Origin of the sequence: Rhizobium sp. BT04 (genome assembly GCF_030053135.1) — a bacterium.
GTDB lineage: Bacteria > Pseudomonadota > Alphaproteobacteria > Rhizobiales > Rhizobiaceae > Rhizobium > Rhizobium binxianense.
The window spans coordinates 57,194-111,003 of sequence record NZ_CP125652.1 but is presented as its reverse complement, the minus strand read 5'-3'; the positions used below and the strand labels follow the sequence as shown (position 1 = coordinate 111,003).

The 53,810-nt window shown below is 62.3% G+C and carries 66 protein-coding genes and 4 tRNA genes (2 of these 70 running past the window's edge); 33 read left to right on the top strand and 37 right to left on the bottom strand.

The window, feature by feature from the left end; all coding sequences use genetic code 11:
- The 27 genes from QMO82_RS08915 to QMO82_RS08785 all read right to left on the bottom strand — a co-directional run.
- On the bottom strand, window positions 1-686 hold the 5' portion of the coding sequence (locus QMO82_RS08915; RefSeq protein WP_283196602.1) for a hypothetical protein. Its footprint begins 1 nt before the window's first position; the window shows 686 of its 687 coding nt (coding positions 1-686); it begins with the start codon at window positions 684-686; the stop codon is cut by the window's left edge — 2 of its three bases fall inside, at window positions 1-2.
- Entirely contained in the window at window positions 673-1,074 is a 402-nt protein-coding gene (locus tag QMO82_RS08910) for a hypothetical protein (protein WP_283196601.1), read from the bottom strand. The genes QMO82_RS08915 and QMO82_RS08910 overlap by 14 nt, the downstream gene beginning before the upstream one ends.
- A 24-nt stretch (window positions 1,075-1,098) precedes the next feature.
- Window positions 1,099-2,118, bottom strand: coding sequence for a major capsid protein (locus tag QMO82_RS08905; RefSeq protein ID WP_283196600.1), 1,020 nt, complete (start codon window positions 2,116-2,118; stop codon window positions 1,099-1,101).
- 96 nt (window positions 2,119-2,214) lie between these two features.
- On the bottom strand, window positions 2,215-2,883 hold the full coding sequence (locus QMO82_RS08900; protein WP_283196599.1) for a head decoration protein: 669 nt from the start codon (window positions 2,881-2,883) through the stop codon (window positions 2,215-2,217).
- A gap of 35 nt (window positions 2,884-2,918) precedes the next feature.
- A complete protein-coding gene (locus QMO82_RS08895) occupies window positions 2,919-3,470 on the bottom strand; it encodes a hypothetical protein (RefSeq protein WP_283196598.1) in 552 nt (183 codons plus the stop codon).
- A gap of 18 nt (window positions 3,471-3,488) precedes the next feature.
- Window positions 3,489-4,409: a S49 family peptidase gene (locus tag QMO82_RS08890; RefSeq protein WP_283196597.1), complete on the bottom strand. Its 921-nt coding sequence runs from the start codon at window positions 4,407-4,409 to the stop codon at window positions 3,489-3,491.
- A gap of 10 nt (window positions 4,410-4,419) precedes the next feature.
- Window positions 4,420-4,689: a hypothetical protein gene (locus QMO82_RS08885; RefSeq protein WP_145964862.1), complete on the bottom strand. Its 270-nt coding sequence runs from the start codon at window positions 4,687-4,689 to the stop codon at window positions 4,420-4,422.
- Window positions 4,689-6,275 (bottom strand): phage portal protein, encoded by a 1,587-nt coding sequence (locus QMO82_RS08880; RefSeq protein WP_283196596.1) that lies wholly within the window; start codon window positions 6,273-6,275, stop codon window positions 4,689-4,691. The genes QMO82_RS08885 and QMO82_RS08880 overlap by 1 nt, the downstream gene beginning before the upstream one ends.
- Window positions 6,257-8,227, bottom strand: a complete 1,971-nt coding sequence (locus QMO82_RS08875; protein ID WP_283196595.1) for a terminase gpA endonuclease subunit — start codon at window positions 8,225-8,227, stop codon at window positions 6,257-6,259. The genes QMO82_RS08880 and QMO82_RS08875 overlap by 19 nt, the downstream gene beginning before the upstream one ends.
- Entirely contained in the window at window positions 8,224-8,820 is a 597-nt protein-coding gene (locus QMO82_RS08870) for a hypothetical protein (protein ID WP_283196594.1), read from the bottom strand. The genes QMO82_RS08875 and QMO82_RS08870 overlap by 4 nt, the downstream gene beginning before the upstream one ends.
- 190 nt (window positions 8,821-9,010) lie before the next feature.
- Window positions 9,011-9,547 (bottom strand): hypothetical protein, encoded by a 537-nt coding sequence (locus QMO82_RS08865; RefSeq protein WP_283196593.1) that lies wholly within the window; start codon window positions 9,545-9,547, stop codon window positions 9,011-9,013.
- Window positions 9,548-9,670: 123 nt separating this feature from the next.
- Window positions 9,671-10,477, bottom strand: a complete 807-nt coding sequence (locus tag QMO82_RS08860; RefSeq protein WP_283196656.1) for a hypothetical protein — start codon at window positions 10,475-10,477, stop codon at window positions 9,671-9,673.
- A 298-nt stretch (window positions 10,478-10,775) separates the two neighbouring features.
- On the bottom strand, window positions 10,776-12,605 hold the full coding sequence (locus QMO82_RS08855) for a phage/plasmid primase, P4 family (RefSeq protein ID WP_283196592.1): 1,830 nt from the start codon (window positions 12,603-12,605) through the stop codon (window positions 10,776-10,778).
- Between the two features lie 4 nt (window positions 12,606-12,609).
- Window positions 12,610-13,830 carry a primase-helicase zinc-binding domain-containing protein gene (locus tag QMO82_RS08850; protein WP_283196591.1) on the bottom strand — a complete coding sequence of 407 codons (1,221 nt, stop codon included), beginning with the start codon at window positions 13,828-13,830 and terminating at the stop codon, window positions 12,610-12,612.
- A 27-nt stretch (window positions 13,831-13,857) separates the two neighbouring features.
- Complete coding sequence (locus QMO82_RS08845) at window positions 13,858-15,714, bottom strand: DNA cytosine methyltransferase (RefSeq protein WP_283196655.1); 1,857 nt, start codon at window positions 15,712-15,714, stop codon at window positions 13,858-13,860.
- Between the two features lie 48 nt (window positions 15,715-15,762).
- Complete coding sequence (locus tag QMO82_RS08840) at window positions 15,763-15,975, bottom strand: hypothetical protein (protein ID WP_283196590.1); 213 nt, start codon at window positions 15,973-15,975, stop codon at window positions 15,763-15,765.
- Entirely contained in the window at window positions 15,965-16,261 is a 297-nt protein-coding gene (locus tag QMO82_RS08835) for a hypothetical protein (RefSeq protein ID WP_283196589.1), read from the bottom strand. Before QMO82_RS08835 ends, QMO82_RS08840 begins: the two co-directional genes overlap by 11 nt.
- A complete protein-coding gene (locus tag QMO82_RS08830; RefSeq protein ID WP_283196588.1) occupies window positions 16,258-16,458 on the bottom strand; it encodes a hypothetical protein in 201 nt (66 codons plus the stop codon). The genes QMO82_RS08835 and QMO82_RS08830 overlap by 4 nt, the downstream gene beginning before the upstream one ends.
- Before the next feature lie 3 nt (window positions 16,459-16,461).
- Window positions 16,462-16,992: a hypothetical protein gene (locus QMO82_RS08825; RefSeq protein WP_283196587.1), complete on the bottom strand. Its 531-nt coding sequence runs from the start codon at window positions 16,990-16,992 to the stop codon at window positions 16,462-16,464.
- A complete protein-coding gene (locus QMO82_RS08820) occupies window positions 16,992-17,435 on the bottom strand; it encodes a hypothetical protein (RefSeq protein ID WP_283196586.1) in 444 nt (147 codons plus the stop codon). Before QMO82_RS08820 ends, QMO82_RS08825 begins: the two co-directional genes overlap by 1 nt.
- Window positions 17,435-20,044: a DNA methyltransferase gene (locus QMO82_RS08815; protein WP_283196585.1), complete on the bottom strand. Its 2,610-nt coding sequence runs from the start codon at window positions 20,042-20,044 to the stop codon at window positions 17,435-17,437. The genes QMO82_RS08820 and QMO82_RS08815 overlap by 1 nt, the downstream gene beginning before the upstream one ends.
- Complete coding sequence (locus QMO82_RS08810) at window positions 20,044-20,571, bottom strand: GcrA family cell cycle regulator (protein ID WP_283196654.1); 528 nt, start codon at window positions 20,569-20,571, stop codon at window positions 20,044-20,046. Before QMO82_RS08810 ends, QMO82_RS08815 begins: the two co-directional genes overlap by 1 nt.
- On the bottom strand, window positions 20,571-20,753 hold the full coding sequence (locus tag QMO82_RS08805; RefSeq protein WP_283196584.1) for a hypothetical protein: 183 nt from the start codon (window positions 20,751-20,753) through the stop codon (window positions 20,571-20,573). The genes QMO82_RS08810 and QMO82_RS08805 overlap by 1 nt, the downstream gene beginning before the upstream one ends.
- Window positions 20,753-20,959, bottom strand: a complete 207-nt coding sequence (locus tag QMO82_RS08800; protein WP_283196583.1) for a hypothetical protein — start codon at window positions 20,957-20,959, stop codon at window positions 20,753-20,755. Before QMO82_RS08800 ends, QMO82_RS08805 begins: the two co-directional genes overlap by 1 nt.
- A gap of 3 nt (window positions 20,960-20,962) precedes the next feature.
- A complete protein-coding gene (locus tag QMO82_RS08795) occupies window positions 20,963-21,418 on the bottom strand; it encodes a hypothetical protein (protein WP_283196582.1) in 456 nt (151 codons plus the stop codon).
- 144 nt (window positions 21,419-21,562) lie between these two features.
- Window positions 21,563-21,638, bottom strand: a tRNA-Met gene (locus tag QMO82_RS08790).
- A gap of 98 nt (window positions 21,639-21,736) precedes the next feature.
- Window positions 21,737-21,916, bottom strand: a complete 180-nt coding sequence (locus tag QMO82_RS08785; protein WP_283196581.1) for a DNA-binding transcriptional regulator — start codon at window positions 21,914-21,916, stop codon at window positions 21,737-21,739.
- Between QMO82_RS08785 and QMO82_RS08780 the strand changes: the two genes are divergently transcribed.
- The 19 genes from QMO82_RS08780 to QMO82_RS08690 all read left to right on the top strand — a co-directional run bounded on the left by QMO82_RS08780 (window position 21,897) and on the right by QMO82_RS08690 (window position 31,374).
- Window positions 21,897-22,679, top strand: a complete 783-nt coding sequence (locus tag QMO82_RS08780; protein ID WP_283196580.1) for a S24 family peptidase — start codon at window positions 21,897-21,899, stop codon at window positions 22,677-22,679. The two genes, QMO82_RS08785 and QMO82_RS08780, sit on opposite strands and share 20 nt — an antisense overlap.
- 124 nt (window positions 22,680-22,803) lie before the next feature.
- Window positions 22,804-23,010: a hypothetical protein gene (locus QMO82_RS08775; RefSeq protein WP_283196579.1), complete on the top strand. Its 207-nt coding sequence runs from the start codon at window positions 22,804-22,806 to the stop codon at window positions 23,008-23,010.
- 79 nt (window positions 23,011-23,089) lie between these two features.
- Window positions 23,090-23,299, top strand: coding sequence for a hypothetical protein (locus QMO82_RS08770; RefSeq protein ID WP_283196578.1), 210 nt, complete (start codon window positions 23,090-23,092; stop codon window positions 23,297-23,299).
- Window positions 23,299-23,607: a hypothetical protein gene (locus QMO82_RS08765; protein ID WP_283196577.1), complete on the top strand. Its 309-nt coding sequence runs from the start codon at window positions 23,299-23,301 to the stop codon at window positions 23,605-23,607. Before QMO82_RS08770 ends, QMO82_RS08765 begins: the two co-directional genes overlap by 1 nt.
- On the top strand, window positions 23,604-24,236 hold the full coding sequence (locus QMO82_RS08760) for a hypothetical protein (RefSeq protein WP_283196576.1): 633 nt from the start codon (window positions 23,604-23,606) through the stop codon (window positions 24,234-24,236). The genes QMO82_RS08765 and QMO82_RS08760 overlap by 4 nt, the downstream gene beginning before the upstream one ends.
- Window positions 24,236-24,736 (top strand): single-stranded DNA-binding protein, encoded by a 501-nt coding sequence (gene ssb / locus QMO82_RS08755; protein WP_283196575.1) that lies wholly within the window; start codon window positions 24,236-24,238, stop codon window positions 24,734-24,736. Before QMO82_RS08760 ends, ssb begins: the two co-directional genes overlap by 1 nt.
- 6 nt (window positions 24,737-24,742) lie before the next feature.
- On the top strand, window positions 24,743-25,060 hold the full coding sequence (locus QMO82_RS08750) for a hypothetical protein (RefSeq protein WP_283196574.1): 318 nt from the start codon (window positions 24,743-24,745) through the stop codon (window positions 25,058-25,060).
- A gap of 14 nt (window positions 25,061-25,074) precedes the next feature.
- Window positions 25,075-25,419, top strand: coding sequence for a hypothetical protein (locus QMO82_RS08745; protein WP_283196573.1), 345 nt, complete (start codon window positions 25,075-25,077; stop codon window positions 25,417-25,419).
- A 30-nt stretch (window positions 25,420-25,449) separates the two neighbouring features.
- Window positions 25,450-26,367, top strand: a complete 918-nt coding sequence (locus QMO82_RS08740; RefSeq protein ID WP_283196572.1) for a DUF2303 family protein — start codon at window positions 25,450-25,452, stop codon at window positions 26,365-26,367.
- A gap of 16 nt (window positions 26,368-26,383) precedes the next feature.
- Entirely contained in the window at window positions 26,384-26,890 is a 507-nt protein-coding gene (locus QMO82_RS08735; RefSeq protein ID WP_283196571.1) for a hypothetical protein, read from the top strand.
- Window positions 26,877-27,992, top strand: coding sequence for a DNA polymerase III subunit beta (dnaN, locus tag QMO82_RS08730; RefSeq protein WP_283196570.1), 1,116 nt, complete (start codon window positions 26,877-26,879; stop codon window positions 27,990-27,992). The genes QMO82_RS08735 and dnaN overlap by 14 nt, the downstream gene beginning before the upstream one ends.
- A gap of 10 nt (window positions 27,993-28,002) precedes the next feature.
- Window positions 28,003-28,236, top strand: a complete 234-nt coding sequence (locus tag QMO82_RS08725; protein WP_283196569.1) for a DUF3310 domain-containing protein — start codon at window positions 28,003-28,005, stop codon at window positions 28,234-28,236.
- Window positions 28,233-28,919 (top strand): FAD-dependent thymidylate synthase, encoded by a 687-nt coding sequence (gene thyX / locus QMO82_RS08720; protein ID WP_283196568.1) that lies wholly within the window; start codon window positions 28,233-28,235, stop codon window positions 28,917-28,919. Before QMO82_RS08725 ends, thyX begins: the two co-directional genes overlap by 4 nt.
- Window positions 28,916-29,347 carry a hypothetical protein gene (locus tag QMO82_RS08715; protein ID WP_283196567.1) on the top strand — a complete coding sequence of 144 codons (432 nt, stop codon included), beginning with the start codon at window positions 28,916-28,918 and terminating at the stop codon, window positions 29,345-29,347. Before thyX ends, QMO82_RS08715 begins: the two co-directional genes overlap by 4 nt.
- Window positions 29,340-29,888: a hypothetical protein gene (locus QMO82_RS08710; protein ID WP_283196566.1), complete on the top strand. Its 549-nt coding sequence runs from the start codon at window positions 29,340-29,342 to the stop codon at window positions 29,886-29,888. Before QMO82_RS08715 ends, QMO82_RS08710 begins: the two co-directional genes overlap by 8 nt.
- Window positions 29,885-30,382, top strand: coding sequence for an ASCH domain-containing protein (locus tag QMO82_RS08705; protein WP_283196565.1), 498 nt, complete (start codon window positions 29,885-29,887; stop codon window positions 30,380-30,382). The genes QMO82_RS08710 and QMO82_RS08705 overlap by 4 nt, the downstream gene beginning before the upstream one ends.
- Window positions 30,382-30,951 carry a DUF1643 domain-containing protein gene (locus QMO82_RS08700; protein ID WP_283196564.1) on the top strand — a complete coding sequence of 190 codons (570 nt, stop codon included), beginning with the start codon at window positions 30,382-30,384 and terminating at the stop codon, window positions 30,949-30,951. The genes QMO82_RS08705 and QMO82_RS08700 overlap by 1 nt, the downstream gene beginning before the upstream one ends.
- A 2-nt stretch (window positions 30,952-30,953) precedes the next feature.
- Complete coding sequence (locus QMO82_RS08695; protein ID WP_283196563.1) at window positions 30,954-31,136, top strand: hypothetical protein; 183 nt, start codon at window positions 30,954-30,956, stop codon at window positions 31,134-31,136.
- On the top strand, window positions 31,129-31,374 hold the full coding sequence (locus tag QMO82_RS08690; RefSeq protein WP_283196562.1) for a hypothetical protein: 246 nt from the start codon (window positions 31,129-31,131) through the stop codon (window positions 31,372-31,374). The genes QMO82_RS08695 and QMO82_RS08690 overlap by 8 nt, the downstream gene beginning before the upstream one ends.
- Window positions 31,375-31,545: 171 nt before the next feature.
- Here QMO82_RS08690 and QMO82_RS08685 read toward each other — a convergent pair whose 3' ends face one another.
- From QMO82_RS08685 to QMO82_RS08675, 3 genes are all read right to left on the bottom strand, one after another.
- Window positions 31,546-32,913 (bottom strand): DUF6538 domain-containing protein, encoded by a 1,368-nt coding sequence (locus tag QMO82_RS08685; protein ID WP_283196561.1) that lies wholly within the window; start codon window positions 32,911-32,913, stop codon window positions 31,546-31,548.
- 135 nt (window positions 32,914-33,048) lie between these two features.
- Window positions 33,049-33,122: transfer RNA gene (locus QMO82_RS08680), tRNA-Gly, on the bottom strand.
- A gap of 24 nt (window positions 33,123-33,146) precedes the next feature.
- Window positions 33,147-33,231: transfer RNA gene (locus QMO82_RS08675), tRNA-Tyr, on the bottom strand.
- 30 nt (window positions 33,232-33,261) lie between these two features.
- Between QMO82_RS08675 and QMO82_RS08670 the strand changes: the two genes are divergently transcribed.
- From QMO82_RS08670 to QMO82_RS08660, 3 genes are read left to right on the top strand one after another with little or no spacing between them, the layout of a single operon-like run.
- Entirely contained in the window at window positions 33,262-33,438 is a 177-nt protein-coding gene (locus QMO82_RS08670) for a hypothetical protein (RefSeq protein WP_183606569.1), read from the top strand.
- Window positions 33,435-34,325 carry a 23S rRNA (guanosine(2251)-2'-O)-methyltransferase RlmB gene (gene rlmB / locus QMO82_RS08665; protein ID WP_183606568.1) on the top strand — a complete coding sequence of 297 codons (891 nt, stop codon included), beginning with the start codon at window positions 33,435-33,437 and terminating at the stop codon, window positions 34,323-34,325. Before QMO82_RS08670 ends, rlmB begins: the two co-directional genes overlap by 4 nt.
- A 24-nt stretch (window positions 34,326-34,349) precedes the next feature.
- Complete coding sequence (locus tag QMO82_RS08660; protein WP_183606567.1) at window positions 34,350-35,042, top strand: AprI/Inh family metalloprotease inhibitor; 693 nt, start codon at window positions 34,350-34,352, stop codon at window positions 35,040-35,042.
- 18 nt (window positions 35,043-35,060) lie between these two features.
- Here QMO82_RS08660 and QMO82_RS08655 read toward each other — a convergent pair whose 3' ends face one another.
- Window positions 35,061-35,837 carry a hypothetical protein gene (locus QMO82_RS08655; protein ID WP_246718228.1) on the bottom strand — a complete coding sequence of 259 codons (777 nt, stop codon included), beginning with the start codon at window positions 35,835-35,837 and terminating at the stop codon, window positions 35,061-35,063.
- A 169-nt stretch (window positions 35,838-36,006) separates the two neighbouring features.
- Here QMO82_RS08655 and QMO82_RS08650 point away from each other — a divergent pair, with 169 nt between their 5' ends.
- On the top strand, window positions 36,007-36,165 hold the full coding sequence (locus QMO82_RS08650) for a hypothetical protein (protein ID WP_179874082.1): 159 nt from the start codon (window positions 36,007-36,009) through the stop codon (window positions 36,163-36,165).
- A 64-nt stretch (window positions 36,166-36,229) separates the two neighbouring features.
- Window positions 36,230-36,367, top strand: a complete 138-nt coding sequence (locus QMO82_RS08645) for a hypothetical protein (protein WP_183606566.1) — start codon at window positions 36,230-36,232, stop codon at window positions 36,365-36,367.
- A gap of 31 nt (window positions 36,368-36,398) precedes the next feature.
- On the opposite strand, the gene QMO82_RS08640 is transcribed toward QMO82_RS08645, so the two are convergent.
- Together QMO82_RS08640 and QMO82_RS08635 are read right to left on the bottom strand one after the other, a co-directional pair.
- Window positions 36,399-36,794, bottom strand: coding sequence for a hypothetical protein (locus QMO82_RS08640; protein WP_183606565.1), 396 nt, complete (start codon window positions 36,792-36,794; stop codon window positions 36,399-36,401).
- A 142-nt stretch (window positions 36,795-36,936) separates the two neighbouring features.
- Window positions 36,937-37,012: transfer RNA gene (locus tag QMO82_RS08635), tRNA-Thr, on the bottom strand.
- Between the two features lie 155 nt (window positions 37,013-37,167).
- On the opposite strand from QMO82_RS08635, the gene QMO82_RS08630 reads away from it, so the two are divergent.
- Genes QMO82_RS08630 through QMO82_RS08620 form a run of 3 tightly spaced genes read left to right on the top strand, consistent with a single transcriptional unit; the run spans window position 37,168 to window position 39,509 of the window.
- Window positions 37,168-37,941, top strand: a complete 774-nt coding sequence (locus tag QMO82_RS08630) for an NAD kinase (protein ID WP_183606564.1) — start codon at window positions 37,168-37,170, stop codon at window positions 37,939-37,941.
- 4 nt (window positions 37,942-37,945) lie between these two features.
- Complete coding sequence (locus tag QMO82_RS08625) at window positions 37,946-38,455, top strand: hypothetical protein (protein ID WP_183606563.1); 510 nt, start codon at window positions 37,946-37,948, stop codon at window positions 38,453-38,455.
- 34 nt (window positions 38,456-38,489) lie between these two features.
- A complete protein-coding gene (locus QMO82_RS08620) occupies window positions 38,490-39,509 on the top strand; it encodes a dienelactone hydrolase (protein WP_183606562.1) in 1,020 nt (339 codons plus the stop codon).
- A gap of 55 nt (window positions 39,510-39,564) precedes the next feature.
- On the opposite strand, the gene prfB is transcribed toward QMO82_RS08620, so the two are convergent.
- The 3 genes from prfB to QMO82_RS08605 all read right to left on the bottom strand — a co-directional run bounded on the left by prfB (window position 39,565) and on the right by QMO82_RS08605 (window position 44,878).
- A protein-coding gene (gene prfB, locus QMO82_RS08615) for a peptide chain release factor 2 (protein WP_183606561.1) occupies window positions 39,565-40,696 on the bottom strand; the annotation gives its coding sequence in 2 pieces (ribosomal slippage) (window positions 39,565-40,626 and window positions 40,628-40,696; 1,131 coding nt in all).
- 103 nt (window positions 40,697-40,799) lie between these two features.
- Window positions 40,800-43,259: a penicillin-binding protein 1A gene (locus QMO82_RS08610; RefSeq protein ID WP_183606560.1), complete on the bottom strand. Its 2,460-nt coding sequence runs from the start codon at window positions 43,257-43,259 to the stop codon at window positions 40,800-40,802.
- Between the two features lie 362 nt (window positions 43,260-43,621).
- A complete protein-coding gene (locus QMO82_RS08605) occupies window positions 43,622-44,878 on the bottom strand; it encodes an N-acetylmuramoyl-L-alanine amidase (protein WP_183606559.1) in 1,257 nt (418 codons plus the stop codon).
- Between the two features lie 624 nt (window positions 44,879-45,502).
- Between QMO82_RS08605 and QMO82_RS08600 the strand changes: the two genes are divergently transcribed.
- Both QMO82_RS08600 and QMO82_RS08595 read left to right on the top strand, forming a co-directional pair.
- A complete protein-coding gene (locus tag QMO82_RS08600; protein ID WP_183606558.1) occupies window positions 45,503-48,391 on the top strand; it encodes a ribonuclease E/G in 2,889 nt (962 codons plus the stop codon).
- Window positions 48,392-48,595: 204 nt separating this feature from the next.
- Window positions 48,596-48,688, top strand: a complete 93-nt coding sequence (locus QMO82_RS08595) for a hypothetical protein (protein WP_246718227.1) — start codon at window positions 48,596-48,598, stop codon at window positions 48,686-48,688.
- A 124-nt stretch (window positions 48,689-48,812) separates the two neighbouring features.
- Here QMO82_RS08595 and QMO82_RS08590 read toward each other — a convergent pair whose 3' ends face one another.
- Window positions 48,813-50,471, bottom strand: a complete 1,659-nt coding sequence (locus QMO82_RS08590) for an acyl-CoA dehydrogenase family protein (RefSeq protein WP_183606557.1) — start codon at window positions 50,469-50,471, stop codon at window positions 48,813-48,815.
- Window positions 50,472-50,649: 178 nt separating this feature from the next.
- Here QMO82_RS08590 and QMO82_RS08585 point away from each other — a divergent pair, with 178 nt between their 5' ends.
- The 4 genes in view from QMO82_RS08585 to dprA are tightly spaced (at most 39 nt apart) and all read left to right on the top strand, a layout consistent with a single transcriptional unit that may run on beyond the window.
- A complete protein-coding gene (locus tag QMO82_RS08585; RefSeq protein WP_183606556.1) occupies window positions 50,650-51,606 on the top strand; it encodes an aspartate carbamoyltransferase catalytic subunit in 957 nt (318 codons plus the stop codon).
- Window positions 51,603-52,892 carry a dihydroorotase gene (locus QMO82_RS08580; protein WP_183606555.1) on the top strand — a complete coding sequence of 430 codons (1,290 nt, stop codon included), beginning with the start codon at window positions 51,603-51,605 and terminating at the stop codon, window positions 52,890-52,892. Before QMO82_RS08585 ends, QMO82_RS08580 begins: the two co-directional genes overlap by 4 nt.
- A gap of 39 nt (window positions 52,893-52,931) precedes the next feature.
- Window positions 52,932-53,552 carry a glycerol-3-phosphate 1-O-acyltransferase PlsY gene (plsY, locus tag QMO82_RS08575; protein WP_183606554.1) on the top strand — a complete coding sequence of 207 codons (621 nt, stop codon included), beginning with the start codon at window positions 52,932-52,934 and terminating at the stop codon, window positions 53,550-53,552.
- Window positions 53,552-53,810, top strand: the start of a protein-coding gene (gene dprA, locus QMO82_RS08570) for a DNA-processing protein DprA (RefSeq protein WP_183606553.1). Its footprint extends 884 nt past the window's final position; the window shows 259 of its 1,143 coding nt (coding positions 1-259); the start codon lies at window positions 53,552-53,554; its stop codon lies beyond the right edge, outside the window. The genes plsY and dprA overlap by 1 nt, the downstream gene beginning before the upstream one ends.

The window sequence follows — 53,810 nt, the reverse complement described above, 5'->3', positions numbered from 1 at the left end:
TACGTTTCTGGCCCGTAGGCCGATCCACCCTCGAAGGGCGGCAATTCTTCGGCGACGAAATAGGCCGCCAACGCGCCAAGTTTTTCCTTGGCATAAGACTGCGCCGGCAAGGCCTCATAGAGCCGCCGAATAGGTTGCGGCAGCCCGCCGTCCTCCATGTCGAAATCGTCGTCGCGGATCCCGCAATGAAACCGCATCGTCACCCGCTGCCACCGCAGCCCAAGATGCGGCACGGCAAAGGTCTGCAATTCGACCTTAATGATATGCGAGACCAGCCCGCGCCAGAGGCCGCCGGACTGGCTCCTGTCCAGCAGGTACCGGACTTGAGCGCACAGCGCCGCAAGAACCAGCCTCGCTTCGGGATCGGTCGCAGCCATCGCATCGGCAAACTCGCCATCATCGTCCTGGTTGACGACCGCGAGTTCGGCGACCACGTCGAGCACAGCATCCGCAACGGTGTCGTCGGCGCTTGCCGCCTCCGCCCGCAGCGCAAACCCGCTTTCAGGCGTGTAGAGCGAAAGCACCGGCGTATAAGGCGCCTTCCGATCCAGATCCTCGAGCGGCGCAGCGCGGCTATCAAACACCGCCCTGCCCGCCAGCGTCGGAAACCCCTCACCCGCGATCGCCGCCGCCGTCGGACACAAAATCTCGATCGCCGCCAGGCGCAGCGCTTCAGCCGACAACATCACGCGCCCTCGTCAGGTACCAGGCCGGACGGGATGAACCGTCCTCTTCATTGGCCGCGATCTTCCAGGTGTCGACCGCGGTGACAACAAGATCGCCCCTCTTCGGCCGGTAAGGCCACGCTCCCACGTGCGCCGTCAGAACGGCATCATAGGAGACGGTTCCATTGCGGATCCCGGGGTCCGAAGATTGGTGCCGCGGCATGCGATCGCTCGGCGGCTCCAGGTCGATCGTGCCGAGGAAATCGAAGGCTGCACGGTCGGTATCGTCGATGGCTGCGTGATTGGCAGTCAGCCCCGCCTTCCGCGGCTGCAGACGGCAGGGCGTATAATCGAAGATCTCGGCGCAAGCCTCTTCTGTAAACGCCCGTGCCGTCTGCCAGTCGATCATGACGATACCCTCAATGGAGCCGGGTCAGGTGTTCCGGCCGCCCATCAGTGCGCCGGGACGGGTGCAGATGTTGAGTTCGTTCATCTGCAACTCGCCATTGATGCCCTTGTCGTTCGGCATCGGCCACTGTTTGGCATAGAGGCGCTCGCCGAGCGTGTTGACCGTCTCGATGTAGTCGGCAGGCGCGGTATAGCTCTTGAAGAGGTTGGCAACGCCAACGGGGAAGAACCGCGCCTTGGTGGTGGCGATGCCAACCCCTTCGCCATCGATCTCCCCGTAGTTTTCCCAGACGATCCCGCCGAATTCGAATATCGGGTTCGAAGAGCGGTTGGCGCCGACGTAGGAATCCCGGAGGATCTGCGCCTCGTTCCAGCCTTTGTAGGTGTCGCGAACTTCCTTGTGCTGCAGCAGCTGATCGAAGAACGTGTCGCCGACGAAGGCGTGTACCGACGCGAAGCGAACGGCGCCCAGGCGTTTCTTCATGGCGCGAATGATTTTTGTGGCTGCCAGGCGGAGAGCACCGTCAGCAGGCGTTGCTGCATCGAGATCGAAATCAACCTCCGTTTCCTCGGTCACGCCGAACTCGGTGAAAAGATTGAGGGTCGAACCGTCGGCATAGGTGATGATACCGGACACGGCGCCCAGGCGCGCATGTTCTTCCGTCAAGTCCATGTCGCTGGTCTGCGCATTGATCTTCTCGCCGACGATGCTCTGCACCGTTTCGAGCTCGGTTTCCGAGCCCTTGGCGCGAACGCCCTGGACTTCGTCGGCCATCACAGACCAGTCGCGCTGGAAGTGAGGCACCGTGAGATTGCTCATCTTGCGCTTCGGCATGTCGCGGGTTTCACCGGGGCCGCCGCGCGGCGTCGGCTTCACGAGCTGCAGGATGTCACCGACGCGCTCGATCGCGATCGACGTGGTTGCGACCGGAGTGCTCGAAAACAGACCCATCTCGCCGATACGGCCAGGACGGTATTTCAGATCATTGACGAAGTCGGTCAGAGACGTGACGCTGAAGGCGTCATTCTTGAAGATATCAAGCATGGATTAAATCCTTTGAGGCCTGCGTCACGCAGGATGTTGAGACGTGCGGCGCGGCCGCTGCTATCCGGCCGGCCGAGAAGCCGACCGGGCGGAATGTTAGTTGCGAACGATGATGCCCTGCGAGGCGAGATCGGCGTAAGCCTTGGCGGTCTGGGCGGCCGTGATCCCGACCGGGAGGGTCAGGCAATGACCATTCACTTCAGCATCGCGGGTGATCGCCGCGATCTTGGTGGTGACCCCGGCACCCGTCACAGCGTCGTAAAGAGCAATCGCCGAAACCGTCTCGGAACCGTCGGTCCCCGCCGGGTTGAAAGCGACATACTCCCTGTCGACAGGCTCTACGCCGAGGCGGACGACAATGCTGTCACCGACGACGAAATCCGCAGATCCGTCAGCGATGGTGAACTTAATTTCCTTGTTGAAGGCCACCGCGACGGTCGCGGGACCGATCTCGCGGCCATCTGGCGTCTGCACCGAGAAGGTGCCGGCGTTTGCTGCCGCCGCGGTGCAGGTCAGCAAGTAGTCGCCGTTCCGCACCTTCGATGTGACGGCCGGGTTCGCCATGGTGAGCACGCCGTTCCCGGTATTGCCGGACGTCGGCACAACCGCAGCGGTGATATCTCCAGGCACTACTTTCGAGCCGAGCAGTTGCCCGGGCGTGATCGTCTGGGATTCCGCGATCTCGATATTGTCACGCGAGCGATGGAAGTTCGCCTCGGACAGGAGAAACTCGCCAGGATGGCGGCCTTCGGTCAGTGTCGTCATGATCTTGGTTCCTTGTGAGGTTTCGCCGACACCAGTCAGGCGGTCCGGGAGTTGATCTTGTTGCTGACCTTGCCCCAGCCAGCCTTCGCGTCGGCGGCAGGCGTCGACACGGTGGCTGACGGCTGCGCAAGGCCGGCGGCGGCCAGGCGGCGCTTTTCATACTCGGCCGCGTCCGCGCCTACCGATGCGGCAGTGCCGGCAGCAACGTTGGTTGTGACGAAGCTGACCACGGCTTCAGCCGCCATATCCGGAGATTGCTTGGCGAGGTCGAGGGCGGCCGCCATGCGCTTGCCGTCGCCCTTGATGCCGTCGGCGCCGAGGATCGTCGTCATGCGGTCCATGGCGGTCGAGAAGCCGTCGGTGCCACCGGCAGACGCGGCGGCGGCGGCAATGGCTGCGGTCGCAGCGGATGCCGCGCCGGCCACATTCTGGTTATCAGGCATAGTAGCTCCTGTGGTGGTTGCCTCAGTGAGAGGCGGCTGGGAATTGGACGCCGAAGCATCCGCGTCGGCCTCGATATCATCGAGGTCAGAGGGAAGCGCTCCGGTGCGGATCGCCGCCCGGATGGTCGAGATAAGGCTGGTCATGGGTTTCTCCTGCGGGGATCAGCCCCGGTTCACTTCCTTGACGAAAGCGTCGAACGCCTCGAGCGGGTCGCCGATCGCGTCGACAAGACCTCGCGCCAAAGCTTCCTTGGCGTCGAAGGCTTCGGCCTCCGTCGCCAGCGCCTTCGCTTTGGTGATACGCCCGCGGCGGCCTTTTGCGACGGTTTCGGCAAATGCTTCGCGCATGATCTCGGCTTGCCCCTGCCAGCGAGCTGCCAAGTCCGGGCTTAGTTGCTCGTAGGGATTGCCGTCTGCCTTCTTTTTGCCGGCACGGATGATGGTGAGCGCGACCCCCTGTTTTTCCAGCATGCCGGAATAGTCGGCATGGATCATGATGACCCCGATAGATCCCGCCCCGCCAAATTCAGGCATGACGATGCCTCGCGTCTGCGATGGCAGCAGGTATCCTGCCGAGTAGCCAAAGTCCGTCAGGATCGACAAGGTTGGCTTCTCCTTCGAGAGCTGCGCGATCGCCGCCGCCGTCTCAAATCCGCCATTCACCTCACCGCCATAGCTGTCGACCTCGAAGACGACACCGCGAACCGACGATGCGCGTCTGGCCATGGCGATCTGCGCCTGCAGGCCCTGATAGGATGTCTCTCCCGAATTCGAGCCGAGCCAGCCGCCCTTGTGGACCAACGATCCCTCGATCGGGATGATGGCGACATTGTCGACCACATCGAACGGCAGACGGTTGACCTGTGTGAAGGCCCGCTCGATTCGGTTGCCGATCTTACCCGCCAGCGGCCGACCATTGGCGCCGGCGACATGATCGACAGCGCCGACCGGGTTAGTGATAACGACTGTGTCGCCTGCCACTCGCGAGCCGAGCCCGTAAAGGAATGCTTCGGCTTTGCGCTCGTCATACATCAGCGGTGTGCCGAAGAGCCGCTGCGCGATCTGACCATAGGCAAAGCTCATCATCGGTTCCTTAGTATCGCAACGACCAGCGACGCGAGACGCGGCACTGGCCATTCTTCTGGCGGCATAGATCGTCAAGCCGATTGATCTCTGCATCGAGGTCACCAAGCGATGACGACGCTACTTTGATCCGCTGGTGCATCACCGGCGAACGGATCTCGCTTTCTTCGACCTGCCCGCCCGAAATACGCTTGTACTTCACGCCGCGTAGGGCCGTCGCCAACGCGCAAGGGTCGTCGATATCGACCAGCACACCGTCGATTTTGACCATGTTCGGCATCAGGCTTTTTCCTTGGCGGACTGGCTGTCCTTATTGGCCGGTTCGCTTCCGGTTTTCCGGGCGAAGGGCGATGGCATGCCCTCATCTGTATAACGCTTGTGCCAGCGGAGATTGCTCTCGAAGATCTCTTCGGCATCCTGTCCATTAGCCGATGCCTCGACGTCGATCGAGCTTGTGCCGTTCTGGATCCGCTCGCTTGCCGCCTTGGCGGCCTTTTCGTCATCGGCCGTCGGCTTTGACGGCCCAAGGCAAAGCGCGTAAAGGATGGCATCCCTGTTGGCGCGATAAACCTCGATCCCGCCTTTGAAAGGTATTTCCCCCTCTTCGACCATCTCATCGAGCCAGCTCGCGTAAGGCACGAGAACATGCGGGGCGGCGATACGATCCGTGCGCCGGGTGGCGACCGGCCAGATGGATGCATTTTCCATCATCGTCGATGCGTAGGTCGCATTCGTGTAGTCCAGCGTATAACCGCCGAACGTCACGCCGAGAGCGCGGGCCGTCTCACGGTGAAGCGACGCCGAAAACGGCAGGTAGTCGCGACCAGGAACCTTGGCGGTCTCGATCCCGAGTTTTTCGCCTGGCGCCAAGTGAGACACCCCCGCGCCGGCGCCAATCTTGATTTCAGATTCCGCTGCGCGGTCAAGCTGCGCCTTGAAGTAATTGGTGAAGTCGGTCGCGATGTCGGCAGCACCGGAACCGCCCGCGTCCTTCAATGCTTCCAAAGCCTCAAACGCGTCTGAACTTGGCCGATCACTGGTCAGCACGATCGTATAGATCGTCTGAAGAAACGCCATCTGCGCCGTGGCGTCGTCAAGATTTTCGGCCATCAGATACTTGCGGAACGTCGACGCAAGCGGCGTGACACCGCGCACGTCTTCGGCCGAGAACGGGTCGAAGGCATGCATGACGAGCTGGCGACCGTCGGCGTCACGAGCAGCATGGTCTCGCTTCACATTGATCCCGGCTTCCCGCTCCATGAAACGATAGTGCGTCGGCCGACCGTTCGGATCATGGATGATCCCCTGAAACAGCCCCTCGAACTCATTGGTGTCCTGCACCAGCTTCGACGGCGACACCATCAGGAACTTTGTGCCTGACTTGATGCCGTAGCGGCGACGCTGCGCCCTCGTCATGAAACTGACGATGCCCGTGCTCTCTCCGAAGCCAAGCCAGTTGCGAACCCCGATATCGGTCATCTGCGGCAGCGTGAACTTGCCGCGAAAGTCGCACTCCGCGGCATTCCAGGCCCATGGCTTAAAGCGTGACTTCGTCAGCTTTACCCATTCCGTAGTCTCGACCTGGTCGTAACCGAAGCGCGATAGGTCCGGCTGCGGATTGAGGGTCAGTTCGACGCCGATGGTGTCGGCGATAATCTGATCGGCTACCCCGCGAAGGCGCCCGCTGTTGTACAGCATATCCATCGCGAGCCCGGAGGCGCGCCACCAAATCCGCCGGACCTCGTCACGATGCTCGCGAAGCGATGCCGGTCGCGACGCAATCACGCCCGATGGCGTATCGCGCATGTAGCCAGCGCTGGTGCCCGCCTTGACGCGAACACGAGGCTTTACCGTCGCTTCTTCCATCGGTTCTCAGTTTCCGTTTTCTTTTCCGGTGGCGTCGCCGTCTCCGCTGCAGCCGATGTGGAAGCCGCCATGATCTTCACAGGTGCCGGTGACAGCAGGTCGGGCGCGATATCCGGCTCTCGCTCGGCTCGCAACGCCGCCCATTCCGCCGGCGACATCCGAGACAATCCGAGATGTTCGGCGATCGCCATCGCGTAGATTCGACAATCAAGCCAGTGGTTATCGACGCGGAGAGGCATCCACTCTTCGTAGAGTTTTCCGCGCTGTATCTTCTGCACAAAGGCTTCTGCCGTGATCTGCTTGAAATACTCTTCCCCAAGTTCCTTGTGGAAGTGGCAGTAGCCCGGCGGGTCAGTCGGTTCGCCGGCCGCCAGACCAGACTTGTGCAGGTTGCCGTAAAACTCCGCTTTCAACGCCCAGGTACCGACCGGCCACGACATGGTCGATCCGAACCTTTTCCGCTTACCCTTCTTGGTAACCGACTTCCTCTGCGGCTGGCTGATCGCCGGCCGGCCTCGCCCGGGCTCACCCTTGACGGCATACGTACCAGGTCGACGGCGGCACCACTCCAGCACCTGATTGGTGCGATAGCCGGCGTCTACTGCAAGAGCGTCGAGACGTCGCAACACGCCGTGGGCGTCGGGGAACTCCCGCTTGTGAAGCTCATCAAGAAGCTGCCATGCACCTTCCTGCGGGTTATCGGTCGCACCTGGAAGGTAGATCGCTATCACCGACCAGGTCTGGCGATCCTCAGCGAAGGCGACGGCCTCGAAGTAAATGCCATGCGACTGAATGTCGGCGCCGGCAGTGAACAGCAGGCCGCCAGGCGGAATAACCTCAGGCTCGTAGTCTTCGCGGCGCTCCATGAGCCGGACGTGGTCAGGGGCATTGCCTCGCATTTGGTATGGCAGGGCCAGCACCAGATTGTGATAGTCCTTTGCGCCGCTCTCGCCCTTGCCTTCGGAGGCAATCTTGTCTTCCGCGATCGCCTCATAGGACATCATGAGCGACATGAAAGCGTCGACGTGAAAGCCCGGATGACGATCTGGCCCGGTCAAGGTCGGAATATATCGCCCCTCGCGTACCGCATGGACCCTTTCCGATTCCGAAATCTGATGGGAGCAATGCTCACATTGCATCACCGTACGGTGCGGATGCGCCCTGTCGATGACGAGATATTGGTCTCGCTGCACCATTTCGCGGCCGCATTCGGCGCATTTGATGAACCAGAAGCGCTGGTCCGACAGGCGAAACGAGCGATCGATGCGGCAATGGCCGGGACCCTCGCCCATCGCATCGCCGCTATCCAGCTCCGGCGTCGACAGCTCGAGGATCTTGTAGGTCTTCTGCCGGCGGAATGCCGTGAAGCGTCCGAAGAACAGCGTCTCAGGATCTGAGCCGTCGGGGAAAAGCTCCCACTTGGAAACTTCGTCCTTCACACCGTAGCGGACGGTCTTGCCGGAAAGGTCCTTCTTCGTGTTGGCGTTGCCAAGATAGATGAACGTATCCTGGCCGATTTTCTTGGTGTACGTCGTCGAGCCGGAGGCATCGACGATGCGCTTGCCCGTCTCCTCCTGCCATTTGTCGATCAGCGGCTGGAATTTGCCGCTGTTCAGATCCTGCAGAAGGTCGATACCCGGCGCACCGTAGAGCGCATTGTCAGGGCACATCTCGGCGATATAGAGCATCCAGGCTAATGCCAGGATGGAGACGCCGGTCTGCTGGGCCTTGCGAACCGAAACTCGATTGCACGGGTGCTCCTGGCTGAGACATTCCGCGATCTCAAGCAGGTATGGCGCGTCCTCGCCCGACCAGAATTCCCCTTTCCGCGAGCCGTCGACCAGCACGATGTTCTGAGGCAGCCAAAGCTGGAACGGCATCGGCGGCGTCGGCCTGATACCGTCCGCGAAGCTCCTCGCCTGGATGCGCAGCGCACCTGGATGGGCGTTCACGCTTCTTCGTCCTCGATCAGCTCGTCTGTCTCGGGCGCTTCGTTGGCGAGGCCGACCAGCCGATCGGCGATCGCGTTCCCGAGATCGAAAGCAATCGTGCGCAGCAAGACACGCACCCCGTGAACGCCTTCCTTTGACACCGCCAGAGCCAGCTGATCCGCGTTGTTCGGAAGGCGCTTAACGATGTTCTGGATCTCGCGAGCGATGATCCGGTTCGCCTCCTCGACCTTGTCCTTGCGCACCAGTTGCTTCAGGTCCTCCTGATGCTTGATGCGCTCTCGCCCGAGCTTCAGCCATTCGTTCTGACGACGGGCTTCGTCAAAGCTGTCGCTCGGGTCCAAAGGGCCGCTGGCGCCGGTCGAGATCGAGCGGATCGGAGCGGTTGCCTTCGCCGGGTTCACAAAACGCTGGCGATACTCGTCATAGTGCGCCAGCGAAACCTGCAGAACCTGGCCCTGGTTGCCACGCACAACTGGCGTGTCGGGTCGCTCGTCAAGCAGCTTCTTGACAGCCTTCGAAACGGCCTGCTTCGAAACCTTGTCACGATCAGCAATCTGCGCGACCGAAGACATGACCAGCTTTTCTTCAGTCATGGCCGTCTGCGCCTCACGTCAACCGTCAACTTCGGGGCGTCAACCTCGTCAACCCCGTCAACCCAATGTTTTTCCAAAAAAAACGGACAGATTTCCGGGGTCGCCCCGGCCCGCAGGCGGTCGGATCGTTCATACGGTCCCTTGACCCGGGGGGGGGTGCCCCCGGTCGAGGCGGCGGCCGACCCCTCGCCTACCGAGGCAGGAGGCGGTCGATCTCGTGAAGGACGCGCGGCGCGAGGTTCTGCTCGATCAGTTCAGCCAACACCTTCAGGAACTCTTCCGGGTTGTTGGTCACATCGTGCGCGGGGTTCGGACCGAACAGTTCCCGGATGGGCAACCGCTTCTTGCCGACGCGCTTCATCACGCCGCGATGACCGCTTTCCATCTCGGCAATGAAGGCCGATCGATACGAGCCGCGAGCCCTGACGCGAACGCCACTGGCATTCTGCGTCGCACCGAGATCGTATAAGGAAATCCATCCGGACTTCTCGATGACGTCGATCGTGTTGCCGCCGGCATTGAAGAATGCCTTTGTCAGCACTGCGACCTTCCGAACAGGAAGGTCAGTTCGTTCTGCGCTGCGCTTGACGATCCGTGTCCGCGCCATGTCGCGCATGCGCCGCATGGCGCTCGCCATCGCCTTCGCTTTGATCTGGCCCGGCAGATTGCCGATCGCTCGTGAAAGCTGCTCTATCTCGCTGGCATCGAAACGAAGCTCGGCGGTCACATTGCTGCCCCACAAATGCGAAACCCGCCGGGCGTTCGCCGAGCGGGTTTTCTAACCTAATTCCACGCTTTCAATGTATGTCAACCGTCTGCCGCGCCGCAAGGGCGGTTTCAGAATTTATTCTCAGGCGTTTTCAATGTCTTGCGAAGCTTTGAGGTGATATGCGACACGCGCCCATGGCTGACGATCTGGAATGAAGGGAAGCAAATCACCACCGCTCAAGCGGCCGGAAAGGTCGGAATGCAGGTGATGGAGCGCATCCTGCCAGAGCTGCCAGTCCAGACGGGACAGGATGGCGCCGCGAATTGAGGTGGAAAGCTCATGTTTGCGATAGGCGCCCTTCATCGGCCGCTGCTTCTTCTTGTCGAAACCGTCCGCCTCATAGCGATAGACCCGCTGCAGCGCGTCCCGCCCCTTCTTTGTGACGAACCATGCCGGCTTTCCGGACTTCATCACCATCCTGACCTTCGGCTCTTCGGCCGTCCAATCCGGCCCGCGGCCGAGGATGGCGTGTCTCACGACCAGGTTGACCACGTGTCGGCCATTCAGCCGCTGGCCTTTCAACCGCAAAGCCTCGTCGACGCTGGCGACTTCTGCGGCGATCAGGCCGAGACTGTCCTCCCACTCAGGAAAGGGGTTCCAGACGCCGTCGCCGCTGTAATCGAAGTTGCCGAATGCATCCATGGCCCGCACCGCGTCGCCAACCTTGACCGCGTCCGGGTGCGGATCTGATGAGGCCGACACGAAATCAGGGATGACGCCGTATACATTTGGATTGCGGTCGATCAGCGTTCCCAGCGCCGCAACCTCGCTCACCATGTTCCAGGCGACGCTGAAGCCCCGCCCGGTATCAGCCATTGGCGCACCAACCTTGCACAGCTCTTGCGTGAAAGCCCAGTTCAACAGCTGTTCAATGGTTACCTTTTTCATCACTTTCAAACCCTTGGATAGTTTGGATAGTTTTGGATAGTTGATTGGATAGTTTTATTGTTTGTATTCAGATGGTTAGATAGTTCGGACAGTTATCTCGCATTAAAGAGGCATTTTTTTCATCCCCCTTCCCCCGCTTTTTTCACGCGTATAGGCGCACAAAAACTATCCGGACTATCCAAGCCATTGATTTTACTCCCCACACCCCTCCGGGAACTCTCCAGAAACCTCCGAGAAACTATCCGAACTATCCGGTTTTGGAGGGTCAGCGATGGCACGGGTGGGGTTGCGGGGATCATCAAAAGACCTCTGGCAAGGGTGCATCGTCGTCGAACCGGCCTGGCGGCGGCTGAGGCATAGGATCGTCATGGCGAGGCTGCGGCACATCTCGCAGGCGGATGCCGAGATAGAAGACGTTGCCCGACGTCTCCTTCTTGAATTTCTTCGACATGGCTCTCCCGAAGGCCGTGACGTTCATCGGCTTGCCGCCCTCGTCCTCGGTAAATCGGCAATAGGCGGCGTAGAGGAACTTCGACTGCAGCGGCGGCGCATCCTCGTCCTTGACCACACAGCGGGCCACAAAGGCAGACGTGCGATCCATGTCGTCGCGATAATCCTGCGTGGCAGCCTTGACCGCCTCAGGGATCACAAGGCCCTCACGCAGATAGATGCGCACGCCGTCAATCAACCAGTTGAGGATGCCGGAATATTCCGGCCTGAAATACGCGATCATCTCATCGAATGGCCGCCGCTCGGCTTCCGGCACCTTCACTGGCCAATGCACGACGGCCATGCGTCGCCAGATGCCGTCGTCATTGCCGGTGATGCGGGGATAGCCGTTCCCGCTCATCTGGACGACGAAGATCGGGTCGAAATCCATATATCCCTGGAAGAGATCGCGCGCCGTGATCGTTTCGCCGCCCGTCAGTTCCTTTACCAGGTTCTCCTTCAAGTCCTCGCCTTCAGGCAGCTCCTTGACGCGCAGCAGGCGGCGGCCGAGCAATCGGGCAAGGTCGGGAGAGGCGCCGCCGGAGGATCCGCTCTCGCCGATCAAGCTGGTCGCCGGCAGCGTGACCGCCACTTCGCCTAGCAGCCTGCAGAGCGTCTCCATGTAGACCGATTTGCCGTTCGCGCCATCGCCATAGTGAAAGAACAGCTTCTGCACGGTCAGTCCGACCAGGCCGAGACCTGACGACACCTGCACCAGCCGGCGCACATCAGCATCGGGCAGCATCGTCTCGAGGAATCTCATCCAGCGCGGGCACTTTGCCTTCGGCTGATAATCGACCGGAACGACATGCGTGATCAGATCCTCGCGCCGATGGCCGCGATGAACCTTCACATCGGCCTCGATGCAGACGTCTACCGTCTCAGGCACGTTCGGCGTCTCGGCCGTGCTGATGAATTTCGGGTTCTTCTGCCGTTCCATGCGGGATTGGAAGCTGATCGTCGCATTATGCACGGCAAAGCGCATGCGATCGGCGTTGAGATCATCGGGCGATCGGATGATATGCGGCGCGGCGCAGGCGAGCGCAGCATTCATGCGCGCGACGTTCTTCGACGACACCGCATGGTCGAGCCGTCGCTTCACGCGTTTGGAAAACGCATCGAGAGCCTTTTCGCGATTGGCGATCAGCCGCCGCTTGGTGACGTCGAGGTCCTCGCCCGCCTCTTCAGCTTCGGCTGCCGCCTTGCCTGCATCGATCTGCTCCTGCTCCTTCTGCGTCGGCTTGATGTAATGCCGCTCAAGCATGATGCGGTCGCCGAGTTGCTGGACGATCGCCAGCGATTTCGGCCCACCATTGGCGATATCCCAATGAGTGCCTGTCCAGACGGCATAAAGCGCCGCCTTCGCCTTTTCCTGGGACACAACGAGCAGATCATCGCCGAAATGCTTCAGCAGCCGCTTGCCGTTATCCGTGTCGGAATGGTCGAGACCGGCGCAGTATTCGAGCGTCTGCTTCAGCTTGTCAGCGTCATCAGGCGGCGGCGACCCATGGTCGAGAGTTTCGGCATGATCATCTGCGACGGGTGGGGTTTCGGGGTCGATTTCGCCACGCTGCACCATGGCAGCCTGAATGATCTCCTTGAGACCATCCGGCATTTCAGTCGATACGATGTCGAGCACGCCCTTAGACCCTCTTGCATAGCAGGCTGGCGAAATCCGCCCCTTCGGGCGGCCACCAGATATTGACCGACCGGCCGGGAGCAGCGAGACGGGCTTTCGCCCGCGCCATCGCGGCCGCGGTGAAATAGAATTCGCTGTCGCCGTCGGCGAGCAGCACGATGCCCTTCACATGAGCGGGCACCTGGATTGCATCCATCGGCTCCTGGTCAGGCTTCGGATGAGGATAGACGCGCACCTTCTGGCCGCCCCGCGTCACATGGCTTTCGCTCTTGCCGGCGCCGCGATCGGCGGGACCTGCCAGATTGCCGAGATCGCCGGCCGCGAAATAGAATGTGCCCGGATCGAAGCCTTCGTAACCGGCGACTGCGAGCACCGTCTCGATGCCTTCGCCGCCGACCCAACGCGAGGCTTCCATGTCGCCGCAGAGCGGTATCAGGCCGCCGCTCTTTGCGCCGCGCATCTTCTTCGTCGGCAATGGCTCGCCCTTCTCGTCCTTGCCGAGATCAGGCCTGAACTTCGGCCCACGCTCCATGTCGATCCATGTCAGATGACTGCCGATGATCTTTCCCTCGAGGTCGACGAAGGGCGCTATTTGCGCGTAGCCGGAATAGATCGACACCGGCCGGCCCATCTCATCGAGGCCGTGCCAATAGCTGAGGCGCGGGTTGAAGCGCAGGCATTCGAACACGCGGTCGACCATGGCGAAGCCGGTGCGGGCGCTCAGATATGCCCGCAGACGCCCGTCTTCCGGATCTGGCGCGACGGTCGCATTGAGATAGATGCCTCGCGCCTTATCGATTTCCTTTTGCCTGTACCGATCCTGCTCGCGCTGACGGTCCGCCTCATTTGCTTCACGCTCGGCCCTCGCCTTCGCCATGCGCTCCTGACGGGCGGCGCGCTGCGCATCGGTCTCGCGCTCGGCCTCGTCGGGCAGCGTTTCGCCAAGCGCCGTCGCGCAGGCCTCCAGCAGCTCGGCGCGCGTATGCAGGTCGAGACCGAGCACGAAACCGACCAGGCCGACACCGGTGCGCCCGCCGATGCTGCAGCCACGGCAGTTCCAAGCCCCCTTGACCAGGTTCACCGAAAACCGATCCTTGCCGCCGCAATGCGGGCAAGGCTGGCCCTTGTCGCCGCGCTTGATCTGCAGGCCCAGCCGCTCGACCGCTTCGGCCACGGTGACGCTCTGAGCGCGCTCAATGAACTCTGAAATTGCCGGATTGCTCATGACGCGCTCAGCGGCCCGAAACGGTCATCATGCCGCCGCCCTCCGTTCGACCACCGCGAGATGATTGCAGTTGGCCGCGACCAGCGCCCTTGCCACCGGCGGACAAACACTGTTGCCGACACAGCTGACCTGCACTGATTTGGAGAACGGCACCCACTTGCCGGCGGCATCGTGATAGCCGTCGATCTTGTAGTCGGCCGGGAAACCCTGCGCGTTGAACAGCTCGCGAGGCACGAGCATGCGCATGCCGATATCGACGATGACGAAGGTGTGGCCATCAACCTCGATGGTGACGAACTCTCGTTCGTCCCAGAAACCATGCGCCCGCATGAAATCTGCCACCTGCCGGGCCCGGGCCGCCTGCGCTTCCGTGAAGGGCGGCACATCGAGGACAGCCTCGACATGCCCGTGCCGTGGCTTGACGGTCGCCGTACGCATCGGCTCGTCCTCGCGCGAGCCCTCTCCGGTCGCGTAGTAGGATTGCAGGTAAGGCATCACCAGCTGGCTTTTGCCCTGCCCTTCAGTGGTGATCGTGCCGGCGGCCCGCTCCATGCTGTGGCACGCACCGGTACCGAACTGCCGCGCGATGAAGGCGGCGACCGGGCTTTGCGTCGACCCCTTCGCCACGATGGTGGAGCACGCCTCCCTGACGTCGTGTCCCGGCTCCAGATAATTATTCTGGGCCATGAAGGCGCAAAAGACCGAGTTCTGGTCCTTGTCGCTCGCTGTGATCGTATGAGCCTGCCCATTGATCGACCGATTCGCGCCGCCTTGCTGGGCATAGGTCAAAACCGGCGCCAGCAGGCCCAGCGGCGCAGCGCCACCTGGTCTCTTGACGTAGCCGTTCGCCGTGATCGTCGGCATTTGGTCGCGCATATCGCTGCCGGTGGCGCCGGAATTGAAACGCTGGATGGAGGGCGCAATGAGCGCCTTTTCGCCGCGATGCGCCGCCGTGATCGCCCTGGCAGGCTCGGCAAGATCCTCGATGCGGCCGCCATGTGTCAGGTTCACCAGGAACGGTCTCTTGGCACGGATCACGAATCGATCCATCCCGCGTGCGATCCGCGCATGCGAATTGTCCGCTAGCGGACGCTGCGCCCGCACTCCGAACTTCTCCCAGATCTCTTCCGCCGTATCGAAGATCGACGGGCACGGAATGCTCCAGTCGATGCAGCCGGCGACGATCGGCCAAGGCTGCTTGCGGCCCGCGATCACATCGCGATCATCCGGCGCCCCATGCGTCGGCTCAGGCCAGACGATCTTCCCGCCATCGAAACGCATGATGATGAACAGCCGCTTGCGGATCGTCGGCGCACCATAGTCGCGGCCGCGCAGCTCCCGCATCTCGATCCTGGCGCCCAGGCCGCGCAGCTTCCGGCACCATTTCTGGAACGTCTCGCCCTTGCGATCCGGATCGGGCATCTCGCCCTTTGCCGTCGTGATCAGCGGGCCGTAATCCTTGAATTCCTCGACGTTCTCCATGATGACGACATCGATCTTGCCGCCGCTGTTCTGGATACGCTCGATCCATCCCGGGATGATCCAGCAAAGATCGCGGATGTTGCGCGCAACCGGCTTGCCGCCCTTGGCCTTGCTGAAGTGCTTGCAGTCGGGCGAAAACCAGGCGAGCCCGATATGCTTGCCTCTGAGATGGTCGAGCGGGTCGATCTTGTAGACGTTTTCTGAGAGATGAATCGTCTCGGGATGGTTCGCGGCATGCAGCGCCAGCGCGTCGGCGTCGTGATTGATCGCGTAATCGGGCGAGCGGCCGAGCGCCTGCTCGATTCCGGTCGACGCTCCGCCGCCGCCGGCAAAGCTGTCGATGATGATCGGCTCGCCCCAGCCCTTCCTTGCGGCAAAGTCATGGATGTCGTCGACCGACATCCCCTCGAATAGTGTCGGCATGACCGTCATGCTGCCCTCACGTGATTTTCAGCGGCCATCAGCCGCCCCCGCGACGATCGTGCGCGCCGCATGCAGCGTCCGGCAGACCGCGTCTTCGCCAACCTTCAGCAGCTCGCCGATGTCGGCCGTGTCGAAATGTCCGGAATTCCAGAGCACGATCGCCGCCAAGGCTTGGCGATCGTCCATCCTGCCGCTCATAGCGGAGGAGGTTGCCCGTCTCGGATCAGCCCTATCCAGCATGGGCGATCCTCCCCATGAACGGCTGCAGGTCCTCGTCATTGGCGATGCGCAGCTGGCCCATCCGGGTCAGCGCGTCGAGTGCGAGATCGAGCGCTTCCGGCCACCGCTCACGATGCAACGCGATGAACGGCGTTCCACGCGTCCAGCCGCGCAGCAGGTGCGGCTTCGTCACACAGCGCATGTCGCCGACCTGCAGCAGGTCGAGCCCGAATTCGCGGGCGGTGCGGTAGCACTGGACGATGTCGGGGGCGACGATCAGCAGGATGCGTTTGCGTTCCGGTCTCATGGCTGCACCGCCTCGCAGTCCGGCTGGCTGACGAGGTTCCCGTCGAGCGGCACATGCGGACGGCCGGTGATCCGCTGCAGCCGCTCTTCCATGTTGCGCGCCTCGATCTCGAAGCCGCGCAGGATCAGCGCTTCCCCGACCTTGCCTGGCTCTTGTTCCTTGCTCTGCCGCAGCACGCGGATCGAATCGGAAAGCATCCGTCATGCCTCCGCCTTCACGGCGGCTGAAGCCTTCGCGGCTGCGATCAGCGTCTCGCGTCCCATCGGCGTCACGCAGTAGCAGGGCGCCTGCCCGCGGCCGAGCTGCCCGAGCTTGACGGCAAAGCCGCGGTCGAGAACCTCGTTCATCGCCCGCTCGAGCGCCGTGTCGTAAAGCCCGGTCTCGCTCGACACGGTGGCCTTGCCGGCGGTCCATCCTTGCCGATCTCGGCCGATGCGGCGAAGCAGGCGAAGGCCGTTGCGGCTGATGTCGATCTTCTCCAGCACCGCGGCCGGGATCTCTTCCGGCTGAACGCGTTCTTCGGCAGCCTTCGGCACACTGTAGAGATGCTTCGCCTCGATCAGCCTGGTGACGACCCCTGTCCCGATCCCGAGCATCGTGCCGATGGCGAGCTCGCTCTTGCCGCTCTCGCGCATCAGCGCCACGCATTCGCTGCGCTGATGCGGCGGCATGGCCATCAGGCTTTCGCGCGTCACGGTCACCGGCTTTGAGCCGAACAGGATCATTTCCATCAACGCCACCTCGATTGTTTGGAGAAGACTGCAACCTTGTCGCTCTCGGTCGCCCTGGCCGCAGCCTGCGCGTTGGCGAGATCGGAAAACGGGATCAGCGGAGCATCAGAAAGATCGGCGACCGCCTCGGCGAGGATCCTCGCCTCCGCCTCGCGCCGCTTGGCGTTCCATTCGTCGATGCGCTGGAAGAAAGCCTCGCTGACGCCCTCGATGCCGCCGCGCGCCTTCCGGTCCTCCCACGCCATCTGCGCTTCGTCAGGCCGCCGGTCCGACCACGCGAACCATTGCCCGATGCAGCGCGCCCCTTCCGGGATTGCAGCGATCGCCGCAGCCTCGGTCAGGATGCGGGCGAAGGGCGGGCAATCGGCAAGCATGCAGCCGAGCACCGAAAGGCAGGCGCGCTCAGGATGGTCGGTGACAATGAAGAGGCGGACAGGTTCCATTACTCGGCCGCCTCCATCAGGTCGAAGAGGCTCGGCATTGCCCTGTCGCGGGCTTCCGCCTCGACATATTTGCAGCCGTCGAGGAAATAGGCCGGGTTCAGTTCCACCGCCTCGCCGCGGCGCCCGAGCTTCAGCGCCCGGTAAGGCACGGTCATCAGCCCGCCGAAAGGATCGAAGACGGTCTCGCCAGGCTCGGAATATTGCGCGATCGCCCGGTCGACGATGTCGAACTGAAGCGGGCAGAGGTGAAGCTCGCGGCCGGCGCCAGCCTGCAGCGTATTCATCGAAAGCATACGGGTGACATCGGTCCAGACGTCGTCATGCTTGGAGTGCGGCGGCAACAGCATGAAGGTCGAAGGGAGCATGCCCCGCTCTTCCAGCGCCTCGGCAATCGTCACGTGATGCTCGAAGTCATAGACCGCATCCAGCTGATATTTCTTCCAGAGCCTGAAGATCTGGCTGGCTTCGAGGCCGAACAGCTCCTCGGGCTTCAGGCTGCGGTTGCCGGATGACGGCATGAAGCCGTGCGCATCCAGTTGCCAGCGGGCGCGCGAATAACCTTCCGGGTTTTCCCATTCGCCGGTCTCGCTGACATGCTTGCGCTTCAGCTTCTTCACCGGCCGATCGGCATAGCCATTCGAGGCGTCCGACGGCGGCTTGCGGAAGATCAGCAGATATTCCGGCATGCCGTTGCCCATGCGGGAACCGTCCTTGCACTGCTCGGACCAGCCGAGCCGATAGGTCTGGTTGTTCTCGCGAACGACATCGGTGGTCACAGTCTTGCGCGACAGGAAGGCGAAGCCGTGCTTCTTGAAACGGGCGACGCAATCGTCGGAAAAGGGATAGACGGTCTGAAAGCCGAGGCCGGTCATGCCGCCGGGGATGATCCGGTCCTTGACGTGGATGGCGGCGATACGCCCGGGCGAGAGCACGCGCAGCAGCTCGGGGATCAGGAAATCCATCTGCTGCCAGAAATGGTCGTTGTCGTCGGTATGCCCGAAATCGGCATAGTTCGGCGAATATTCGTACTGCGTCGAGAACGGGATAGAGGTGACGATCAGGTCGACGCTGTCGGCTGCCATCCGCTGGCATTCGAGCACGCAGTCGCTATTGACCAGCCGGTAACCCTTGCCCTTCACCTCGATCCGTTCGACGCCCATGGCGCGCTGCAGGCTGGAAGCCATCGCCGCGGCCGACAGGCCATATTCCTTGATGAGACCGGTCATGACAGCCCTCTGCTCGTTATGGCGACGCCACTTGGCTTCCAGGTTGTCGCGCGCCGGCCGCTCGGCCTCGGTGTAGATCAGGTCGAGGCGCACCTGGTGCGTCTGCAGGAATCGCTGGATGCGGTGAACCGCTTGAATGAAGTCGTTGAATTTGCAATTGAGGCCGAGAAAGATCGCCCACCAGCAATGCCGCTGGTAATTGCCGCCGGAGCCGAGCATGACAGGCTTGCCGGCCATCTCCGCAATCTCGCCGTTCGAAAAATCGATGATCGTCTTCTCGCGATCCTCGAGGTCCTGGGCGCCGTAGACGGTGGCGATGCCGGGGATGGCCGCCTCGATCGCCAGCCGCTCGGCCTCCAGATCGTGCCAGATCAGCCGGTGCGCGTCGGGATCTTCGGCCCGGAGCTCCATCATCTTGGCGACGCGAGCGTCGATGCTGTCGCGCTTCTCGCGCGCGGCGTCGGGGAGAGAGGCGGCGGCATTGCGCAGCAGCCTGCCCTGCCCGTTCCGCTCCTGCCCGGCGGCACGATGATCAGACGGCAGCTCGTGCCAGTTGACGATCATCTCGGGAAGGTCGAAGCCATCATCGGAAAAGCCGAGATCGGACGGCTTCTCGACGAACAAGCCCCAGCTCGCCACCCACAGCCAGAACTCGCGTTCCTTGTGCGGGTGGATGGTCAGCGTGTCGGCCTTTTCGGAATTGCGCTTGAAGAAGCGCGTCTTCGCCTGGCCGACATCCATCACCTCGAGGAACGCCGAATAGGCCAGCATCTCGATGAATTCATTCGGGCTCGGCGTCGCCGTCGCCACGAACTTGTAGGGGATGCCGTCGAAGAGCCGCATGAACTCGCGGAAGGTTTTGGATCCGCCGAAGCCGCGCAGGCATGCCGCCTCGTCGAGGCTTGCGGCATTGAAGAGACGCGGGTCGAGCTTGCCGTCGCGCACCGTCTCGTAATTCGCCATATAGAGACCGGTCGGTCCGGCCTCCTCGATCGAGCGGATGAAGGTCAGAGACGGGATGCGCTCCGAATGGCCTTCCTGCCAGGCGCGAAGCTCGGCCCGCTGCGCATCCGATATTTTCGGATGGATGCCGGTCGCCAGCATCTCGCAGTCACGGCGGAACTCGACACGTACCCCGAGCGGAATGACGATCAGCCCCCGGCCGCCGAAGCGGGCGGTGATGATGCGCAGCAACTCGATCTGGATAACGGTCTTGCCGAGGCCGAAGGCGGCGAAGATCGCCCGCCGGCCGCCGCGGCAGGCCCATTTGATGATCGCCTTGTGATGCGGCAGCAGGACCGGATTGATGTCGCCGTCAGCGACCTCGAACCCGCCTTCCGGCGCCATCTGGATCTTCGCGTGCAGGAACGAGCCGTAATCCATCAGGCGCGCCCTCTCGAAACTGAAGCATGCTCGGGGCAATAGGCGCTGTCGGGAGATGTCCCGCCCCGGTGCTGTCGGCCGCAGCAGGGCATGTCGGGACCACCGGCGTCTCCGAAATCCGTCAGCGGCCAGCGGCAGGAACTGCTGCTGACATTGACGAAGGGAACCACCTTGCTCTGATCGAGAATGACGCCACGGTGCTGGAACGGCCCGCTCGGCCGCGTCGGCATGTCGACGCGCACTCCGAGATCGGAGAGCATGGCAGATGGTTTCGGACGCTCGATTTTCGGCGCAGGTGCTTTGACCGGCTTCGCGGCGCGCGGCGGCCTCGCAACGACGGCTGTGCGAAACCGCTTAGGCGCGGCAGCATTATCGGATTTCAACGGAAAGCGATCCCGCTTTCGGTTCATGATGCCAAGCACCGCGTTACGGGTAACGCCGCCGATCTCAGCCGCAATCCTGGCCGCCGAGCTGCCATCGCGCCACATCTTTTCAGCCAATTCTATCCGCGCTTCCGTCCAGAACATCACGATGCGTCCGCCTTCTTCACCACGGCCGAAAGCGCCGTCATGCAATCCTCGGGATCGGCGCCGTCGCCCAATGCCTTGACCAGACGCCGCGCCACCTTGGCGATTTCCTTGTTGGCCGCGCCGCGCTTCTGGCGGATGCGGTCGCGATCGGATTTCTGTGTCGGTCCGCCGTGATCCATCAGAGGCTGACCTCCCTGGGCGAGACGTTGCCGCAATGAGCGCAGTAGCGTTCGATCACTTCGGCGATCGCGAGCACGCGCCGGCATTCCGGGCATTCGTGGGTTTTCGAGGATGGTTCGGCGCGATGGAGGCCGATGCCGTGCTTCGCGGCGATGGCTTCCAGCTCTTGCGCCTTGATGTTGAGCGTCCGCCTCTGCGAGATCATCGCTCAACCCTCCGCCGATCGAACGCGGGCCAGCACGTCCTGCACGTCCATCATGTGCGTGCTGAGCTTGCGCTCGATCTCGCGCTTCTCGCCCTCGTCGACGGAATCGTCGGCGACGGCGGCATGAATGGCGCTGACGACATGCATCAGCCCTTCCAGCAGGCGCACCGTGTCCTTGACGCCGATCGGCGCGGTAACGGCGCCGTCGACCGGAACGAGGCGATAGCCCTGGATCGAAGCGAGCGCCTGTGTGATGATCGGCGCACCCGCCAGAAGCTCGGCGTCGAGCACCACATCGAGCGGCATGAAATCGGGATAGGCCTGGCCGACATATTTGTTGATCTGGCTTTCGCTGACCCGCGTGCCCGCGGCGAGCTGCGCCGCCGTGCCTGCCTGGGTGACGACGGAACGCGTCGCGGCCTTGAGCCGACCCTGCTGATGTTCGTGCGATGCGCGCATGGTATTCCCCTCGAAAAGTCAACGAAGTTTTCCGGCCCCGAACTTCGTTGGCGCGGGAGCGATCGGTCGTTAGCAATGGTGGCAAGGCGTCAGATGACTGACGCGGTCCGGCTTACGGGGGTCCGCATGCGAGACGGCAGAAACTGGTTGCAGGGGCAGGATTTGAACCTGCGGTCTCGTGGGTATGAACCACGCGGGATGACCTCTTCCCTACCCTGCGGAAGAAAAGCCAGCCGGCGCACCTGGAGTGCCGCGCGCCGGCTGGAGTTGGCGCCGAGTGAGGACGGCGCGGGAGGAACATTGGTGCGGAGGATGCGATCATTGGGCAGCCTCCTTTTCGAGCAGCATCGACAGAAGACGCTCAACCGGCCCACTAACCGGCTGGCCATTTTCCATGCGCGAGATGCTGGAGCGATCGACGCCGAGATATTCGGCCAGGCGATCTTGCGTCCAGTTCAACCTCTTGCGGAGTGATCGAATGTCAAGCGTGTCTTCCATACGTCTTAATGTGTATAACACACACTGCATTGTCAAGGAGAAAGACACACCGGTTTCGTGCAAAATCCACACTATGGAACACGACGACAGACCAGAACCTGCCAAGCGCCTGGAAAAGGCCCGCATTGCCCGTGGTTTCGACGAAGCCAAAAAGGCAGCGCACTATTTCGGCTGGAACTACAACACATATGCCCAGCACGAAAACGGCACCAATGGCATCACGCGCGCCTCTGCCAAATACGCCAAGGCTTTCCGAGTAAGCGAGGCTTGGCTGTTGACGGGCGAAGGACCAGGGCCCGGCGAGGACACCGGCATCCCTGGGCTAAGACGCGTCACGGTCGCCGCGCACATCCAGGCCGGCGTTTTCGAGGAGACGTGGGCATGGGATGAACACGACCAATACGACGTTTTCGTGCCTGATGACCTGGAATACAGGGGCTTTTCCCTTCACGCCGCCGAAACACGCGGGCCATCGATGAACCGGCGATACCCAGAAAGAACAATCCTGGTCTTTACGAACGTCGAGGAAACCCGAGAGCCCCCTGTGGCCGGGAAGAGATATATCGTTGAGCGGCGGCGGTCGGGCGGAGAAGCCGAACACACTGTCAAGCTTCTTCATATAGACGTCGACGGCAAATATTGGCTCGTTCCGGAATCGGATGACCCTCGCTTCCAAGCCCCAATTTCCGTCGAGGACGGCACGGGCGACGAAGACGTTGTCGCGATCATCGGCCGCGTCGTCTACGCCGTATCAAGAGAATGATTCTGCCACGAAACCCACACCGACTGGTCGCCATTCACCAATAGTGTGGCTTTCACACATTTTCGATTGACATAGCAGCGTGTATAACACACATTGGAGGCATCCGAAACAAGGGAGCCTGCCAATGCAAACCCATTTGCCAATCATCGAACAGCCTCGCTCTGCCATCGGTCGCGACATCGCCGCCGAAATGGCGTCCTTCATGCGCGCCCACCCGAGCTGCACCTATGACGATCTGCGTGCCGAGGGTTTCAGCGCTCGCCAGATCTCCCGCTACCAGCTCGAAGCCAAGAACCTCGCCGACCGTCTTTCGACGCGCCGCGTCGCCTGATCGTCGACCGGTTTCGGAATGGTCCGTCCGTCACCCCTCGGGCGCGACCATTTCCAAACCGACCAGCGAGGGCTTTCCCATGGATCATTTTACGCCATTCGGCGCGCGCGTTGAGGCGCCGCCCGTCATATCGGTCGATCTGCGTCCGCACCCGCCCTACTGGCTGATCGCGCTCATCTGCTGCCTCGCCTGGGCGATGGCGATCCTGTCGCTGATCGGCGCCGGCGTTACGATCTATTATCACCTCTCGCATGTCGATCAGCAGATCGCCTGGGCGGAGCGCGTCTGATGGTCGAGCTCGCCACCATCACCGGCTGGGGACTTGCCGGCTTCTTCATGGTCGTCTGGCTCACCAGCCAGCGTCTGCGCGCCTATGCGATCTATGACCGCGAGGCCGAGTTGCGCATGGGCATGCGGATCGCAGTCGATTTCATCACTGACGTCGCCGAGCCCGCGACGAACGATCTTGTTGCCTCGGTCGAGTTCCTGTCGACCTGGCTCTCCGGCGACTGGCAGACGATCGACGAGCGCTGGCCGCAATGGCGTCCCTATCTCGCGGCGCGCCTCGCCGGGCGCAAATGGGAGCAGGCGGCATGATGGCGGTGCGCCTCACCAAGGATCCGATCTTCGCCAATATCGGCCGCGGCCGTCGGATCGATATCGGCCTCATCGATCCCGATGCGGTCGATTTCCGCCTGATGGCGTCGACGCTCGCCAAGCAGGCGCGCTTCGACGGCCGGCATGAAGGCCCGCATGCGCTCTCGGCCGCCCAGCATGCCGTTCAGGGCGCGCAGGCGATCGTCCGCGAGACGAACGACATGCGGCTTGCCGGCCTCTTCCTGCTGCGCGACGGGCATCAGCTATTCCTCGGCGGCCGCTCCAGCCCGGCCGAGCATCTGCTCCACATCAAGTCGGGAACCGACCTCGACCACATCACCCGCCAGATCAAGTCGGCGTGGGATCTGGCGATCTACCAGGCCGCCGGCATGCAGACGCCCGATGCCTGGACGAAGGCGACGCGAGACGCGCTGCAGCGCATGGACGTGCGCATGACGCGGGCCGAGGCGATTACGCTGTTCGGCGAGCGCGCAGCCGTCGACTTCCCGAACGTGCCGGCGCCGTTGACGATCGGCTCGCTGCATCCATGGCCGGCCAGCAAGGCCGAGGTCGAATTCATCATGTTTCTGCAGCGCGCCACCGGCCGCACCGATATCGGGAGGGTCTGATGGCAGGCTCGATGAACCGCGCCACCCTGATCGGCCATCTCGGCGCCGATCCGGAAACCCGCCGCACCCAGTCGGGCAATCCGATCGTCAGTTTCAACCTCGCCACGTCGGAGACCTGGCGAGACAAGCACAGCGGCGAACGCAGGGAAGCGACCGAGTGGCACCGCATCATCGTCTTCAACGAAGGTCTTTGCGACGTCGCCGAGAAGTACCTCAAGAAGGGCGCCAAGGTGCTGGTCGAAGGCGCGATCAAGACCCGCAAATGGCAGGACCAGCAGGGCCAGGACCGCTACTCCACCGAGATCGTGCTTTCCAGCTTCGACAGCAAGCTGCTGATGCTCGATCGCACGGGCAGCGGCCGCCCGCCGGCGCCTGATGGCAACGAAGATTACGGCCGCCCTTCCGGCCGCAGCGACACAAGCTACGGCGGCGGCGCGCCGGCCGGCAGCTTCAGCCGTGATCTCGACGACGACATTCCCTTTGCGCCCGAGTGGAGATGAACGGCGATGAGCGACAGCCATACATTGGAAGTTCTGATTTCGACCGGCGATCTTGTCATCGTCGGCGATCGATCCGAGGCGATCGCGATCCACCGATCGAGAAGGCTTTATTCAACCACGATCGACGGCTGTCTCTACGTCTGCCTCGCTCCTCGGTCCGAGAAAGCACGCCTGCAGGAATCTCTCGCCAGGCACAAGATCGCCTATCGCAGCCGTCCTTCCTCTCCAGATCGGGACGATGGCTACGCCAGAACAGAAGCGACCATTGCCGACGGCTTCCGCGCGATCGGTCTCTCACCCTCCTACCCAATCGGCTTTCTCTAAAAAGGGCACTTCTGATGCAGATCATTCGCGACGCGCAAACCCTCCTCGGCATGCTCGAGCAGGGCGAACTCAACCAGGAAATGACGACAAAGATGACGGCAGTCCTGGAAAAGCTGCTCGAGCTTTCCAACGACCGGCCGAATGTCACCTACAAGGGACAGGTCTCCCTGGTGCTCAACCTCTCGGTCAAGAGCGGCATGGTCGAGATCAATGCCGAGATCCCTCCGCCGAAGCTGCCGAAGCTGCCGCGCAAATCAAGCGTCTACTGGGTCATCGAGGGCGGCAGGCTTTCGACCGAGCATCCCCAGCAGCACGACATGTTCCCCGGTCCTCGCGAGATCGACCGTACCCGCCAGTAAGCCACCTCCTCAAACCTGAAGGGCATCCCGATGGATCAACTATCCGAAACCGCCGTCAACGCAGTCGCCGCGCTCGCGAAGAAAAACGGCGTCATCATCGACTATCTAACCACCCCGGCCGACGTTCCCGGCCTGCCGCGCGAGGTGCCGTTCGTCCTCGATCCTGATGAAGGCGTGGCGCGCAGCGTCAAGAGCCTCATCGACGAATGGCGGCTGACGCCGCTGCGCAAGTCCGGTACCGCCAAGGTTCTGACGCTCGAAAGCTTCATCGACCTGGTCAAGCGCCACGAGACCGAGCATTCCGTCATCTTCGCCGATACGGATTGGAAGAAGCCGTCGCTGACCGCTGTCATCGACTATCACGACAAAACCAATGGCGGCGCGGCCAACAACGGCAAGCACCGCATCCATTATGAGTTCCCGCTGTCGGACAGCTGGAAGGCATGGATCGCTATCAACGGCCAGGCGCTCGAGCAGATGAAGTTCGCCGAATTCATCGAGGATCACATAGCTGATCTCGCCTCGCCCGACACGATGGAAGAGGAGGACTGGCGCCACAAATTCTCCTTCCGCGTCGCCTTCCCGAACGAGCTCGTTGCGCTTTCGCGCGGCCTGCAGGTCGCCTCCGAGATGAAGGTGAAGAACGTCGTGTCGCTCCAGTCGGGCGCCGCGCAGATCAATTTCGAGGAAGAGCACAAGGACGTCAACGGCAACAAGCTCGACGTGCCCGGCATGTTCATCGTCTCAGTCCCGCCCTTCTTCCGCGGCGAGCCGACCCGCATCCCCGTCCGCCTGCGCTACCGCCTGTCGAGCGGCAAGCTCTTCTGGATATGCCAGCTCTACCGGCCCGACGTCCACATCACCGAGCAGGTGGTGCGCGACATGGAACGCGCCGGCGCCGACACCGGCCTGCCCTTCTTCCAGGGCGCGCCCGAGATGCAGGCCTGAGACCATGAGCATCGCCATGCCTCGCCTCTGGTACCCAACATTCCTGATCGATGAGACGATCCCGACAGGAAGGGCGAGCGCCGAGGCATGGCTTCCATTTTTAACCGGCGCCGACGGCAAGACGCGGTCGCAGATGTTCCGGCCCGGGGACGATGTCTCGTTCAAGTGGGTCGAGGCGCGCGGCATTGTCACCATCTGCATATTGCCGTCCGGATTGATCGCGACAACGCTCCGCTGCCCGCACACCAGCGACCTGTTCGATGGCGATCAGGGGCCGGCAGCCACGCTGGCGCCAGACGCCAACGCGTTCTGGGATCTTGGCGACAGCGAAATCTGGGCCGACACGATCGAGGCCTTCGCCCAGGATTATGCCAGCTTCTGCATCAGCGCCGACGAACCAGACGGCCATGACGTCGAGATCGACACCGCCCACTGGAGCGATGTCGTGAAATTCACCATCAGTCCGGACGGCAAAAGCCTGATCCCGGCCACCTCCCCGGAGACATCAAATGTTCAAGGCTGAGAAATCCGCCCTGCTTTCCGCGCTCGCCCTTGCCGGCAGCATCGTCGAGAAGCGCACCACCATCCCGATTCTGCAGAACGTGCTGATCGATCGCGAGGAAGATCGGATGATCGCCCGCGTCACAAATCTCGACATCGAAGCCAAGACCTATTTCAAGCCGGTCTCGATCGACCCCGAGTTCCAGCCCTTCACCGTCCCGGCCGGCCTGCTTTCCGATATCGTCCGCAAACTGCCCGATGGCGCCGAGGCCTCGATCGAGCGAGGCAAGGACGCGAAGCTTTCCAGCATCTTCCTGAAATCCGGCCGCTCGAAATTCAGCCTGCAGGTGCTGCCGGCAACCGACTTCCCGGAAATGGCGGCCCTCGCCAATCCCGTCCGCGTCACCATCCCGGCCGATGAACTTTCCCGCGCGATCGGCGATTGCAGCCATGCCATGTCGACCGAGGAGACGCGCTATTATCTGAACGGTATCTTCTTCCACCAGGTCGCCGGCAGCGAGGACGCGACCTTCGTCGCCACCGATGGTCACCGCCTGGTGAAGCGTCTGACGCAGGCGGAAATCTCCGGCACCTTCCCCGGCGTCATCATCCCCCGCGCCGCCGTGCGCGTGCTGCCGAAGATCCTGCCGGACTCTGGCGACATCGACCTGATGGTCACGGACAATGCCGTGCGTTTCGTCGGCGGCTCGGCAATCCTCACGACAAAGCTGATCGACGGCACCTTCCCCGATTACCAGCGCGTCATCCCTTCCGATTGCCACATGGTCTGCACCTTGCAGTCGAAGCCTTTCGGCGAAGCCGTCGATCGCGTCGCGACCGTCTCCGGCGAGCGCGGCCGCGCCGTCGAATTCACCTTCGCCGACCAGCAGCTGCGCCTGCGGGTCAGCAACCCCGACGCCGGCGACGCCGAGGACGAGCTCGCCTTCGAAGGCGAGGCCGACCTGAAGATCGGCTTCAACGCCCGCTATGTCGGCGACGCCCTCGCCCATCTCTCCGGCGACAAGATCACCATCTCGCTCACCGAAGTCGGAGCACCCGCCGTCCTGCGCGCCGCCACCGCCAATCCCGAAAATCTCATCGTGCTGATGCCGATGCGTGTGTGAGGAGACGACGATGAGCGTTGAAGCGGTAAACCATCCATCCCATTACGGCGGCGCCGAAAACCCCTACGAGGTCATCAAGGTTCTGGAGAACTGGCTGACCCGCGAAGAGTTCATCGGCGCGCTTAAGTTCAACATCATCAAGTATCAGGCCCGCGCCCGGCTGAAGGCCGGTGGCGAGGATTACGACAAGGCAGCCTGGTACGCCGCCTATCTCAGCGATTTCTTGAAGAGGAACCCGGCATGACAAAGATCGACGTTCTCGACCATGGATTTGTGCGCCTGGTCGACAGCATGGGCAGCGACCTTGCTGTCTCGCGCGCCGCCCGCGTCTCCTATGACGCCGCCTGGCGCGCCGGCGAAGACGAAGGATCGGACAAGAGGCTGATCAACCGCCTCTGGCGCGACCGCCACACCAGCCCTTTCGAAGCCGTCGAATTCCAGTTCGAAGTCTTCGCGCCGATCTTCGTGTTCCGGCAGTGGCACCGCCACCGCACCTGGTCCTTCAACGAACTCTCCGCCCGGTACCGCGAGCTTCCCGAAACCTTCTACATCCCCGACCCCGAAAAGGTCGGCGCGCAGTCGAAGGCCAACAAGCAGGGCCGCACGGTCGACCTTGGCAACGATGAACAGATTTCCGACCGGTCGATCGAGGTGCTGCTGATGCGCAAGCAATGCGAGGCCGCCTTCGACCTATACCGGCACCTGCTGGAAAACGATTGGCCGCGCGAGCTGGCCCGATCGGTGCTGCCGGTCAACACCTACAGCCACATGTTCGCCAAGGTCGACCTGCGCAACCTGCTACACTTCCTCGACCTTCGGATGCACTCGCATGCGCAATACGAGATCCGCGTCTATGCCGAGGCGATGGCCGAACTCGCCAAGTCTGTAGTGCCGGTCTGCATCGAGGCATGGGAGGCAGGCCGATGAGCGTCGCTCTCAGCTTTCAGATGCGCGTGCACAAGTGGATGCTCGTCTGCTTCGGCGCCGAAGTCACAGCCGATATTCCCGAACGGTCTCACAGATTCCTCGAGGAGGCGTTGGAACTGACCCAGTCGATCGGCTGCACCCGCGAGGAGGCGCACCAGCTCGTCGACTATGTCTTCGACAGGCCGGCCGGCGTCCCCGGACAGGAAGTCGGCGGCGTGATGCTGACCCTTGCCGCGCTCTGTGAGCCGGCCGGGCTCGATATGAGGATCGATGGCGAGAACGAACTCTTTCGCGTCAATCAGCCCGACATCATCGCCAAGATCCGCAGGAAGCAGGAAACGAAGCCGCACCGATCACCATTGCCGGGCAACGGGTGGATCGACGACGCGTCGGCCCGTCCGGCAGCGGAGGCCTCGGACAATGGGTGAACGGCTCTTCGGCTGGCAGACGATCTACGGCGTCGATGGTGAACACACCACACCATACCTCACGCGTGGATGGATTGGCCGGCTGCGTCTGCACATCTTTCACCGCGGCGACAATGATCCAGATCCCCATGATCATCCATGGGACTTCTGGACGTTCCCGCTGACCAGCTACGTTGAAGAGATTGCGACGCCGGACATGAAAGGCGTGGCCCCGCTTGAAGCGATGCTTCTGCCGCCGGAACGCTACTGGCTCAACCGTCAGGTAGTCCGGGCCTTCCGTCTTACCTACAGGCCGGCAACCCATTGCCACCGCGTCATTGGCCGGTTTTCTGGCTGGCACTTCTATGATGAACCAGTTCCTCAGGAGGGCCGCAAAATCGTCACGATCGTCTGGCGCGGCCGCTCCGGCCGCAAGTGGGGTTTCCTCCGTAACCGTGACGGTAAATGGTGCTGGACGCCGTGGCGCGAATACGTCTTCGGCGGCGGCAAGCATGCGCCTTGCGAACCCGCATCGCCATCGCAGGGGGAGGCCGACCGATGACGACGATCTACACCGGCGATATCAGCACGCTTCCGGACCTCGCCCTCTCAACCCGCCAGCCCTGGGCCCACGCGATCGTCAACGGCTGGAAGGACATTGAAAACCGCAAGTGGAACACGCGCCACCGCGGACTGATCTGCATCCACGCCAGCGCCTATAACGCCCGCAACATTGCGGAAGACTGGCAGGACTTCGCGGGTGTCATCACCGATCACCCGGATCTGCAGCCGAACCATCCGGCGCACGATCTCGTCGAGCAGGATATGACCTTCGGCGCCATCATCGGTGTTGCTCGTATCGTTGACGCTACGCAGCGCCATTCGAGCCCATGGTTCTTCGGGAAATACGGCTTCGTCCTCGAGGATCAGCAGATCCTCGCCGAACCGATTCCTCTGAAAGGCGCCCTCGGTCTCTTCGAATGGCGCCCACGCCTGGCGGGAATATCGCCGGCAGCAAAAACTGCGCCGGCCGGTCGTCAAGGGAGCCTGTTCTGATGCAGACCGATCTTTTCCCGGCCGATGCCAAGCCGGCCGCCATGTTCATGTCCGCCGCCCTCTCCGGCGAGCCGGAACCGCTCTATCGGCCCGAGCTGCGCCGCATATGGGATACTGCCCTCCCCATCCTCACCGTCTGCATGCTCAACCCCTCAAGGGCCGATCATCGCAAGAACGACCAGACCGTGCTGGCGCTGATCCATTTTGCCAAGCTCTGGGGCTACGGCGGCATCCTGATCGTCAACCTCTTCGACTTCCGCTCCTCTTCCCCGAAGGAGATGATGGCCCATGCTGCGCCGATCAGCGCCGAGAATACCGGCTATATCGACGGCGCCTTCATTCTTGCCCGCCACACCAACAGGCCGATGCTTGCCGCCTGGGGCCGAGACGGAAGCCACATGGATCTGGATGCCTGGCTGATCGCCCGCGCCCGCCACCACCTCGTCGACCTGGTCTGCCTCGGTCTGACGAAGGACGGCTATCCAAAACATCCCATGGCCCGCGGCGCCCATCGCATCCCGCGTGACCAGCAGCCGATCCTCTGGAAATCGGCACAGGCGGGAGAGTGACCGTGCCGATCGCCAACAAAGCCGAAACGAAGCGCGACCCTTTCGCGGACGAAATAGCAATGCGCCTCGCCATGCGCCGCCTTGCCCACGTCCAGCCGAAGGACCCGGCGACGATGACGATGGCGGAGATCATCCAGAACCTCGATCGCCTCGCCGCATCCGCCTGGAGGCTCGCCCATGGCTGAGACTGCCTTCATCAGCAAGGTCACATCCCAACGCCGCTGCCCGGTCTGCGGCGACGATCTTGCGGCCACGCAAGAAACCCCTGCCGGCGCGTTGTTCCCTATCGCTGACGTGAGGTTCGTCTGTGGCGCGCGTTTCTGGGCGGACGCCCGCTCCATCATCTCTGCCGCCCCGTGCCGCTCTGGCTCGCTGCTGGCGGCGAAGCTGATGTGTATAGAGGCGGAGGGTCGTATTCGATGAGCGATCACATCAGCGCCGACCGAATCGAAAAGGCCCTGGATAAGCTGGCCGGATTCATGGTCCGCCTCGGCGCCAGAGGCCCGACCCTGCTGCCAATCTATGAACGGCTCGAGAAGGAACTTGAAGCGCGCCGCGAAGTCGACGGCAAGATGGCGGCCGTCCGCGCCCGCCTCAAACAATCGAAGGGTCGTAAGGCAGCAGCGTCTTCGAAATCTCCTCCAGCCGCAGCCTGAGAGAGCCGCCCTCCCCATATTCCGGCCGATCGAGCGCATGGCCCATCAGGATCTTGCGCAGCTCGGCGTCGACGCGCGTGTTCTTCATCCGGTCCTCGAAGCTGTGGCGGAACGAATAGATCGAATGCTTGTCCGTCGGGCAGAGGCCGTTTTCCTTGAAGTATTTATTCAATGCGGCCGACAGGCTGTTTTCCTTGTCCTTGTAACGCGGGAAGCCATTAGGGAATTTCCGCATCACATCCAGCGCCATGCCGATCAGCGGCACGATGCGGATCGACGAATCGGTTTTGATCTCACGAGGATCCTCGGGATCGTCGCGCGGCTCGATCTTCAGGTGAGGAACCTCATGATCGAGAATGATGAACTCGGGGGAAAGATTGCAGATCTCGCTCGGCCGGGTGCCGAGCTGCGCGACGACAAGCGCGATGCCCCTCGCCTCGTCATTGAGGCCGGCGAGCGCGCCGACCTTCAGGATCGTATCGGTGATCCACGCCGGCGGAAATGGCGGCCGCTTGCGCTTGTTGCTCTTCTTCTCCCGGTAGGAGAGCCCGTCAAAAGGGTTCGGCCGGTCAGGTTCGCCCAGATATTTGAAATAGGCATCGAAGAGCACGCGCATGTTTCCGATTCTGCGGTTGCCATGAGACGGCGTGTGCGTTGCCGGCCCCTCGCCCTTCCCGGGCGCAATCCTCTTGCGCCAGTACTGGTGATAGGTGTGGCCGTCGGCGCGAGAGATCTCCGTCATTACCAGATCGCCGACAACCTCGACGAAGTTGTCGACGGCGCCCTGCTTGCCGCTCAACCATCGCGCCTTCTGCCCTTTGCTCTTCGTCGCGATCTCGTGCGCCGCGATCTCGTCGCAATAGATCCTGAAAGCTTCGGTGACCGTGACCTCAGGATGCTCGACCCCGCCAAGCCCCGCCTCGATGACCGGGACAGGCGCTTGCTCTTTCAGCGCATCGATCCGCGCAAGAATGTTCGCCAGGCTTTCGTTCGCCACCTCGGCCGCTGGCCGGTAATTGAAGCCGAGCGCCTGCGCCGTTTTCACAGTGTTGTGATATCGCTCGATCGCGCTGCCTTCGCCGAGCGTCAGGGATGCCCAGAGATCGTCATCCGCCTTTTCATAGATGTCGCGCATGGCGCGCGCCTTGCCGCGGTCATCGGTCCCGAGAGAGATTCGGACATGTTCGCCCCGCTCGTCGAGACCCATCACCGACGCCGGCACCCGGCGCTTGTAATAGAAGATCCCACCCCGCGGGGTCAGGAAACGATCGGCATGGTTAGGCTTTTTCCGGGGGCCTTTCGGCATGTGCAAAACCCTTGTGGCGCAGTTTGGGGCACACAATGGGGCACAGAATTGGCGAAAAATGTCAAGACCACGCGTAGAGCCTTGAATAAAACGCAGCAAAATCAATTAGTTAAAGGCAATAAAAGGCGGGGAATGTGGAGCGGGTAGCGGGAATCGAACCCGCGTATTCAGCTTGGAAGGCTGCTGCTCTACCATTGAGCTATACCCGCGGGATGGTCCGATCCGATGACGAATGGTGGAGAGAGTTGGATTTGAACCAACGTAGGCTGAGCCAACGGATTTACAGTCCGTCCCCTTTAACCACTCGGGCATCTCTCCAGTTTTTCGTCCGGATCTAGAAGACCAAGTTTGTCAGACTTCGAAGCGTTGCCGCCTGTCGTCTGCGCCGCGTATATGACCGGAGCATTTCAGTCTGTCAACACGATGACAACGGAAAAAACACGAAAAATTTCATTCTTCGCCGAAAGCCGGCACATGAAAGAAAGCCTATGCGGCGGCGAGCCGCGTGGCTATAAAGCCGCATGAGCAAAGACAAGAAATCCGGCGGCAAGCCCGCGACAGACCCATCCGCCAAGGATACGCATTACGCCACGCTGCGGCGCGCGCACCGTGACGCCAAGCGCGAACGCGGCGAGATTCCGACACCTCAGCCGCAGAAGCGCAGGCGTGGGGGCGAGGACTGGAAGCCGCCGGCGCTGGCGCCCGATCAGGTGCATCTCTACGGCCTGCATACGGTGCGCGCCGCCCTCGACAATCCCGAGCGCAAGAAGATCAAGCTGTTTACGACGCAGAACGCGCTGGCACGGCTCGAAGTCGACTTGGAAACGCTCGGTATTCCCTTCGAGATCGTCTCGCCGCAGGAGATCGATAAGGTGCTCGGCCCCGAGGCGATCCATCAGGGCGTCATGCTGGAGACGCGGCCGCTGCCGGTCCGCCGGCTCGAAGCGCTGAAGGACAGCCCTCTCCTGCTCGTCCTCGATCAGGTCACCGATCCGCACAATGTCGGCGCGATCATGCGCTCGGCCGTTGCCTTCAATGCCGGCGCCGTCATCACCACTCAGAGACATAGCCCGACCGAATCCGGCGTGCTCGCCAAATCCGCCTCCGGCGCACTGGAACTCATCCCTTATATACAGGTCACCAATCTCGCCGATGCGCTCGGCGAATTGCATAAGCTCGGCTTCTCCACCATCGGCCTCGATTCGGAAGGACCGGCCCCGCTCGAAGGCACCTTCTCCGGCGAGAAGCTGGCGTTGGTGCTCGGTTCCGAGGGCAAGGGCCTGCGGCAGAAGACGCGGGAAACCGTCAACGCCCTTGCCCGTCTCGATATGCCGGGCGCGATCAAATCGCTCAACGTCTCGAATGCGGCGGCGATCGCGCTGTATGCGGCGCGGCTCCACCTGAAGGCATAGGCTGGCTGCGGCAAAGGGAATGTCATGATCCGTCTCATCCCTCGACTCACGGCTTCGGCAGCGGTGTTGCTTACCTGCGGACTGGCATACGGCCAGGATATCGATTCCGATATTCTCAAAGCGCAGGCCGGAACCTATCTCATTGCCCCGGAAAACGGCCAAGCCGGATGCCGGATGACGCTGCAAACCGATCAGACGATCGGCGGCTATTCGCTCTCCGGCCAGGACGCCTGCAGCAAGCCGCTGCCTTCGCTTGCCGAAGCCTATGCCTGGAATTTCGACGGCAATGGCGGCGTCATCCTGATCGATGCGACGCGCAAGGTGCTTGCCCGTTTCATTGAGAACGAGGGCTCGCCGATGAAGACGCAAGACGGTACGCCGCTTTTGCTGATATCAGCACCCGATGGCGTCGATCATCTGCCGAGCTTCGACAGCCTGGCCGGAACATGGACGATGCAAAGGCCGGACGGCGAAAGGCTCTGCGGCGTGACGCTCGATGGCCATGCCGATGCGCAGGGCAATGCGCCGCTGTCACTTTCGGGGGACTGCGCCGCCAATGTCGCTAAGCTGAAGCTCGCGGTCTGGCATATCGACGGTTTCGGGCTGACGCTGATGAGTCAGGACGGTTCGTCGCTTGGCTTTACCATGCGCGCCGACGGCAATTTCGACAAGTCGAAGGAGGAAGGCGGCAAACCGCTTTCGCTGGTGCGCCGCTAATCCCAGAGTCTTTTCTGATCAGTCGGGCGTCCCGCAAGTGGTTCGTCCATCCATGGACCGGCGAGTCGTTTCGCCCGCCGCATAGGCAACCTCGACAGGGTAGACGATCACGCTCGGCAGTTTCTCGATTTCGCTGGCGTGATCGGGGCTGCGCTTCATTTCCGCCTTGTAGGCTGCGGCGCAATCCGGCAGTTGCGTCAGTGACAGGCCGATGTCGGCCGCAATCGCCTTGGCGCAGGCAGTATCGAGATAGAGCGAACACGAAGCGGTGTAGACGCGGCGGAAATCGAGAGTCAGCTCCCCCTTCCCGCTCCTGATCGCGGTAAAATTATCGCCCTCGAAGGAATCATCCAGCAGCCGCTCGCCCGTCGCCGCGTCGTAGACGACGAAGGGCAGCCCGCCGTTCCATCCATCCGCCGCGCGGAAGAAGACGAAGCCGCCGCTGACGCCCATGAGGTAACCGGCAGTATCGTCGTCGATCACCCGCTCGCGGTCGCCGGCGCGCTCACAGGGCGCATCGGCGGCCAGCAGCGCCAGCCTTTCGGCGCCGACCTCGCCGAGATCGACCTCCTTGACCATGAAGGTGGGATAGCGGCTGCAGGTGATCTTCGGCTTTGCATCGGGATTGAGTTCGTCCTTCGGCAGCGCGACGACATCCACTTTCACCGGCCTGTCGAAAGGGGCTGGTGTTTCGGACGCTCCGGCGCAGGAAATCAGTGCCGCAAGGATAATCGACGTGGTGATCGTCCGCTTCATGAGAGTTCCCGCCTCCGAATCCTTCGGTATCTCTGGCATGGTTCGATCCCTTGCGACAGAGGGAAAACCGGTGCCGGCAAAGCCGCCGCAGCGCCTGCCCGATGCCGGAGAAATCCACTTTTGCCTTGGAAAGACCTTCCGGAACACTATGATCGGGCGATGAACGGTTGCAGCGACCGGTCAGAAGCAAGAAGGAACCATCCCCATCATGGCCATTCGACCGCTGATTTTCGGTATCCTCTTTGTCTCGGTCTTCGTCGTGATTATTCTCAGTATCATCTGGGTGGACACCTCGCATCCCATCCACCAGCCCGATCCCCTGTCGCCGACGGCGCCCGGCGCCGCGCAGCCGGGACCAGTGCAATAACCCCGGCAGGAACGCGGACCGCAATCACGCGTTAATCCCGGAATCGAACGAGGATTGAACGCCTATGCGCATAATGATCGCCGTCGTCGCCTTCATGATCGTCTCTGTGCTCAGCATCGCGATGATGTCGCCGTCGGGCGCCGGACAGACCGGCAATGGCGACAGGATCGAAGCAAGCGTCAACGAACCCGTCACGCATTGAAAAAAGGCCCGGATGATCCGGGCCTTTATCGTCAGCCGCGGTAGAGCCAGAACGGGATGCCGCGATCGTAATCACGCCACTCGCGACGTTCCTGCCAACGCTCGGCACGCCACCGCCGCCAATGACGGCGGTCATCGCGCCAATCGGAGCGGCGCCAATCGCGCTCATCGCGCCAGCCACCGTCGTCACGGTCGTCGCGGTCGCGATCCCGTCGCCAGCCATCACGAACTTGAATGATATCGCCCTGCGCCGTCACCGCGGGCCGCTCGGCCGGCATGGCCGCTGCCGGAGCGACGGAAGCGAAAGCCGCACCGACGGATATGGTTGCGGCGAGAAAGAGATGTGCGAGCTTCATGGCTGTTTCCTCATTGATGATGAGGCGAAGATAGGCGGATGCGGCTGAATTGGCGCTGAAGCAACCCTTCACGCGCGGTTCATCAAGCGATACTTGCTATTTGAAAAAATCTGCCGAGTGCGATCAAGCGACAACGTCGAACCTGGAGAAAGCGGTGTGCCTCCGCTTAGCTGCGCCCTCCGGCTTGCCGAGCCAAAGCTCACGGAGCGTAGGCTGGTGCCCCCGCCAGGGTTCGAACCCGGGACCCCCTGATTACAAATCAGGTGCTCTACCAACTGAGCTACAAGGGCAATAATTGCCCAACTAGCAGATTCTATGATTCTGTAAAGGAAAATTCGTGTCTGTGTGGAGGTCGGCTGGCCCTCAAAAGGCTTGGCTAGAGAAAACGGCCTTGTCGCGCCAGCCCTTTATCCTTTAGCTAGAGCAGCATCACAAAGGGCATTGCATGGGCCGTTCATTTCAGACGCTTTCCTTTCTCGCCTCACCCACGACGGAGGCGCTTGCCGCGCGCGAGGAGTTGATTCGCATCTATGGCGACGTCCCCGCTGATGAAGCCGATGTCATCGTCGCGCTCGGCGGCGACGGTTTCATGCTGCAGACGCTGCACCACACCATGAACTCCGGCAAGCTGGTTTACGGCATGAATCGCGGTTCGGTCGGCTTCCTGATGAACGATTATCGCAGCGAACACCTTCAGGAGCGAATCTGCCTCGCCGTCGAAAACGTCTTTCACCCATTGCAGATGACGACGGCCAACGCCGACGGCACCAATTCGACGGCGCTCGCCATCAACGAGGTCTATCTTTTCCGGCAGTCCTATCAGGCGGCCAATTTGAGGGTCACGATAGACGGGCGCGTGCGCCTGGAGGAACTGATCTGCGACGGGCTGATGGTGGCGACCCCTGCCGGGTCGACGGCCTATAATCTTTCCGCCCATGGCCCGATCCTGCCACTCGAGGCGCCGCTACTCGCCATGACGCCGGTCAGTGCTTTCCGGCCGCGGCGCTGGAGGGGCGCACTGCTTCCGAACAGGGTGACCGTCGATATCGACGTCCTCGAACCGGTGAAGCGGCCGGTGAACGCGGTGGCCGACAATACCGAGGTCAAATCGGTGCTGCATGTCCGCATCGCCCAGTCGGAGCATATGACGGCGCGCATCCTTTCCGATCCCGACCGCTCCTGGTCCGACCGTATTCTTGCCGAGCAGTTCAAGGATTGAGACAATGGCAATGCGTCTGACATTGATGACCACCGTATTTCTCATCGGGTGGTCGGCCGCAGCCTTACCGGCGCAGGACGCCATCCTGCCGGCATCGGTGATTTTCGCGACCAGCACCGGCTACTGGCAGGACGACGGCAACGCACCTGATGTCGAGCGGGCGCCCGGGGGCGCCGAGAGCGTTGCCAACCCCGAGGTAAAGGCCACGCAGCGCCACGGCTATTACAAGCTCTTTGCCGTCCGCCAGGCGGACAGGACCTCGAAGGTCTATCTGCAGCAGATTGCCCAGACCGACACCGGCCCGGCGATCACCTCGACCGTCGAGCTGCAGGAGATCAGCGATCTCAAGCCTTACGTAACGGATATACGCCCCGAGAATTCGAACGGCATCATCAAGGAGCCGGGGCTGTTCGCCACGATCTATCTGAAGACCGACCCTGCCGCCGAGCCGGATGGCTGGACCGTGCTGATCGATGAATTCGGTGACATCACCGTGGAGAAGGCGACGAATTGAACGGCCGGGAGCTGTTCGGAGAGGCATCCAGGCGATGAAACTCGGCTTTCGCGACGGCGTCCTCTACGACGAGAACAGGTCGAACTGGGACGCAGACGGCCCCAGACCCATCAGCTGGTCGCTGTGGTATCCCACTGCCGATGACGCGCGGGAAAGCGATACGGCGGAAAGAAGCTGGTTCCAGAAGGCGGCGATCGCTCGCGATGCACCCATTCGGCCGGCGGCCAGACCCTATCCCTTGGTACTTCTGTCGCACGGCACGGGCGGATCTGCGGCCGGGCTGGAGTGGCTGGCGCGACGCCTGGTCGATCGCGGGTTTGCCGCGCTCGGCGTCAGCCATCACGGCAATACCGGCATCGAGCCCTATCGCGCTGAAGGCTTCGCCTGTCTTTGGGAGCGGGCGCCGGATCTGAGCTACATGCTCGACCGGCATGATGACTGGCTCGGCGATCTCTCCGGCCATATCGATACGACGCGTGTGTTTGCCGCCGGATTTTCGGCCGGAGCCTATAGCGTGATGCTGCTGCTTGGCGCCGTCGCCCGGTTCTCTCAGTTCGAACCGTCCAGGATGAAGCCGGGTGGCGCACGCGGACCAAGGGAATTTCCTGACCTTGCCGATCATATCCCCACACTGCTTCGCACCAGCGAGGTGTTTCGTGATTCATGGTCGCGCATGTCGAAATCGTACCGGGACGAGAGAATCAAGGCCGCGCTCGTCTGCGCGCCGGGGCGATCGGTTCTCGGATTCAGCGAGGAAAGCCTGAAAGCCGTCGAGGCGCCCGCCCTTATCCTGGTCGGCGATGCCGACAGGGCGGCACCGGCTGAGGAATGTTCGGCATGGCTGCATGCGCGGCTCAAGCGCAGCGCACTTAAAATCTTCGGCGGCGGCCTTGGACATTATGTCTTCGTGCCGGAGGGCTCGGCGCTTGGCCTCGCCTTTGCGGCAGAACTCTTTACCGATCCTCCGGGGATCGAGCGCGCCGCCGTTCATGACGAGATTGCCGATCTGTCGGCAGCGCTGTTTGAGGACATGGACATCAGCGCAATGGTCTGAGCAAAAGAAAAGCCCCGTTTCCGGGGCTTTTGCGTCTCGATCCTGCGGCACCTTATCAGTCGACATCCTCGACGACCGCGTCGGCGGCGCCGCTGATGCGGTGGGCAAGGGCTGCTTCCATGAACTCGTTCAGATCGCCGTCGAGAACGTCGTCCGGGGCGCTGCTGGCGACACCGGTGCGCAGGTCCTTGACCAACTGGTAGGGCTGCAGCACGTAGGAGCGGATCTGGTGGCCCCAGCCGATATCCGTCTTGGAGGCGGCTTCGGCGTTGGCGGCGTCCTCGCGCTTCTTCAATTCCGCTTCGTACATGCGGGCGCGCAGCATGTCCCAGGCCTTGGCGCGGTTCTTGTGCTGCGAACGCTCCTGCTGGCACTGCACGACAATGCCGGTCGGGATATGCGTGATGCGCACGGCCGAGTCGGTGGTGTTGACGTGCTGGCCGCCGGCGCCCGACGAACGATAGGTGTCGATGCGGCAGTCGCTTTCGTTGATCTCGATCTGGATCGAGTCGTCGACGACGGGATAGACCCAGATCGACGAGAAGGAGGTGTGGCGGCGCGCATTGCTGTCGTAGGGCGAGATGCGCACCAGCCGGTGCACGCCTGATTCCGTCTTCAGCCAGCCATAGGCATTGTGGCCCTTGACGAGCAGGGTCGCGGACTTGATGCCCGCCTCTTCGCCGTCATGAACTTCGAGAAGTTCGACCTTGAAACGCTGGCGTTCGGCCCAGCGGGTGTACATGCGCAGCAGCATGTTCGCCCAGTCCTGGCTTTCGGTGCCGCCGGCGCCGGAATGCACTTCGAGATAGGTGTCGTTGCTATCGGCTTCGCCGGAGAGCATGGCTTCCACCTGGCGGCGGGCGGCTTCGGCCTTCAAGGCCTTCAGCGTGTCCTCGGCTTCCCTAACGACGCTCTGGTCGCCTTCTTCCTCGCCGAGCTCGATCAGCTCGATATTGTCGTTCAGCTGCTGTTCGAGCTGCTTGACGCCGTTGATGCCGTCATCGAGCTGCTGGCGCTCACGCATCAGCTTCTGCGCCTCGGCGGCGTCGTTCCAGAGGTTCGGATCCTCTGCCTTGTTATTCAACCAGTCCAGTCGTCTTATCGCCTGGTCCCAGTCAAAGATGCCTCCTCAGCAGGGTGATAGCCTGCTTGGTTTCATCTACAACGTTTTCGATTTCCGCTCGCATTTTCCTGCTTCTCTGTAACGGTCTTCTTCAAGTGCTGGTGACATAGAGACGCCCGGCGCTGAAGTAAAGAGCCGCGGCGCGCGTCCGAAAATTAGGGCAATGCTCAAAAGAGGCCCGGGGTGCCGGTCTGGACGGCCTGGTTGGCCTGCGGCGAGGTCTTCAGGATCTCCTCCGGCGCCATGGTGCTGTCCATGCCGATAACGGAGAAGCTATCGGCCGGGCCGGTGCCGGGCTTGAAGGCCTCGACAATGGTGTTCGGATCGCCGTCCGCGGCGGCCATGCCGGTCTTGCGGTCGATCGGAATCAGGTTCATGCCCGGCGGGATGACGAATTTCGATTCCGGCGCATCCTTGACGGCAGCTTGCATGAATTCGTTGAAGATCGGGGCGGAGAGAACGCCGCCGGTGCCGCCGCGGCCGAGCGGGGCCGGCGTATCGAAGCCCATGTAGAGGCCAGCGACCAGATCCGGCGTGAAGCCGACGAACCAGGCATCCTTCTCGTCGTTGGTGGTGCCGGTCTTGCCGGCGACGTCGCGACCGCCGAGATCGATCTTGCCGGCGGCAGTGCCGCGCTGGATGACGCCCTGCATCATCGAAGTGATCTGGTAGGCCGTCATCGGGTCGAGAACGGTTTCGCGGTTGTCGACGACGTTGGGCTCTTCCTGGTTCTGCCAGTCACCGGCATTGCAGCCTTCGCAGAGGCGCTCCTCATGCTTGAAGATCGTCTTGCCGTAGCGGTCCTGGATGCGGTCGATCAAGGTCGGCTTGATCTGCTTGCCGCCGTTGGCGATGACCGAATAGGCCGACACCATGCGCAGCACCGTCGTGTCGCCGGCGCCGAGCGACATGGAGAGAACCGGCAGCATGTGATCGTAGATGCCGAAGCGCTCGGCATATTCGGCGACGATATTCATACCGAGATCGTTGGCGAGGCGCACCGTCATCAGGTTGCGCGAATGCTCGATGCCCGAGCGCAGCGTCGACGGGCCACCGACTTCGCCGCCGTAGTTTTCCGGCTTCCAGACCTGGCCGCCCGAGACGATCTCGATCGGCGCGTCCATGATGACGGAAGCCGGCGTATAGCCATTGTCCATCGCCGCGGCGTAGACGAAGGGCTTGAACGAGGAGCCCGGCTGGCGCATCGCCTGAGTGGCGCGGTTGAATTCGGACTGCGAATATGAGAAGCCGCCGACCATGGCGAGCACGCGGCCGGTCTTCGGGTCCATGGCGACCAGGCCGCCCTGTACCTTCGGCGGCTGCTGCAGGCGATAGGAGGTCGACGCGTCGTCGCCGAGCTTTGCGACGTAGACCACGTCGCCAGGGCCGACGGCGCCAACCGGCGATTTCGTGGTCTTGCGGGCGCCGTCGGACGAACGGAAAGCCCACTGCATGTTCTTGGCGTCGATGGTGCCGCGTTGACGCTCGGCTGAAACCTTGCCGCTTCCATCCTTGGCCGGCTGCAGGCCGATGTCGACGGTGGTGTCGGACACGGCGAGCACGACGGCAAGCCGCCATTCCGGCACGTCGGAGAGTGCGGGAATATCGGCAAGCGCCTTGCCCCAGTCACCGCTTGCATCGATCTGCTTGATCGGGCCGTGGAAACCGCGGCGCTCGTCATAGGTGACAAGGCCGTCCTGCAGCGCCTTGCGGGCAGCCAGCTGCATCTGCGGATCGAGCGACGTGCGCACCGAAAGGCCGCCCTCATAGAGGACCTTTTCGCCATATTGGTCGATCAGCTGGCGACGCACCGCTTCGGCGAAATAGTCCGAAGCGAAAAGCGAGGGGCCGGTCGAGCGGGCGGTGACGCCGAGCGGCTGCTTCTTGGCTTCCACGCCGTCGCTCTGGCTGACATAGCCGTTCTCGACCATGCGGTCGATGACCCAGTTGCGGCGCTCGAGCGCAGCCTCCGGATGGCGGAAGGGATGGTAATTGGCGGGCCCCTTCGGCAGCGAGGCGAGATAGGCCGCCTCGGCGACGGTCAGTTCTGTCACGGATTTGTTGAAATAGGTGAGTGCGGCGCCGGCGATGCCGTAGGAATTCATGCCGAAGAAAATCTCGTTCAGGTAGAGTTCGAGGATCTTGTCCTTGCTGTAGGCCTGCTCGATCCGGAAGGAGAGGATCGCTTCCTTGATCTTGCGGTCGATCGTCTGGTCCGAGCTCAAAAGGAAGTTCTTGGCCACCTGCTGGGTGATGGTGGAGGCGCCGACCGGGCGGCGGCCGGAGCCGAAATTCTGCAGGTTGACGAGGATTGCGCGGCCGAGACCGGTTAGGTCGACACCCGGATGATTGTAGAAATTCTTGTCTTCGGCCGAAAGGAAAGCGGCCTTCACGCGGTCGGGAATGGCCTGGATCGGCAGGAAGAGGCGCTTTTCCTTGGCATATTCGGCCATCAGTGCACCGTTGCCGGCGTGGACACGGGTGGTTACCGGCGGCGCATAGCTGTTCAGAACGGCATAGTCCGGAAGATCCTTCGCAACATTGGCGAGATAGATGGCAATACCCGCCGCCGCGACCAGAAACAGGACGCAGGCCATTCCGAAGAAATATCCAAGAAGTCTAACCATATTTTCAGCTACCGGTCTCTTCGATCTTCAATCGGCGCGGACGCAACGATTGCATAGATCAAGGCAATTTGCACGTTGCGCGCGGCTTACTCCATGAGCGCTACCGCCACAAGCCGTTTCCGCGCCTCAGGCTATGAAACATAAGCCGGAGTAACGGCGCGAATGTGAGGAAAATAGGGCCCTCCCCGCCGCATTCACCGCTATATCAGCGTTTCATCAGCAGTGTCACATACAAGCAACGCCCCTTCCCGCCGCCAATCTGAAGCACTTTGCTCGGGACTTGATTCATACGACGCGCCTAAGTGTTTGTTTTCTGGGTAAACCACCGTCCCAAGGCCGCTCGGAATTCCGGGCGGCAGGCATCAGCCGCCATTCGCCATGACGCCCGTGCGGTATCGCTTCACGGCGTCGGTCAGGAGATCGGCGATCTTGCCGCGCCAGGTCTCGTCGAGCAGCAGTTTCTCATCATCGGCGTTCGAGAGGAAGCCGAGTTCGAGAAGAATCGACGGCACATCAGGTGCCTGCAGCACGCGGAAGCCGGCATGGCGATGCGGATTGTTGATGGTGCCGACCTGATCCCTGAAGGAATTCAGCACGCTCTCGGCGAGCGAAATCGAGAAGGCCTGCGTCTCGCGCCGTGTCAGGTCGAGCAGGATATCGGCGACCTCGGGCGGCTCGGTGACCGTCTCCTTGCCGGCGATCTGGTCGGAGAGATTTTCGCGTTCGGCAAGGTCGGCTGCAAGTTTGTCGGAGGCCTTGTCAGAGATCGTATAGACGGTCGAGCCACGGATATCCTTCTGCTTCAGCGTATCGGCGTGCAATGAAATAAACAGGCCGGCATGGTTCTGGCGGGCAATCAGCACGCGCTGCGACAGCGACAGGAACTCGTCATCCTCACGCGTCAGGAAAGCCTTGATCCCCGGCTCCTTGTTCAGCCGGTCGGTCAAAGCCTTGGCGAAGGCGAGCGTCACCTGCTTTTCCTCGGTCTTGGTGTCGACGCCGATCGCACCGGTATCGATGCCGCCATGGCCGGCGTCGACGGCGATGACGAAATCGCCGGGGGCGGCTTTCTCGGGTGCCGGAATGGCACTCGTCGTCTGGGCCGCCTCAGTCCGGTCGCTCCAGGATTGCGTCTTCACCAGTTCGGCAAAGGCCTGCTTGTCGATCATCTCGGCATCGAGCACGAGACGATGCCCCTTGCCGGCCTCGTCGGCCTGCACCTTGGCGAGCGCCAGCTTCACCGGCCCTGCCGTCGTCAGCACGATGCGGGCGCTTTCCTCGTCCATCTTGCCGTAACGGATATCCTTGAACAGGCCACGGGCGGCGAGATCCTTGGCCGGAAAGCCGAAGGCGGTCGCCGGCAGGTCGATGACGATGCGTTCCGGATTGGCGATATAGTGGACGGAGAAGCGCGGCTCGCGATCGAAATCGATGACGATGCGCGTTCGTGCGTCGTCGCCGACGATGCGCGCGCCATAGGCAAGCAGCGGATCGCTGGCCCCGACGGAGCCAGCGACGGCTGGCAGGAGACTAACGGCCAGAAACGCCGTCAGAACCCGCCTTGCGAATGTCGATCGCCAACCCGCGGATTTCGCCGTGATCCGAGCCCTCTTAAACAATAAACCGCCACACCCTATCTGTACTGCGATGGAGCCGCCGCGGCCGCGTCGATCGTCGCTGTGACGAAACACACGTTGCGGCCTGCCGAATCGCGATCACTTTATCCCCAGCTTCTATGCGTTCTGAAATCCATCAATATTATGGCACATTTGGCTTTTCCCTTGCTATTGTGACACAGAAAACATACAACGAATTTTAGGGTAAAGTGTTGACGGGATAGAGTCGCCGCAAAGGCTGCCAGCCAGATCAGGACCTGGCGCCACACCGGTCATCGTCCGCCGTCTCATGCGCTTCATCCCTAGAACTGGATCCTGATTTTCCGGCTTATTGTCGGAATTCATTGGTGGATCAGCCACCACGCTCTCAGGGAGCAAACTCATCGGACCCGAACGGGTCTTCGTATTTGTCGATCACGCTTGGTTGTTGATGGTTTCGCAGCAGGTTTTATCTGAAGTGTACAGGCCCCGGACCGACATGGTTCCGGCTGCGGTCTGGCTGCTGCCCTCCCCCTCGCATCAGGCGCGACTTTCATTATCCGGCGCGGCTACAGTGGACCGCATTCTTTCTGTTTCAACAGCAGTCGGGAATGCGCTCTTGCGGCCACGCCGAGGAGCACAGCTTACATGGCAGACAAAATGCTTATCGATGCGTCTCACGAGGAAGAGACGCGCGTCGTTGTCGTTCGCGGGAACCGTATAGAAGAATTTGACTTCGAGTCGCAGCACAAGAAGCAGATCCGCGGCAACATCTATCTTGCAAAGGTAACGAGGGTCGAGCCCTCGCTGCAAGCCGCCTTCGTCGATTACGGCGGCAACCGGCACGGCTTCCTGGCCTTCGCCGAAATCCATCCCGACTATTATCAGATACCGCTCGCCGACCGTCAGGCGCTGCTTCGGGCCGAGGCCGAGGAGCATCGCCGCGACGAAGATGTCGAGCATGTCGAAACCGCGCCGATGGTCGATCTGTCCAAGCAGGATCAGCCGGATGTCGGCATCGTGCCGGCAGAGGCGCCGGAAACGGCTGCCATAACGGAAGAACCGGCAGCGGTCGAAGCCGCAGCATCGCCGGAGGCCGCCGAGGAGGCGCCTGCCAAGAAGGCAAGGCCGCGCCGCAGCCGCAAGAAGGCCGCCGAGCCGGTTGCAGAGACGACCGCGACCGAAGACGCCGTTCCCACGGACGTCGAAGCCGAAGGCGCTTCGAGCGTCGACAATGAGGATGACGGCTCGACCGGCGGCGCGATGGCCGCCATGGTGGAAACCGACGAGATTTCCGAGGACGTCGATACCAGCAAGCGTCGCCACGATGATGACGACGACGATGACGATCACGGCGAAGAGGAAGTCATCGAATCGGTCGGCGCCGAAGACGCCATGGAAGAAGTGCCGGACCGCGTGCAGCGCAAGCCGCGCAAGCAGTACCGCATCCAGGAAGTCATCAAGCGCCGCCAGATCCTGCTCGTGCAGGTCGCCAAGGAAGAGCGCGGCAACAAGGGTGCCGCCCTTACCACTTATCTCTCGCTCGCCGGCCGCTATTCGGTGCTGATGCCGAACACGGCGCGCGGCGGCGGCATTTCCCGCAAGATCACCAACCCTGCGGACCGCAAGCGCCTGAAGGAAATCGCGCGCATGCTCGAAGTGCCGCAGGGCATGGGCGTCATCCTGCGTACCGCCGGCGCCAATCGCACCAAGGTCGAGGTCAAGCGCGACTTCGAATATCTGATGCGCCTCTGGGAGAACGTGCGCACGCTGACGCTGGCGTCCACCGCTCCCTGCCTCGTCTATGAGGAAGGCTCGCTGATCAAGCGCTCGATCCGCGACCTCTACAACAAGGATATCAGCGAGATCATCGTTGCCGGCGAAGAAGGCTATCGTGAAGCGAAAGACTTCATGAAGATGCTGATGCCGAGCCATGCCAAGGTGGTTCAGCCCTATCGCGACATCCACCCGATCTTCTCGCGCTCGGGCATCGAAGCCCAGCTCGACCGCATGCTGCAGCCGCAAGTGACCCTGCGTTCCGGCGGCTACCTGATCATGAACCAGACGGAAGCGCTGGTCTCGATCGACGTCAACTCCGGCCGCTCGACGCGCGAACACTCGATCGAGGACACCGCGCTGCAGACCAACCTCGAAGCTGCGGAAGAAATCGCCCGCCAGCTTCGCCTGCGCGACCTTGCCGGCCTGATCGTCATCGACTTCATCGACATGGAAGAGAAGCGCAACAACCGCGCTGTCGAGAAGAAGCTGAAGGAATGCCTGAAGAACGACCGCGCCCGCATCCAGGTCGGCCGGATCTCGCATTTCGGCCTGCTTGAAATGTCGCGCCAGCGCATCCGCGCGTCGGTTCTCGAATCGACCACGCAGGTCTGCTCGCATTGTGGCGGCAGCGGCCATGTGCGTTCGCAGTCCTCCGTCGCACTGCATGTCCTGCGCGGCATCGAGGAATATCTGCTCAAGAACACCACGCACAATATCACCGTGCGCACGACGCCCGATATTGCTCTCTACCTGCTCAATCACAAGCGCCAGACGATCGTCGATTACGAGAACCGCTTCGGCGTTGCGATCATCATCGACGCGGACGGCTCGGTCGGCGCGCAGCATTTCGCGATCGATCGCGGTGAGCCGGTGGAAAACCCGGTCAAGATCGAAACGCTCTTCAACTTCGCTGCCATTCCCGAGGATGACGATGACGACATCGTCATCGAGGCGGATGAGGACGAAGACGAGGAACTCGAGGAAAAGCCGGCCGCTACCGAGCGCCCCGTCGCTGCACGCTCGGAAGGCGAAGGTGAAGGCAACCGCAAGCGCAAGCGCCGCAGGCGCCGCCGCGGCCGCAACGGCAATGCCGAGCAGCCGGTATCGGCTGCAGGTGAAGCGGGCGACGAGGATGAGGACGGTGACGACGAGGCCGGCGAAGGCGATGAAAACGCCGAAGGCACGCCTGAGACACTGGCTGAAAGCGAGGAATCGCAGCGCCGCAAGCGCCGCCGTCGCGGCAAGCGCGGCGGTCGTCGCAACCGCGCCGAGGATGGTTCCGAACTGACGGCCGGCGAAGCCGGTGAAGGCAATGGCGGCGGCGAGGACGAAGGCGAGGACGTTTCGAACGACGGCGCTGCTGGTAAAGCCGAAACTGTCGAAGCGGTTGCCCTGCAGGCTGACGAAGGTCAGGCCGCAGCGGCCGCCGTCGAGGGTGTGGCCGTCGTCACCGAGGATGTGAAGCCCGCCCGCAGCCGCGGCCGCCGCAAACCGGCCGCAGCGCCGGTCGAAGAACCGGTAGCCGAGACGGCCCCTGTGGCCGAGGCCGAACCGGAGTTGGTCGAAGCCTCCGCCGATCTCGGAACGCCCGCTCGGGAAGATGCCCAGGAAGAGGCAAAGCCGGTTCGCGCCAACCGCGAATCCAATATCTCCTCCTCCGAGCCGACGGTGAAATCGACCACCCGCGCCGAGAATGGCGACGGTGACGACGGCAAGCCGAAGAAAGCCGGCTGGTGGCAGCGCCGTGGCTTCTTCTGAACGCTGATTTTCGGACGTAAACCCTGAAATCCGGCCGCGGCGACGCGGCCGGATTTTCGTTTATGGCGATGACATCGTCGCCGAGCTTGAACCGCAGAGATGTGGATGCGTATCTCTATGATAATCATACCCATGGGGCGCGATCATGCGGACGACTATCGCTATCGATGATGCCTTGCTCGACGCCGCAATGACACCACAGGATTGGCGACAAAAGAGGCCACCGTCGACCAGGCCTTGCGAAGTCTCGTTGAGAGACACCGCCGGAAAATGCGATCGCAGATCTCGCAGGGATAGGCTGGGAAGGCGACCTCGGCGCGATACGTCGCGACCGGCCGGACGGTAAACGGTAATCGTCGTCGACAGGTCAATCCGATGGCCGAGCGTCTCGGCCTCAAGTATCCTCTGAGCCCGATTGCGATCAGGCCGCCGGAGGATAGAGCAGGTCGACGATGTAGCTGGCGTCGAAGCGGGAATCGAGCATGCCGTAGGTGGAGCGCCAGCCGCCGGCAAGGCGCGTCTCGATGAAAGCATCGGCGATGCGACCAGCGCCCAGCCGATAGAGTTCGGCGGCACCGGCGGCCAGCGCCAGCTGTTCGACGAGCAGGCGCGCGGCGCCCTCGTCCTGTTCACACAATGCGATTGCCGCACGCAGCACGTCGATCGTCTTCTTGCCGGCAGGGCCGAGATCGCGCGCAAGGCCTGAAAAGACCGTTTCGAACAGATCCTTGCCGCGGTTGAGCACGCGCAGCACGTCGAGCGCCATGACGTTGCCGGAGCCCTCCCAGATGGCGTTGACAGGGGCCTCGCGGTAATGGCGGGCGATCGGACGCTCTTCGACGTAACCATTGCCGCCGATGCATTCCATCGCCTCGTAGATCAGCGCAGGCGCGATCTTGCAGCACCAGTATTTGGCGACCGGCGTCATGACGCGGGCGTAGGCCGCTTGCTCGGCATTGCCGCGCGCCTTGTCGAAGGCGTCGGCCAGGCGGAAGGATAGTGCAGTCGCGGCGGCAACATCGAGCGCCATGTCGGCGAGCACGCGCGTCATGATCGGCTGGTTGACGAGCATCTTGCCGAAGACGCTGCGGCCGCGGGTGTGGTGCACGGCCTCAGCCAGGGAGGCGCGCATCATGCCCGACGAGGCCAACGCGCAATCGAGCCGGGTCAGCGTCACCATGTCGAGGATGGTGCGGATGCCGGCATCCGCACCGCCGAGCAGGAAACCGAATGTGTCTGAGAATTCGACCTCGGAAGAGGCGTTGGAGCGGTTGCCCACCTTGTCCTTCAGCCGCTGGAACTGCAGGCCATTGGCGGAACCATCTTCCAGCAGGCGCGGCACCAGGAAGCAGCCCATGCCCTCCTTCGTCTGCGCCAGCATGATGAAGGCATCGCTCATCGGCGCGGACATGAACCATTTGTGGCCGGACAGCCGGTAAATGCCTTCGCTGACCTTTTCGGCGGCACTTTTGTTGGCGCGCACATCCGTGCCGCCCTGCTTTTCCGTCATGCCCATGCCGATGGTCACGGCGGATTTCTGCATGGCGGGCTTGTTCGACGAATCATATTTGCGCGAAAGGATTTTCGGCGCCCAGTCCTTTTGCACAGCGGGCGAGGCCGAGAGCGCGGCAACGGAGGCGCTGGTCATCGTCAGCGGGCAGAGATGGCCGGATTCCAGCTGTGACGTCAGATAGAAGCGCGCGGCGCGAATCTTGTGGGCCTCGTCCTTGGCTTCGGTATCGGCCTGCGGATCCCAGACGGAGGAATGCAGGCCGACCGACATGGAGCGGCGCATCAGCGCATGCCAGGCGGGATGGAATTCGACAACGTCGAGGCGCTCGCCCCGCGGCCCGTGGGTGCGCAGCTGCGGCGCGCCCTGGTTCGCCATGCGCGCCAGCTCCTGCGCCTCCGGCGAGGTGACATAGCGGCCGATGTTTTCCAGGTCTTCACGGATGCCGCGCGGCAGGGCCGCCGTCAGATCGACGATCAGCGGATCGGATCGATAGGCGTTGATGCCGGACCACAGGCTCGGCTGGTTGAGTTCTGCGAGTTTGTCGTCAGTCCGGTTGGCGGAGGTCATAATTCGCTTCTAGTGTAAGAACCCGGCAAAGGGAAACCGGAAGTTATGATTCGGTCACTCTGCTCTATCGGAATTCGGGCGAAAATGCATGGGGACATAAGCCTTTGCCCACAGCGCATGCTTGCCCCGGCGGGCAGCACTCTTTATAGACCCGCCAGAGACAGTAAGAGGCAGGGTCATGGTCTTTTTCCCCCACCGCCACCTCATCGGCATCAAGGGCCTCACCGAGCAGGATATCACCTATCTTCTCGACAAGGCGGATGAGGCCGTCAAGATCAGCCGCCAGAGAGAAAAGAAGACGTCGACGCTGCGCGGGCTGACGCAGATCAACCTCTTCTTCGAGGCATCGACCCGCACGCAGGCCTCCTTCGAGCTTGCCGGCAAGCGGCTCGGCGCCGACGTCATGAACATGTCGGTCGGCAATTCCTCGGTTAAGAAAGGCGAAACGCTGATCGACACGGCGATGACGCTGAATGCGATGCGCCCCGATGTGCTGGTGATCCGCCATTCAAGCGCCGGTGCGGCTGCCCTTCTCGCCCAGAAGGTCTCCTGCTCGGTCGTCAATGCCGGTGATGGGCAGCATGAACATCCGACCCAGGCGCTGCTCGACGCGCTGACGATCCGGCGCGCCAAGGGCAAGCTTTCGCGCATCATCGTGGCGATCTGCGGCGACGTGCTGCATTCGCGGGTGGCGCGCTCCAATATCCTGCTGCTCAACGCCATGGGCGCCCGTGTCCGTGTCGTCGCGCCTGCGACCCTCCTGCCCGCCGGCATCGCCGAGATGGGCGTCGAGGTCTTTCATTCGATGTCGGAAGGGCTGAAGGACGCCGACGTCGTGATGATGCTGCGGCTGCAGCGCGAGCGCATGTCCGGCGCCTTCGTGCCTTCGGTGCGCGAATACTATCACTTCTACGGGCTCGACGCCGAAACGCTGAAAGCGGCGAAGGACGACGCGCTGGTCATGCATCCCGGCCCGATGAACCGCGGCGTCGAAATCGCTTCGGAAGTGGCGGACGGGCCGCAGAGCGTGATCGCCGAACAGGTGGAAATGGGGGTCGCGGTGCGCATGGCCGTCATGGAGACGCTGCTCGTCTCGCAGAACCAGGGTCCCCGAAGCGATGGAATGATGGCATGAGCAACCCGATCGTCCTCAAGAACGTCCGCATCGTCGATCCCTCGCGCAATCTCGACGAGGTGGGCACGATCATCACCGAAAACGGCGTGATCCTGGCAGCCGGCCATGCGGCGCAGAACCAGGGCGCGCCTGATGGCGCCGTCATCCGCGACTGCACCGGCCTTGTCGCCACACCCGGCCTCGTCGATGCGCGCGTCCATATCGGCGAACCCGGCGGCGAACACCGCGAGACGATCGCCTCGGCGAGCCGGGCAGCGGCGGCCGGCGGCGTCACCTCGATCATCATGATGCCGGACACCGATCCCATCATCGACGACATCGCGCTCGTCGAATTCGTCAAGAAGACGGCGCGGGATACCGCCGCTGTCAACGTCTATCCGGCAGCCGCCATCACCAAGGGTCTTGCCGGCGAGGAGATGACCGAGATCGGCCTGTTGATGCAGGCGGGCGCCGTTGCCTTCACCGATGCCCATTCGAGCGTTCACGACACGCAGGTGCTGCGCCGGATCATGACCTATGCGCGCGAATTCGGCGCCGTCATCTCGTGTGAAACGCGTGACAAATATCTCGGCGCCAACGGCGTCATGCATGAGGGGCTTTTCGCCAGCTGGCTCGGGCTCTCCGGCATTCCGAGGGAAGCCGAGCTCATCCCACTCGAACGCGATCTCAGGATCGCCGAGTTGACGCGCGGCCGTTATCACGCCGCGATGATCTCGGTGCCGCAATCGGTCGAGGCGATCGAACGCGCCCGCAGCCGCGGTGCCAAGGTGACCTCAGGCATCTCGATCAACAATCTGGCGCTCAACGAAAACGACATCGGCGAATACCGCACCTTCTTCAAGCTCTATCCGCCGCTACGCCCGGAAGACGACCGGAAGGCCATGGTCGGGGCCCTTGCCAGCGGTGCGATCGACATCATCGTCTCCTCGCATGACCCGCAGGACGTCGACACGAAGCGCCTGCCGTTCGGCGAGGCGGAGGATGGCGCGGTCGGCCTCGAAACCATGCTGGCAGCAGCGCTCAGACTCTACCATGGCGGTCAGGTGAGCCTGATGCGCCTGATCGACGCCATGTCCACCCGCCCGGCGCAGATTTTCGGCCTTGATGCCGGCACGCTGAAGCCGGGTGCGGCGGCCGATATCACCCTGATCGATCTCGATGAGCCTTGGCTTGTCGCCAAAGACATGCTTCTCTCCCGTTCCAAGAACACGCCGTTCGAAGATGCACGCTTCAGCGGGCGGGCGGTCGCGACATACGTCTCGGGAAAGCTTGTCCACGCGCTCTAGGAGACGGCTGGGCTAGGTCACGGAGGGCCGAGGGGGCATATGTTATCCAATCTGATTTCATGGCAGATCACACTGCCGATCGCGCTGGCCGCCGCCGTCATCGGCTATCTCTTCGGCTCGATCCCTTTCGGCCTGATCCTGACGCGCGCCGCCGGCCTTGGCGACGTGCGCAGCATCGGCTCCGGCAATATCGGCGCGACCAATGTGCTGAGAACCGGCAACAAGAAACTCGCGGCTGCGACGCTGCTGCTCGATGCGCTGAAGGCATCGGCGGCGGCCTGGGTCGTCGGTTATTTCCTCGGTGAGGAGGCAGCGATCATCGCCGGCTTCTTCGCCTTCATCGGTCATCTCTTCCCGGTCTGGATCGGCTTCAAGGGCGGCAAGGGTGTCGCCACCTATATCGGCACCCTGCTCGGCGTCGCGCCGATCATGGTCGTGCTCTTCGCTGCCGTCTGGCTGGCGGTCGCTTTCACCACCCGCTACTCCTCGCTGTCGGCGCTGATTGCCATGCTTGTCATTCCGGTTGCGCTGTGGATACTGGGTAACGAAAAGGTTGCGGCAGTGATGGCGATCATGACCCTCATCTCCTACTGGAAGCACAAGGCGAATATTTCGCGCCTGATGAGCGGGACGGAAAGCAAGATCGGGGCAAAGGGATAATGGATGCGCTGAGCGCCGGACCAAAAGGCGTTGTTCTGACCGAACGGCAAAGAATTGCCTGGCTGCGCCTCATCCGTTCCGACAATATCGGCCCTGCCACCTTTCGCGACCTCATCAATCATTTCGGTTCGGCCGAGGCAGCACTTGCCGCACTGCCGGAGCTTTCGGCGCGCGGCGGCGCCACGCGAGCAATCCGCATCGCCAGCGAGGCCGAGGCGCATCGGGAACTCGAGGCGGCGCATCGCTTCGGCGCCCGCT

Coding starts and splice junctions, on each gene's coding strand:
- QMO82_RS08910 (WP_283196601.1), bottom strand. CDS start 1,074: ATGATCGACTGGCAGACGGCACGGGCGTTTACAGAAGAGGCTTGCGCC.
- QMO82_RS08905 (WP_283196600.1), bottom strand. CDS start 2,118: ATGCTTGATATCTTCAAGAATGACGCCTTCAGCGTCACGTCTCTGACC.
- QMO82_RS08900 (WP_283196599.1), bottom strand. CDS start 2,883: ATGACGACACTGACCGAAGGCCGCCATCCTGGCGAGTTTCTCCTGTCC.
- QMO82_RS08895 (WP_283196598.1), bottom strand. CDS start 3,470: ATGACCAGCCTTATCTCGACCATCCGGGCGGCGATCCGCACCGGAGCG.
- QMO82_RS08890 (WP_283196597.1), bottom strand. CDS start 4,409: ATGAGCTTTGCCTATGGTCAGATCGCGCAGCGGCTCTTCGGCACACCG.
- QMO82_RS08885 (WP_145964862.1), bottom strand. CDS start 4,689: ATGCCGAACATGGTCAAAATCGACGGTGTGCTGGTCGATATCGACGAC.
- QMO82_RS08880 (WP_283196596.1), bottom strand. CDS start 6,275: ATGGAAGAAGCGACGGTAAAGCCTCGTGTTCGCGTCAAGGCGGGCACC.
- QMO82_RS08870 (WP_283196594.1), bottom strand. CDS start 8,820: ATGACTGAAGAAAAGCTGGTCATGTCTTCGGTCGCGCAGATTGCTGAT.
- QMO82_RS08860 (WP_283196656.1), bottom strand. CDS start 10,477: ATGAAAAAGGTAACCATTGAACAGCTGTTGAACTGGGCTTTCACGCAA.
- QMO82_RS08850 (WP_283196591.1), bottom strand. CDS start 13,830: ATGAGCAATCCGGCAATTTCAGAGTTCATTGAGCGCGCTCAGAGCGTC.
- QMO82_RS08845 (WP_283196655.1), bottom strand. CDS start 15,714: ATGTCGGTCGACGACATCCATGACTTTGCCGCAAGGAAGGGCTGGGGC.
- QMO82_RS08840 (WP_283196590.1), bottom strand. CDS start 15,975: ATGCTGGATAGGGCTGATCCGAGACGGGCAACCTCCTCCGCTATGAGC.
- QMO82_RS08835 (WP_283196589.1), bottom strand. CDS start 16,261: ATGAGACCGGAACGCAAACGCATCCTGCTGATCGTCGCCCCCGACATC.
- QMO82_RS08830 (WP_283196588.1), bottom strand. CDS start 16,458: ATGCTTTCCGATTCGATCCGCGTGCTGCGGCAGAGCAAGGAACAAGAG.
- QMO82_RS08825 (WP_283196587.1), bottom strand. CDS start 16,992: ATGGAAATGATCCTGTTCGGCTCAAAGCCGGTGACCGTGACGCGCGAA.
- QMO82_RS08820 (WP_283196586.1), bottom strand. CDS start 17,435: ATGGAACCTGTCCGCCTCTTCATTGTCACCGACCATCCTGAGCGCGCC.
- QMO82_RS08815 (WP_283196585.1), bottom strand. CDS start 20,044: ATGGATTACGGCTCGTTCCTGCACGCGAAGATCCAGATGGCGCCGGAA.
- QMO82_RS08810 (WP_283196654.1), bottom strand. CDS start 20,571: ATGTTCTGGACGGAAGCGCGGATAGAATTGGCTGAAAAGATGTGGCGC.
- QMO82_RS08805 (WP_283196584.1), bottom strand. CDS start 20,753: ATGGATCACGGCGGACCGACACAGAAATCCGATCGCGACCGCATCCGC.
- QMO82_RS08800 (WP_283196583.1), bottom strand. CDS start 20,959: ATGATCTCGCAGAGGCGGACGCTCAACATCAAGGCGCAAGAGCTGGAA.
- QMO82_RS08795 (WP_283196582.1), bottom strand. CDS start 21,418: ATGCGCGCATCGCACGAACATCAGCAGGGTCGGCTCAAGGCCGCGACG.
- QMO82_RS08780 (WP_283196580.1), top strand. CDS start 21,897: ATGTCAAGCGTGTCTTCCATACGTCTTAATGTGTATAACACACACTGC.
- QMO82_RS08785 (WP_283196581.1), bottom strand. CDS start 21,916: ATGGAAGACACGCTTGACATTCGATCACTCCGCAAGAGGTTGAACTGG.
- QMO82_RS08775 (WP_283196579.1), top strand. CDS start 22,804: ATGCAAACCCATTTGCCAATCATCGAACAGCCTCGCTCTGCCATCGGT.
- QMO82_RS08770 (WP_283196578.1), top strand. CDS start 23,090: ATGGATCATTTTACGCCATTCGGCGCGCGCGTTGAGGCGCCGCCCGTC.
- QMO82_RS08765 (WP_283196577.1), top strand. CDS start 23,299: ATGGTCGAGCTCGCCACCATCACCGGCTGGGGACTTGCCGGCTTCTTC.
- QMO82_RS08760 (WP_283196576.1), top strand. CDS start 23,604: ATGATGGCGGTGCGCCTCACCAAGGATCCGATCTTCGCCAATATCGGC.
- ssb (WP_283196575.1), top strand. CDS start 24,236: ATGGCAGGCTCGATGAACCGCGCCACCCTGATCGGCCATCTCGGCGCC.
- QMO82_RS08750 (WP_283196574.1), top strand. CDS start 24,743: ATGAGCGACAGCCATACATTGGAAGTTCTGATTTCGACCGGCGATCTT.
- QMO82_RS08745 (WP_283196573.1), top strand. CDS start 25,075: ATGCAGATCATTCGCGACGCGCAAACCCTCCTCGGCATGCTCGAGCAG.
- QMO82_RS08740 (WP_283196572.1), top strand. CDS start 25,450: ATGGATCAACTATCCGAAACCGCCGTCAACGCAGTCGCCGCGCTCGCG.
- QMO82_RS08735 (WP_283196571.1), top strand. CDS start 26,384: ATGCCTCGCCTCTGGTACCCAACATTCCTGATCGATGAGACGATCCCG.
- dnaN (WP_283196570.1), top strand. CDS start 26,877: ATGTTCAAGGCTGAGAAATCCGCCCTGCTTTCCGCGCTCGCCCTTGCC.
- QMO82_RS08725 (WP_283196569.1), top strand. CDS start 28,003: ATGAGCGTTGAAGCGGTAAACCATCCATCCCATTACGGCGGCGCCGAA.
- thyX (WP_283196568.1), top strand. CDS start 28,233: ATGACAAAGATCGACGTTCTCGACCATGGATTTGTGCGCCTGGTCGAC.
- QMO82_RS08715 (WP_283196567.1), top strand. CDS start 28,916: ATGAGCGTCGCTCTCAGCTTTCAGATGCGCGTGCACAAGTGGATGCTC.
- QMO82_RS08710 (WP_283196566.1), top strand. CDS start 29,340: ATGGGTGAACGGCTCTTCGGCTGGCAGACGATCTACGGCGTCGATGGT.
- QMO82_RS08705 (WP_283196565.1), top strand. CDS start 29,885: ATGACGACGATCTACACCGGCGATATCAGCACGCTTCCGGACCTCGCC.
- QMO82_RS08700 (WP_283196564.1), top strand. CDS start 30,382: ATGCAGACCGATCTTTTCCCGGCCGATGCCAAGCCGGCCGCCATGTTC.
- QMO82_RS08690 (WP_283196562.1), top strand. CDS start 31,129: ATGGCTGAGACTGCCTTCATCAGCAAGGTCACATCCCAACGCCGCTGC.
- QMO82_RS08685 (WP_283196561.1), bottom strand. CDS start 32,913: ATGCCGAAAGGCCCCCGGAAAAAGCCTAACCATGCCGATCGTTTCCTG.
- rlmB (WP_183606568.1), top strand. CDS start 33,435: ATGAGCAAAGACAAGAAATCCGGCGGCAAGCCCGCGACAGACCCATCC.
- QMO82_RS08660 (WP_183606567.1), top strand. CDS start 34,350: ATGATCCGTCTCATCCCTCGACTCACGGCTTCGGCAGCGGTGTTGCTT.
- QMO82_RS08655 (WP_246718228.1), bottom strand. CDS start 35,837: ATGCCAGAGATACCGAAGGATTCGGAGGCGGGAACTCTCATGAAGCGG.
- QMO82_RS08650 (WP_179874082.1), top strand. CDS start 36,007: ATGGCCATTCGACCGCTGATTTTCGGTATCCTCTTTGTCTCGGTCTTC.
- QMO82_RS08645 (WP_183606566.1), top strand. CDS start 36,230: ATGCGCATAATGATCGCCGTCGTCGCCTTCATGATCGTCTCTGTGCTC.
- QMO82_RS08630 (WP_183606564.1), top strand. CDS start 37,168: ATGGGCCGTTCATTTCAGACGCTTTCCTTTCTCGCCTCACCCACGACG.
- QMO82_RS08625 (WP_183606563.1), top strand. CDS start 37,946: ATGGCAATGCGTCTGACATTGATGACCACCGTATTTCTCATCGGGTGG.
- QMO82_RS08620 (WP_183606562.1), top strand. CDS start 38,490: ATGAAACTCGGCTTTCGCGACGGCGTCCTCTACGACGAGAACAGGTCG.
- QMO82_RS08610 (WP_183606560.1), bottom strand. CDS start 43,259: ATGGTTAGACTTCTTGGATATTTCTTCGGAATGGCCTGCGTCCTGTTT.
- QMO82_RS08600 (WP_183606558.1), top strand. CDS start 45,503: ATGGCAGACAAAATGCTTATCGATGCGTCTCACGAGGAAGAGACGCGC.
- QMO82_RS08590 (WP_183606557.1), bottom strand. CDS start 50,471: ATGACCTCCGCCAACCGGACTGACGACAAACTCGCAGAACTCAACCAG.
- QMO82_RS08585 (WP_183606556.1), top strand. CDS start 50,650: ATGGTCTTTTTCCCCCACCGCCACCTCATCGGCATCAAGGGCCTCACC.
- QMO82_RS08580 (WP_183606555.1), top strand. CDS start 51,603: ATGAGCAACCCGATCGTCCTCAAGAACGTCCGCATCGTCGATCCCTCG.
- plsY (WP_183606554.1), top strand. CDS start 52,932: ATGTTATCCAATCTGATTTCATGGCAGATCACACTGCCGATCGCGCTG.